At 60.0% G+C, this 57,671-nt stretch carries 40 protein-coding genes and 15 pseudogenes (1 of these 55 only partly in view); 17 read left to right on the plus strand and 38 right to left on the minus strand.

Annotated elements, in window-relative coordinates; genetic code table 11:
* Positions 1–504, plus strand: a pseudogene (locus JN302_RS33295) (IS1380 family transposase); it begins 836 nt to the left of the window's first position.
* Between the two features lie 493 nt (positions 505–997).
* Here JN302_RS33295 and JN302_RS33300 read toward each other — a convergent pair.
* The 3 genes from JN302_RS33300 to JN302_RS33310 form a co-directional block, all read right to left on the minus strand.
* The gene (locus JN302_RS33300; RefSeq protein ID WP_342215890.1) at positions 998–2,749 is read right to left on the minus strand and encodes an ABC transporter permease subunit; all 1,752 of its coding nucleotides are present in this window, start codon (positions 2,747–2,749) and stop codon (positions 998–1,000) included.
* Between the two features lie 50 nt (positions 2,750–2,799).
* Positions 2,800–3,798, minus strand: a complete 999-nt coding sequence (locus JN302_RS33305) for an ABC transporter ATP-binding protein (RefSeq protein WP_202334534.1) — start codon at positions 3,796–3,798, stop codon at positions 2,800–2,802.
* Between the two features lie 189 nt (positions 3,799–3,987).
* Positions 3,988–5,088, minus strand: coding sequence for an ABC transporter substrate-binding protein (locus tag JN302_RS33310; RefSeq protein ID WP_202330465.1), 1,101 nt, complete (start codon positions 5,086–5,088; stop codon positions 3,988–3,990).
* 248 nt (positions 5,089–5,336) lie between these two features.
* Between JN302_RS33310 and JN302_RS33315 the strand changes: the two genes are divergently transcribed.
* The 4 genes from JN302_RS33315 to JN302_RS39415 are packed head-to-tail and all read left to right on the plus strand — an operon-like array spanning position 5,337 to position 6,499.
* On the plus strand, positions 5,337–5,789 hold the full coding sequence (locus JN302_RS33315; RefSeq protein WP_202330466.1) for a transposase: 453 nt from the start codon (positions 5,337–5,339) through the stop codon (positions 5,787–5,789).
* A gap of 25 nt (positions 5,790–5,814) precedes the next feature.
* Positions 5,815–6,099 (plus strand): hypothetical protein, encoded by a 285-nt coding sequence (locus tag JN302_RS39405; RefSeq protein ID WP_244846083.1) that lies wholly within the window; start codon positions 5,815–5,817, stop codon positions 6,097–6,099.
* Between the two features lie 32 nt (positions 6,100–6,131).
* The gene (locus tag JN302_RS39410; RefSeq protein ID WP_244846084.1) at positions 6,132–6,359 is read left to right on the plus strand and encodes a hypothetical protein; all 228 of its coding nucleotides are present in this window, start codon (positions 6,132–6,134) and stop codon (positions 6,357–6,359) included.
* Entirely contained in the window at positions 6,356–6,499 is a 144-nt protein-coding gene (locus tag JN302_RS39415; RefSeq protein WP_244846085.1) for an IS66 family transposase, read from the plus strand. Before JN302_RS39410 ends, JN302_RS39415 begins: the two co-directional genes overlap by 4 nt.
* Here JN302_RS39415 and JN302_RS33325 read toward each other — a convergent pair.
* The gene (locus tag JN302_RS33325; protein WP_202330467.1) at positions 6,483–6,635 is read right to left on the minus strand and encodes a hypothetical protein; all 153 of its coding nucleotides are present in this window, start codon (positions 6,633–6,635) and stop codon (positions 6,483–6,485) included. The genes JN302_RS39415 and JN302_RS33325 overlap by 17 nt on opposite strands.
* A 404-nt stretch (positions 6,636–7,039) precedes the next feature.
* Between JN302_RS33325 and JN302_RS33330 the strand changes: the two genes are divergently transcribed.
* A complete protein-coding gene (locus JN302_RS33330; RefSeq protein ID WP_202330468.1) occupies positions 7,040–7,588 on the plus strand; it encodes a GNAT family N-acetyltransferase in 549 nt (182 codons plus the stop codon).
* 482 nt (positions 7,589–8,070) lie between these two features.
* Here JN302_RS33330 and JN302_RS39420 read toward each other — a convergent pair whose 3' ends face one another.
* Together JN302_RS39420 and JN302_RS33340 are read right to left on the minus strand one after the other, a co-directional pair.
* A complete protein-coding gene (locus tag JN302_RS39420) occupies positions 8,071–8,331 on the minus strand; it encodes a reverse transcriptase domain-containing protein (protein WP_244846733.1) in 261 nt (86 codons plus the stop codon).
* Positions 8,332–8,867: 536 nt separating this feature from the next.
* Positions 8,868–10,382 (minus strand): ISNCY family transposase, encoded by a 1,515-nt coding sequence (locus JN302_RS33340; protein ID WP_202330469.1) that lies wholly within the window; start codon positions 10,380–10,382, stop codon positions 8,868–8,870.
* A 1,218-nt stretch (positions 10,383–11,600) separates the two neighbouring features.
* Here JN302_RS33340 and JN302_RS33345 point away from each other — a divergent pair.
* Positions 11,601–12,053: pseudogene (locus tag JN302_RS33345) on the plus strand (ATP-binding protein); the annotation flags it as partial.
* 324 nt (positions 12,054–12,377) lie between these two features.
* Here the strand turns inward: JN302_RS33345 and JN302_RS33350 are convergent.
* The 7 genes and pseudogenes from JN302_RS33350 to JN302_RS33380 all read right to left on the minus strand — a co-directional run.
* Positions 12,378–13,553 carry a M24 family metallopeptidase gene (locus tag JN302_RS33350; protein ID WP_202330470.1) on the minus strand — a complete coding sequence of 392 codons (1,176 nt, stop codon included), beginning with the start codon at positions 13,551–13,553 and terminating at the stop codon, positions 12,378–12,380.
* Positions 13,554–14,029: 476 nt separating this feature from the next.
* Positions 14,030–15,325 carry an ATP-grasp domain-containing protein gene (locus JN302_RS33355; protein ID WP_202330471.1) on the minus strand — a complete coding sequence of 432 codons (1,296 nt, stop codon included), beginning with the start codon at positions 15,323–15,325 and terminating at the stop codon, positions 14,030–14,032.
* 568 nt (positions 15,326–15,893) lie between these two features.
* Complete coding sequence (locus JN302_RS33360) at positions 15,894–16,229, minus strand: hypothetical protein (RefSeq protein ID WP_202330472.1); 336 nt, start codon at positions 16,227–16,229, stop codon at positions 15,894–15,896.
* Between the two features lie 376 nt (positions 16,230–16,605).
* Entirely contained in the window at positions 16,606–17,487 is an 882-nt protein-coding gene (gene istB / locus JN302_RS33365; protein ID WP_202330473.1) for an IS21-like element helper ATPase IstB, read from the minus strand.
* The gene (locus tag JN302_RS40070; protein ID WP_446720692.1) at positions 17,484–17,957 is read right to left on the minus strand and encodes a Mu transposase domain-containing protein; all 474 of its coding nucleotides are present in this window, start codon (positions 17,955–17,957) and stop codon (positions 17,484–17,486) included. Before JN302_RS40070 ends, istB (JN302_RS33365) begins: the two co-directional genes overlap by 4 nt.
* 39 nt (positions 17,958–17,996) lie before the next feature.
* Complete coding sequence (gene istB / locus JN302_RS33375; RefSeq protein WP_202330474.1) at positions 17,997–18,737, minus strand: IS21-like element helper ATPase IstB; 741 nt, start codon at positions 18,735–18,737, stop codon at positions 17,997–17,999.
* Positions 18,738–18,747: 10 nt separating this feature from the next.
* Positions 18,748–19,656, minus strand: a pseudogene (locus JN302_RS33380) (Mu transposase domain-containing protein); the annotation flags it as partial.
* Between the two features lie 142 nt (positions 19,657–19,798).
* On the opposite strand from JN302_RS33380, the gene JN302_RS33385 reads away from it, so the two are divergent.
* The 3 genes from JN302_RS33385 to JN302_RS33395 are packed head-to-tail and all read left to right on the plus strand — an operon-like array spanning position 19,799 to position 23,048.
* Positions 19,799–21,061 (plus strand): tyrosine-type recombinase/integrase, encoded by a 1,263-nt coding sequence (locus tag JN302_RS33385; protein WP_202330475.1) that lies wholly within the window; start codon positions 19,799–19,801, stop codon positions 21,059–21,061.
* Positions 21,058–22,047, plus strand: coding sequence for a tyrosine-type recombinase/integrase (locus JN302_RS33390; RefSeq protein ID WP_202330476.1), 990 nt, complete (start codon positions 21,058–21,060; stop codon positions 22,045–22,047). The genes JN302_RS33385 and JN302_RS33390 overlap by 4 nt, the downstream gene beginning before the upstream one ends.
* Positions 22,044–23,048: a tyrosine-type recombinase/integrase gene (locus tag JN302_RS33395; RefSeq protein WP_244846087.1), complete on the plus strand. Its 1,005-nt coding sequence runs from the start codon at positions 22,044–22,046 to the stop codon at positions 23,046–23,048. Before JN302_RS33390 ends, JN302_RS33395 begins: the two co-directional genes overlap by 4 nt.
* A gap of 101 nt (positions 23,049–23,149) precedes the next feature.
* Here the strand turns inward: JN302_RS33395 and JN302_RS33400 are convergent.
* From JN302_RS33400 to JN302_RS33485, 17 genes and pseudogenes are all read right to left on the minus strand, one after another.
* A pseudogene (locus JN302_RS33400) lies at positions 23,150–23,773 on the minus strand (IS21 family transposase); the annotation flags it as partial.
* A gap of 209 nt (positions 23,774–23,982) precedes the next feature.
* Positions 23,983–24,855: pseudogene (gene istA / locus JN302_RS33405) on the minus strand (IS21 family transposase); the annotation flags it as partial.
* A 134-nt stretch (positions 24,856–24,989) separates the two neighbouring features.
* A pseudogene (locus tag JN302_RS33410) lies at positions 24,990–25,730 on the minus strand (IS110 family transposase); the annotation flags it as partial.
* A gap of 123 nt (positions 25,731–25,853) precedes the next feature.
* A pseudogene (locus JN302_RS33415) lies at positions 25,854–26,686 on the minus strand (transposase); the annotation flags it as partial.
* Positions 26,687–26,862: 176 nt separating this feature from the next.
* A complete protein-coding gene (locus tag JN302_RS33420) occupies positions 26,863–27,369 on the minus strand; it encodes a sarcosine oxidase subunit gamma (protein WP_202330477.1) in 507 nt (168 codons plus the stop codon).
* Positions 27,362–30,529, minus strand: coding sequence for a 2Fe-2S iron-sulfur cluster-binding protein (locus tag JN302_RS33425; protein WP_446720693.1), 3,168 nt, complete (start codon positions 30,527–30,529; stop codon positions 27,362–27,364). Before JN302_RS33425 ends, JN302_RS33420 begins: the two co-directional genes overlap by 8 nt.
* The gene (locus tag JN302_RS33430) at positions 30,454–30,720 is read right to left on the minus strand and encodes a sarcosine oxidase subunit delta (protein WP_202330479.1); all 267 of its coding nucleotides are present in this window, start codon (positions 30,718–30,720) and stop codon (positions 30,454–30,456) included. Before JN302_RS33430 ends, JN302_RS33425 begins: the two co-directional genes overlap by 76 nt.
* An 18-nt stretch (positions 30,721–30,738) precedes the next feature.
* Positions 30,739–31,995: a sarcosine oxidase subunit beta family protein gene (locus JN302_RS33435; protein WP_202330480.1), complete on the minus strand. Its 1,257-nt coding sequence runs from the start codon at positions 31,993–31,995 to the stop codon at positions 30,739–30,741.
* 876 nt (positions 31,996–32,871) lie between these two features.
* A complete protein-coding gene (locus JN302_RS33445) occupies positions 32,872–34,296 on the minus strand; it encodes a M20/M25/M40 family metallo-hydrolase (protein WP_202330482.1) in 1,425 nt (474 codons plus the stop codon).
* A gap of 470 nt (positions 34,297–34,766) precedes the next feature.
* A complete protein-coding gene (locus tag JN302_RS33450) occupies positions 34,767–35,555 on the minus strand; it encodes a hypothetical protein (protein ID WP_202330483.1) in 789 nt (262 codons plus the stop codon).
* Positions 35,556–35,692: 137 nt separating this feature from the next.
* Positions 35,693–36,874 carry a M24 family metallopeptidase gene (locus JN302_RS33455; RefSeq protein WP_202330484.1) on the minus strand — a complete coding sequence of 394 codons (1,182 nt, stop codon included), beginning with the start codon at positions 36,872–36,874 and terminating at the stop codon, positions 35,693–35,695.
* Between the two features lie 99 nt (positions 36,875–36,973).
* The gene (locus JN302_RS33460; protein WP_202334535.1) at positions 36,974–37,714 is read right to left on the minus strand and encodes an amino acid ABC transporter ATP-binding protein; all 741 of its coding nucleotides are present in this window, start codon (positions 37,712–37,714) and stop codon (positions 36,974–36,976) included.
* Positions 37,715–37,833: 119 nt separating this feature from the next.
* Positions 37,834–38,808, minus strand: a complete 975-nt coding sequence (locus tag JN302_RS33465) for an amino acid ABC transporter permease (RefSeq protein WP_202330485.1) — start codon at positions 38,806–38,808, stop codon at positions 37,834–37,836.
* A gap of 63 nt (positions 38,809–38,871) precedes the next feature.
* Entirely contained in the window at positions 38,872–39,714 is an 843-nt protein-coding gene (locus tag JN302_RS33470; RefSeq protein ID WP_202330486.1) for a transporter substrate-binding domain-containing protein, read from the minus strand.
* A 750-nt stretch (positions 39,715–40,464) separates the two neighbouring features.
* Positions 40,465–41,484, minus strand: coding sequence for a phosphotriesterase family protein (locus JN302_RS33475; protein WP_202330487.1), 1,020 nt, complete (start codon positions 41,482–41,484; stop codon positions 40,465–40,467).
* 233 nt (positions 41,485–41,717) lie between these two features.
* Entirely contained in the window at positions 41,718–42,440 is a 723-nt protein-coding gene (locus JN302_RS33480) for a hypothetical protein (protein ID WP_202330488.1), read from the minus strand.
* A gap of 248 nt (positions 42,441–42,688) precedes the next feature.
* Positions 42,689–44,014, minus strand: coding sequence for an aspartate aminotransferase family protein (locus tag JN302_RS33485; RefSeq protein ID WP_202330489.1), 1,326 nt, complete (start codon positions 44,012–44,014; stop codon positions 42,689–42,691).
* 400 nt (positions 44,015–44,414) lie between these two features.
* Between JN302_RS33485 and JN302_RS33490 the strand changes: the two genes are divergently transcribed.
* Complete coding sequence (locus tag JN302_RS33490; RefSeq protein ID WP_202330490.1) at positions 44,415–45,245, plus strand: 3-keto-5-aminohexanoate cleavage protein; 831 nt, start codon at positions 44,415–44,417, stop codon at positions 45,243–45,245.
* Between the two features lie 112 nt (positions 45,246–45,357).
* A complete protein-coding gene (locus tag JN302_RS33495; RefSeq protein ID WP_202330491.1) occupies positions 45,358–46,320 on the plus strand; it encodes a MurR/RpiR family transcriptional regulator in 963 nt (320 codons plus the stop codon).
* A 26-nt stretch (positions 46,321–46,346) separates the two neighbouring features.
* On the opposite strand, the pseudogene JN302_RS33500 reads toward JN302_RS33495, so the two are convergent.
* A pseudogene (locus tag JN302_RS33500) lies at positions 46,347–46,523 on the minus strand (IS630 family transposase); the annotation flags it as partial.
* Positions 46,524–46,590: 67 nt separating this feature from the next.
* On the opposite strand from JN302_RS33500, the gene JN302_RS33505 reads away from it, so the two are divergent.
* Positions 46,591–47,601 (plus strand): IS110 family transposase, encoded by a 1,011-nt coding sequence (locus JN302_RS33505; RefSeq protein ID WP_202330492.1) that lies wholly within the window; start codon positions 46,591–46,593, stop codon positions 47,599–47,601.
* A gap of 245 nt (positions 47,602–47,846) precedes the next feature.
* Here JN302_RS33505 and JN302_RS33510 read toward each other — a convergent pair.
* Positions 47,847–47,945: pseudogene (locus JN302_RS33510) on the minus strand (transposase); the annotation flags it as partial.
* Between the two features lie 75 nt (positions 47,946–48,020).
* Between JN302_RS33510 and JN302_RS33515 the strand changes: the two are divergent.
* The 3 genes and pseudogenes from JN302_RS33515 to JN302_RS33525 form a co-directional block, all read left to right on the plus strand.
* Positions 48,021–48,284 (plus strand): annotated as a pseudogene (locus JN302_RS33515) (IS110 family transposase); the annotation flags it as partial.
* 85 nt (positions 48,285–48,369) lie between these two features.
* The gene (locus tag JN302_RS33520; protein WP_202330397.1) at positions 48,370–49,398 is read left to right on the plus strand and encodes an IS110 family transposase; all 1,029 of its coding nucleotides are present in this window, start codon (positions 48,370–48,372) and stop codon (positions 49,396–49,398) included.
* Positions 49,399–49,740: 342 nt separating this feature from the next.
* Positions 49,741–50,182, plus strand: a pseudogene (locus JN302_RS33525) (IS110 family transposase); the annotation flags it as partial.
* A 161-nt stretch (positions 50,183–50,343) separates the two neighbouring features.
* Here JN302_RS33525 and JN302_RS33530 read toward each other — a convergent pair.
* On the minus strand, positions 50,344–51,858 hold the full coding sequence (locus JN302_RS33530) for an ISNCY family transposase (RefSeq protein ID WP_202330469.1): 1,515 nt from the start codon (positions 51,856–51,858) through the stop codon (positions 50,344–50,346).
* A 103-nt stretch (positions 51,859–51,961) separates the two neighbouring features.
* Between JN302_RS33530 and JN302_RS33535 the strand changes: the two are divergent.
* Positions 51,962–52,309 (plus strand): annotated as a pseudogene (locus tag JN302_RS33535) (transposase); the annotation flags it as partial.
* A gap of 250 nt (positions 52,310–52,559) precedes the next feature.
* Here JN302_RS33535 and JN302_RS33540 read toward each other — a convergent pair.
* From JN302_RS33540 to JN302_RS33560, 5 genes and pseudogenes are all read right to left on the minus strand, one after another.
* A pseudogene (locus JN302_RS33540) lies at positions 52,560–52,802 on the minus strand (transposase); the annotation flags it as partial.
* 80 nt (positions 52,803–52,882) lie between these two features.
* Positions 52,883–54,142, minus strand: a complete 1,260-nt coding sequence (gene ltrA / locus JN302_RS33545) for a group II intron reverse transcriptase/maturase (protein ID WP_202330494.1) — start codon at positions 54,140–54,142, stop codon at positions 52,883–52,885.
* Between the two features lie 529 nt (positions 54,143–54,671).
* Positions 54,672–55,140 (minus strand): annotated as a pseudogene (locus JN302_RS33550) (IS630 family transposase); the annotation flags it as partial.
* A 391-nt stretch (positions 55,141–55,531) separates the two neighbouring features.
* Positions 55,532–56,740: an IS91 family transposase gene (locus JN302_RS33555; protein ID WP_202330495.1), complete on the minus strand. Its 1,209-nt coding sequence runs from the start codon at positions 56,738–56,740 to the stop codon at positions 55,532–55,534.
* Positions 56,741–56,750: 10 nt separating this feature from the next.
* Positions 56,751–57,616, minus strand: a pseudogene (locus tag JN302_RS33560) (site-specific integrase).
* Positions 57,617–57,671 lie beyond the last annotated feature (55 nt).

The following is a 57,671-nucleotide window of genomic DNA, read 5'->3' on the forward strand; positions in this document are numbered from 1 at the left end:
GAGCAGAAGCCGGTGCTGCGCGGTTATGCCGAAATCCGATACAAGGCGAAATCCTGGAAGACGCAACGTCGCGTCTGCGCCCGCATCGAGGCAACCAGCCGCGGCCTCGACACCCGCTTCGTCGTCACCAATCTCGACAAAGGCTCCGCCGCGCATGTCTACGACGTGATCTACTGCGCCCGTGGCCAGGCCGAAGACCTGATCAAGATGCACAAGAGCCAGCTTGCCTCCGACCGCACCAGCTGCCGCTCACCGATTGCCAACCAGGTGCGCCTCGTCCTGCACACCGCCGCATACTGGCTCATGCTCACCCTGCGCGAGGCGGTGCCCAAAACCGATCATCTCAGCAACGCCGAGTTCGCCACGCTGCGGCTCAGGCTCCTCAAGCTCGGCGCCCGCGTCATCGAAACCGTCTCGCGCATCCGTCTCGCCTTCGCCGCCGCCTGTCCCGAGGCCAGCCTGTTCCGACAAATCGCTCTCACGCTGCAACCCGCAGGACCATGAGCGCCGGGGCATCAAGGCCCCGCCCAAACCCAGACCCTCCAGCGCGTTCCAAAGTCCAGTCCCAGCTGCGGTGAAAAAGACGCCTCACACCTGCATGACCGAACGCTCAGTAGCAAGCGAACCAAGCTGCTCGTGAATAGGACGGGCTAGCGAAAGCTGGTCTCGCCTGCAAACGGGAGACGTGATCGACGCGGCCACCGTCGAGGTGGCGGGTGAGGCCCTCCCGCGCTCCCGCGCGAAGCCGTATATAGCGAATGGCCTCTGCGAGCTTAGCCTTAGTGGCTGATCGTCCTAAGCCATCTCGCGGAGCCATGGTTCGAGCTCGGCAATGATCGGCTGGCTCCTTTGTCTGGCGCCCGCAGCACAACGTTCGTCGGCCAATCGGCCGCGGATGTCCTCCTTGGTCCTAGAACTCGCTGGCGATCGGCGCGGGAACGTCGCGCTTCTCGACAAACTTGGCATAGCCGCCGCAGCGTCGACGTGCAGTCTGTTCTCAAACCGAGGGATCCGACAGTGTACGCAAAGCCTTGGGGGCCGACCGCCAACCCATGAAGTAGAGTACGACAAGGCAGATCACGGGCACAAGCATTAGCAAAGACGCCACCGCGGCAATAGTCGGGTCGATCTGATGGCGGATATCCTCGTACATCTTCAGAGGCAGCGTGCGGATCGAGAGCCCAGCTATCAGCGACGTAATAACGACTTCATCGAAGGAGGCGAGGAACGCGAACACGGCGCCGCCGAATATGCCCGGTCGGATCAAGGGCAGGGTCACACGCATAAAAGTCCGTACCGGCCCTGCGCGCATGCTCATCGCCGCCTGCTCCAGCCGTGGGTCGAAATTCGCCAGCGTAGCGGAGACAATCACGACGACGTAGCCAATGGCAACGATGCTATGCGCCAGGACGATGCCAGACATCGAGCCAAGTAGCCCGAATTTGACCAACCCGAGATAGGTCGCGATGGCGACTACGATGGCGGGAAACGTGATCGGCGTCAGGATCGCCATGGTTAGGGAACTGCGCAGCCACGGCAGCGTCCGGTTGAGGCCGTACGCCGCCAGTGTGCCCACGACAGTCGAAACGGTGGCAACGACGACACCGATCTGAAGCGTGGTCGAAGTGGCGTTGTACCAGGACGGGTCGCTGAAGAACGCGCGGTACCACTGCAGCGAGAGACCCGAAGGCGGAAATTGCAAAAGCTGCCCCGGGCTGAATGACATGATGAGAACGAGAAGCTCAGGAAAGAGCAAGTAGAACATGACGAGCATGAGAAACACCGTGCCGATCATTTCCGACCAGCGGATGTGGCCCCCGCCCCGGTATAGCTGTGCCGTCCAGCCCTTTGCCCGTCGAAGAGTGAGAAGTTCGCTCAGGTAGCGTTTTAGTGGGCCAAATGACAGTAGCCGACTTAGCCAGGACCTCCTCGCTGGTTGCGCAGTGCGGCTCTGCGTACCGGAAAGATCGAGACCAATCATGAAAAGCACGGCAAAGGCTATGGCCAGCAGAATAAAGGCCGCGGCGGCGACCCGCCCCATGTCAAAGAAGGTCCGGACCTGCGACGCGATGAAGGTCGAAAGCATGGCGTCTCCCAAACCGCCGAGTGCGGCCGGCGTGATGTAGAAGCCAAGGCAGATCACAAAGACCAATAGGGATCCGCTGCGCACGCCGGGCATGCTGAGCGGAAAAAAAACGCGCCAAAATGCGGTGAATGGCCGCGCGCCCATGCTTGGCGCAGCGGTCATCAAGGACTTGTCGATACTCATCATGACACTGACTAGAGGCAGGATCATCATGGGAAGCATGATGTGTACCATACCGATATAGACGGCCGTTCGGTTATAGATTAGCAACATCGGACTAGAGATAAGCCCGAGGTCGAGCAACAGATTGTTGATTAGGCCGCGATCGCCAAGAATCACAATCCATGCATAGGTCCGCACTAACCCACTGGTCAGATAGGGGACGATGACGAGCACGATGAGCGCCATGCGCGCGCGCTTCGGAGCGGCCACGATCAGATAGGCCGTGGGATAGCCGATGAGGAGGCAAATTCCCGTAGCGACTGCACTAATCTCGATCGTCTGGTAAAGCACGCGGACATTCGCCGGCTGGCCGAAAAACGCGTGATAATTGGCGAGCGAGAAACCTGGCGCATCGAGGCTAGTCAGGAACAGCAGGATGATCGGCATGCCGAAGACAGCCAGCAGAACGGCGATGGCAGGCACAGTGAGCAAGATGGGCATTCGGCCCAGGATCTTAAGTATATGCATTCGCGTTCCCCTCTCTCGGCGCCTCATGCAGTGACGAAGCGAACGTCGGACCGCAGCCAGTCGAGGCGCACCTCATCGCCAGGCTGAAAAATCTGCTGTCCCGAAGCTACGTGCTCGCGCGTAATGAGCATGATGCTGCCGACGCGCACGTGGTATTTCCGCAACGCGCCGGCATAGATCATGCCTTCGACGGTACCGATGATGGACTGCCTTTGGTCCGCATCGGCGCGCTTCGGGGCCGTACGGGCGGCCACGCAGACACGCTCCGGCCGGAGCATCGCGAGAGTGCCGGACGGCGGCGTGCCATCGTGTTCGACCTTGAACTCGGGGCATTCAAGGATATTGGCTTCCCCCAGAAAATTCGCCACGAACCGCGTAGCGGGCCGGTCGTATAGCGACTCCGGTGTGTCGGTCTGCTCAATTTGCCCCCCGCGCATGACGACGATACGATCCGACAGTGTGAGCGCCTCCTCCTGATCGTGCGTGACACATATGGTGGTTTTGCCAAACTCCCGGTGCAGGCTCTTGAGCTCGCCTTGCATCTCCTCGCGAAGGTTGCGATCAAGGGCGCCCAGCGGCTCATCGAGCAGCAGGAACGGTGGGTCGGCGATCAGCGCTCGAGCGAGCGCCACGCGCTGCTGCTGGCCACCGCTCAATTGCGACGGCATGCGGTGGCCAAAATCCTCGAGGTGCACTCGCTTAAGCATGCGAACGACGTGGTTTGTCCTCTCGGCAGCCTTCATGCCGCGCATTTCAAGCGGAAATTCCAGGTTGGCGCCCACCGTGAGGTGCGGAAACAGCGCATAGCTCTGAAACACGATGCCCTGGTCGCGCCGGTACGACGGGACTGAGGCGACCGACTTCCCAGCAATGCGGATGTCCCCCTTACTGGGCGCTACAAACCCAGCGAGCAGCATCAGTGCTGTGGTCTTCCCCGACCCGCTTGGTCCGAGTATGGTCAGGAACTCGCCGCGACGAACTCGAAGTGATAGATCTTTGACAGCAGCAATCGAACCGTACATCTTGGTGACACTGCAGAATTCTAACTGCGCAGGAACTGCATCTTTCTCCAATGCTTGATCCTCGGCGGTTGCCAGAGTGGCGCCTTCGAGATGCAAAGTCACAAATCCTCCAATACGATCGGACTGAGGGCGCCAGACGCACCGCCTCCTAGTCGCGTGGGTGCCCACGATGGGGCTTCATCCAGGTGATTATTGAAGAATCCACTCGTTCCACCGCTGGATCAGCCGCTCTATGTTTGATTTGCCGTCCGCCCCCACCTCAGCGTACCATTTGGCATCCGATACAATGCTAGATGCCAGATATTCAGGGTGGCTGGCGAGCTTTCGCCCGAGATCATCCGGTATCAGCTTGAACGCATTTCCGTTCGCTGGACCATAAGGAATAAGCTGTGCAAACGCGGCCTGCCTATCAGCCCGGGTGATGAACTCGATGAATTTCTGCGCGTTCTGTAAATTCGGGCAGCTCTTCGGAATACCCCAGCTTTCCCATGACAGCACTGACTGGTTTCGATTGATCTCTAGCGGCGCACCCTGGTCTATTAGTAGAGCCGCCCGGCCGTCGTAGGTCTCCGCCAAATCGACCGCTCTGTCGTGCATCATCTGCTGGATCTCGGATCCGGTCATCCACCACTTGCGTACATGCGGCTTGATCTTGTCCAGGCTGGCGAAAACTCGGTCGATATCCAAAGGAAAGATGGCGTCAGCAGGCACACCATCCGCCAATAGAGCCGGAACCCACGGACCACCACCCTCCGCGCCGGACGCCAACGTGCGAACTCCAGGATACTTTTGGACATCCCAAAACTCTGTCCAATTTGATGGGCGCGGCTTATTGGCCGGGAATTTTTCGGTATCGTAGACCATGCATTTCGCGTAAACAATTGAACCCACACTATACGGCGTTCTGGTGAAGTCCAGCATGGCATCTAGATTGTCCTTCTTGTAGATTGAGTAATCAATCTTTTCGAGGAAACCTGTCTCAGGAGCTCGAACATCCGTGAATGGTTGCACTGGAACCACATCGACCGAAACACTGTTGGTCGACACCATCAGCTGAAGCTGGGCCTCGGGAACCTCGTCGGTGATAGGCGTCACTTTGATGCCTGTCTCGGCTTCGAATGGTTTTACAAAGGCTTCAATACACGCCTTTCCGTATTCCCCACCATTCAGCGCAACCTTCAGCTCGCCCGCGGACTGCGCAACAGCGCGCGGGATTTCAGAAGACACGGCACCCACGGCCGCAGCCGATGCCGCTTGCATAAAACGTCTGCGGTTCATTGACAGAGTCATTTACTTGTTCTCCCTCATTGTTCCCGCCACTGGACAGGAATCGCTTTTTTTTCGAAATCGCGCGTACGACGTTGCGTTAAACAAGCAGCGCCGATCGATTAGACTTATCCAATAGTCGATGCTATTAAGCGACGGCTCCAACACTGGATCCTGGGTTGTGCAGTGCGGCAGTCAAACTGTTGGCTACGGAGCATGTAAGCGCCCGGCCGTGCCTCGCGCATGTAGCCGAAAATCCTCCCATCCCATCTATGGTCGCCCACAAGCCCGGGCACCCACGAATTGCCGCGTTCAGCGATCATGCAACAGAGTATCAAACGCGCGACGGCTTCGGTCAAATACAGTTTGAATATGTCTGTCATCTGCAAGAGAGATGGAACCGTCCCAGCAAGCCGCTGGCGTTTTGCTATGAGGCCGGCCCGTGCGGTTATGGCGTTTATCGCCAACTCACCAGCCTGGGCCATCGGTGCGACGTGGCGGCGCCATCGCTGATTCCGCGGAAGCCTGGCGATCGGGTGAAGACAAACCGTCGCGACACCACCATGCTCGCCCGCCTCAATCGGGCCGGAGAGTTGACCCCCGTCTGGGTGCCCGATACCGATCACGAAGCCATGGGCGACCTGATCCGGCTGCGCAGCGTCGTGCGCCAGGTGGTGACGGGCGCGCCAACATCTTCAAGGATTTCTGCTGCGCTACGGGCATAAGCACGAGCGTGGGACGGCCTGGCGAATGGCTTACCGGCGATGGCTTTCGACCCTGGCCTTCGAACATCCCGCTCAGCAGATCGCATTTCAGGACTACGTCGATGCCGTCATGGACGGTGCTCGATCCCGGGCGAGGACAAACCAAAAAGGGCTACTTCTGGGCGATCGCCTCGGTGACCGGCGTCATGGCGGCGTCAGTCCGCCGATCGTGCTGTTCAGATATGCGGCGGGCGCAGCGGGCGCCTTTGCCGAACAGTTCCTGCGAGGCTTCAAGGGCGATTCCTGCAATGCGACGGCTACATGGCTATGATTTGCTGACCCGCATTCAGCGCGCCGAGGTCCGTGGACGCTCGTGCACTGCTGGAGCCATCTGCGCCGACGGTTCGTGAAGCAGTTAAGAAACACAACATTCCGATTGCCGAGGCCGCCGTCCGTCAGATCGCCGCGCGCTATGCCCTCGAGGCGACGGTGCGCGGCGCACCGCCGCAGATCCGGCTCGACGCGCGCACAGAACATTCGGCGCCGATTATCACGGCCCTGAAGCCTGGTTCGAGAAGCAGCTGTCGATGATCTCTTCCGCTTCCCAACTGGCCACTGATATCCGTTGCTACGAGCTCGCTTACCGGGAGAGCCTGACCACGTTCCTGGAGGACGGTCGCCTGGAGCTGGACACCAACTCGGTCGAAAACGCCATCAGGCGGTGGCCCTGACAAGAAAAAATGCGCTGTTTGCGGCGCATGAGGTTGGGGCCGAAAATTGGGCGCTGCTGGCCTCCATCGTGGCGACCTGCAAATGGGCGACGTCAATCAGGTCGCCTACATTGCCCAATCGCTGCAGGCGGATCATCGATGGCCATCCTCAAAGCCGAACCGAGCAGCTCATGCCCTGGAACTTCCCGAAAGTGTCAAGCCAAGACGCATTGGGGATCGGCAATGCGCTTACGCCAATGCCCTCAAAGGATGGGCATTCCATAACAAAAGATAAACTGCACATAACTCAAATTCACACTACGTGCCGCGTTGACGCGATAGAGTTTCGGCGATGCCGATCGAGGACGGCGCCCTGAGCCCCAACCCTGCGAACTGCAGCTTTGTGCACACGTGCACGAGTGACAACATCCAGCAAAAGGCTCCGGAGCTGAGACTATGAACGCCTGCCGAGTCCGACCAGTTTTATTTGGTCACGTAGATGAATTTCCCCAAAGCGGTCAAGAAGGGGCATGCGCTTTGCCGACATCGGAAAGCTGACCGATGAGACTGACGACCGAACGTCTCATATTGCGTCCCTGGGAGCACAAAGACCGGAGCCCGATGGCGCGAATTTACGGCAGTGCGCACGTCATGCGTTTCCATTCCAAAGTGCTCACCGTCGAGGAAGCTAACGTCAAGATTGACCGTGCGATCGAGCTTGTCCGGACGGACGGGTTTCATTTTCAGGCGGCAGAGCTGAAGGGTAGCGGCGAGCTTATCGGTATGATTGGACTCGGCGTCCTCTCAGAGGCGGTGCAGGCGGCAAATCCCAGTCATCGGATCGTCGAAATCGGCTGGCTTCTCGCAAAGGAGCATCGGGGCAAAGGGCTAGCGCCCGAAGGTGCGCGCGCGTGGCTTGACTACGCCTGGTCAATCAATCTACCAGAGGTCGTAGCCATCACAGCCAAGGCTAACGCGCCAAGCCGAAGGGTCATGCAGAAGATCGGCATGATCTATGATCCCGGAGGCGGTTGCGAGAACCCCAAGTTCCCCGAGGGCCATTGGTTGCGTCCAAATGTGGTCTACAGGAAGCGGAATCCGACATTGTAAGCATTGCAATCTATGATTGTGGCGAGTAGCTCAGCCATTCGGCTTTCGACCGGGTCACCGGAGGCGGTCGCCCACCCCCGGTTCCCACAGAACGTGGCGTGCGGAGCTACCGCACCACGCTTTCGGCCGTTGCTTCACAGCACCGCAAGTGCCCGCAGCCCCCAGTATGGGAGCGCAGTTTCGGATACAGTAGCGGGGTCCGTTCTTTGAGCTGGTGGAAGGCGTCCCAGTCGAGGCGACCGCAGTTACGGCTGCGACTGCACAGCATCTTGCGCCAGTAACGCTCAGTGACCCGATACACCTTTGTCAGCGACCGGATATTTCCGGCAACACCATAGTAGGCATAGTGGCGCCGCAGGGCAGCGTTTATCGCTCTGACCTGATCACTAATCCCGGGATGCCGTATTTGTCGCATCAACTCCTGCAACGACGACACGCTCCGAGACTTCTCACCGTGCGCATGCCAACCTTGAAGTTACCCTTCAAAGGTCGAGCACATAATGCAGATAAACGTTGCTCAGTAAAACGCTGATCGATCCGCCTTGTGGAGTTCCTTCGTCGCTCGGATGGACCGCTCCGTCTTCCAGTACGCCCGCTTTCAACCAGCGCCGGACCAAGCTGATCAGGCGTGGATCCCCGACTCGGTGTTCGACAAATCGGAGCATCCATTCATGGGAAAGGCTCCCGAAGAAGTTCTTCAAGTCCGCCTCCAGCACCCAACCCGTCAGGCCGCCGGCGATCACCTCATTCAAGGTCTGCCAGAGCGTGATGGGCGCTAAGCTGCGGCCTGCCGCCGAACGAGCAGGGCAAGAAGTCCTCCTCGTAAGTCGCCGACAGCACCTCAGCCGTACTGCGCTGAAGCGCCCGGTCCGAAACGGTTGGCACCCCAAGCGGGCGCTTCTCCGTCTTGCCGGGCTTGGGGATGTAAACTCGCCGTACTACCGGCGCCCGATATCCCTGGCGGTGAATGGATTGGAGCATCGGCTCTATCCACTCTCCAAAGCTCTCCTTCGCCGCCTTCACCGTCTGACCATCTACTCCGGCGGCCGAGCGCTGCGGAATCCTGAACAGAATCCTCTGCACCCGTTCGCGCGTGATATGATGGGCAAGCTATAGCGCGACGATCAGGATGAGACGCCGTATTGCCTCACGTAACGATGCTCCCTGAGGCTCGAATGTTGCCTCATCCATTTTGCTCCCGGCTTGGGTGAAGGAGGCCCGGCGCGGAGATGGCCGGGGTTTCGGAGCGTCGGGCCTCCTTGGCGAGCGCCAGGAAGCCTCAGTTTGGCCTTGCGATCTCCGGGATCGGTGGCCCGTTGTTTAAGGGGCCAAACAGCAGCGCGTCCGCCTGTTCGCTGCGCCAGACCTTCAGCCGACGCTGAAGTGTTCGAAGCAGTTTGTTCGGGTAATCGCCGGGATACTCGGCCTGCAGTCGTGACAGAAGTTCGCTGCCGGTTCGCCATGGTTCGGCTTCGAACCAATTTCGCAAGTCGGCAGTTGCCTTGACGAGAGGGTCAGGACGCCGCCGCCCTCTTTTGGCCTTCACAATCGGGCGATCCGTCGGCCGGATAGCTCCGTCCTTCCAAGCTGTCCGCAAACTCGCCAGGAAAAGGTCGATTGGTTGAGCTGTGCCGTCAGGGCGGATGGCCTGCGAAGTATCGGCAAGCGCAGCGAGTCGCTCCTGCACGGCGCGGATATCGCGCAATAGCAGGACAGGATCGAGCCCGGCGTAGATTTCCTGCAGACGGGAGCGGACTGCATCGGAGGTGCGAGCGTCGGCAACCAGACGCTGATGCGGCGTAGCTGGCGGACTATACGTCTTGCGCATACGTGCGCCGTCGCGCTGCTTCGCGATCAACTTGAACGATGGCTGAAAGAAGTTCACGAACAGCCGCGCTGACCGGTAGAGCTTCGCTAGCAGCGTGGCGGCCTCCAGCCCCTCGAACCGACGATATCCGACCATCCTACGCACCACGGCGCCATTCTTCTGCTCAACAAAGGCCTGGTCATTCTTGCGGTAGGGGCGGCAGCGCGTGAAGACGATGTTGGCGGCGTCGCAATAGGCCTTCAGCGTCTCGTTCATGAAAACGGTGTCGTTGTCCGTATCTAGGCCCAGAAGCGCGAAGGGCAGTTGCTTGCGCAATTCAGTGAGCACCGTGCTCAACAGTGTCTGTTCGCGAACCAGCAGGGGCGCACATTCCGTCCAGCCGGTCGCGATGTCGGTGAGCACGAACGTTTGGATGAAGCTGCCGCGAGTCGAAGGGCCGCTATGGGCCACGAGGTCCGCCTCAACGAAGCCTGGCGCAGGATCGTCCCAATCCGCCGACGTTCTAATGGGAATGCTCCGTCGCAGGGCGTGCGCCGCGGGCCGTCGTCGGGGACGTCCCAGGCCTTCTCGGATCGGTCGCAGCGTCCTGTCGATCGTGGCCGCGCTCATCGCCAGCAATTTGCCCCGGATTTCCAGCGCTGGGTCAAAATGACCGTGCCGTTCCATTGCCTCGATAAGGACGGGCAGCAACGCTTTCAGCCGCTTGCCGCAGACGCGGTCAGACGCCTCCCAGAGCAATATGAGCGCATTGCGTTCCGCTTCATCATAAATTCGCGGCCGCGCTCGCCGGCCTGAAAACGGCCCTTCACGGCGTCGTAGCAGCCGCATCGCGTGCTTGCGGTGAAAGCCCGTGATGACGACGAACTCATCCAAAATTCTCGCCTTCTCCGCTCGCGTCGAAGCACGATAGCGCTCTGAAACCGCCGTCGTCAGTTCTTTCCTTGTCGCCATGCTCAGCCGTCCCATCGTCGCCCCTGCTCATACCCCTCGGTAGGGAGCAACTTATGTGAGGCAACGGTTGAATATTCGGGAACAATTCAGGCGAGGCAATGCGAGTCTCACCTTGATTGTCGCCGCGCAGCAAGCGACGTAAAGCGGAGTTTCGGCTCACACCGAGCTTTCGCTGCTAACGTTCAAATTCTGATTCCATGCTCAGCTAATCTTCCCTTTGCATGAAAGGCCGTGTCTCCCGTTGAATGGAGCCCATGTTGCCCAAGAACATTTTTACCGCCGCTGACCGCTTCCCCCCCCCATGTGGCCGGCCCTCCCGTCCTCGGAGTACTATCAGTCGGTCTGACTTCCACCCGGTCATCAGCCTCTTCTCACCTCATCGGCTTGGCAGGTCCTGCAAGCTTGCGCTTGAACCGGATGGATCTCCCTCGTTCACGTCAAATCCTTCGATTGCATGCTGGCGGTACGAACCCCGGGAGCACCTCATACCACTCGCAATGACGCGGCATGCGATTCCGCCTTCCCCTTTGAGGGAAAGGGTCGGCTACTCCGATCTCGATCGATTTCGGGGCTATCTATCCGTTCACGTATGTTTCGGCCTACAACCTCCCTGTTTACGCTTCGCAGCGGCCGTGACCGGACGCCACGCAAAACTCGGTACGCGGCTGCTCGCTAGGCTTTACCGCGGCCGTCATCTCCGACGGCAGACTTCAACGCACTTGCAAGGCGCAACCCTCACAGATCCGGGCGGGCGGATTCCCCCCAACCGGCGAGAGTAACCCGCGTCATATCCGTGCCTGCGCCCAAGTGCGAGTGATGCGCGGAGTGGGCAGGCGGAGGCGTGCCGTCAGGGTCTCGAACTCCGGCCAGGCCATGCGCCGACTCTTCTGGCTTCGCCGTCTCAGACAGCGCAGCCACGTCCGACGCACTTCCCGGTAGAACCCGTTGAGCGAAGGGTAGTTGTGCGGCCTGCCGTAGTGTCCACGCAGAACGGCGGCGAACCACTCGTGCTGCGTGGCCAGTGGCGCGTGCATGAACCGCCAAGCCTCCTTGCGCAACGCCGTCAGCTTACGCGTCAGGCGTTTCCCTTCCGTTTTGTGCTTCACAATGAACCGGCCGTCCCGGGTCCGCCCACAATAGGGGATGAAGCCCAGAATGGCGAAGGTCTCGGGCTGCCGCTCGCCATGCTGCTGCCGGGAGAGGGCCGCGAACCGGCCAAACTCGATCAGCCGCGTCTACTTCTCCACGCTCGCAGACATTATCGCCTCGCTGGCCAAGGCCGAGCGCGAGGGGTAGTTGCGCGAGCGTATCCGCTATCTATGCCGCGCAACCCTGCTGGTCGTCGACGAAATCGGCTATCTCCCGATCGTGCCCGCCTGCGGCAATCTCTTCTTCCAGCTCGTCAATGCCCGTTACGAGAAGGGTGCCATGATACTCACCTCCAATCGCGGCTTTGCGGAATAGGACGAAGTTTTTGGTGATGCTGTTGTCGCAACAGCATTGCTCGACAGACTTTTTCACCATGCCGTCGTCGTGCAGATCGAAGGATCGAGCTATCGATTGCGCCAGCACGCTGATCTTGCTCCCGAGCATGTTCGCTCCAAAGCGCTTGTCAATCCGCCGCCACTGCCGAAAAAGCGTGGCCGCCCAGCAGGACTGAAATCGACCGATCAAGACGCCGGCTGATCACCGAAACCTTCACCCGCCAGATAGGGAAAATTGATGCTCACTTTTGCGGAAACTTCGGTGCCCATTGACAGCCTTGAAACGCTCGCCCGTATCACACAGACAATCCCACCATCAGGTTGCCCGCAGTGGCAGCCTGATCAGCCTCGGACCTCTCCAAAGGTAGGCGCTCCTACACCATGCAACGGGACATGACCAACGGGATCCGCCTTGGAGCCTTGCGCCGGGCTCCCGTGGGCAAAATAGCTCAGGCTGATGCCTACCAGCCGGCACCGCGGCCGCCCATATAATCCATCCTTCGCCTTTGATGCGGGTTGCCAAGCGTCATGCGTGATGGAGCGTTGGAGGGGTGTGGCTCAGCAGTTCAGCACCATGCTCTGTCACCAAGACGTGGGCCCCGACCCCAAATAAGTAACCGTTTTCGCTGCACAATATATTTGGCATGTGCAAGGTCATGCCCACGGCTAGGATCTCTTCTGCACATGGCTCCAAACTCAGGTCACCGCGTTCAGCCCAATTAATGCCCGTTTGATATCCGGTACGTTGGCGAAAGACTCCCTGGCGTCCGGATCGCTTCAGCACCTCCCGGCCAGCAGCGTCCATCTCCCCCGCGCTGGTACCCGGCTTAATCGCGGCAACGAGGGCCTCAATGACTTCCTCGGCCAAGGTGTGCAGAGATTCGGTCTCCGGATGGCGGCCAAGTACGGCGCACCGGACCAACCCTGCGGTGTACCCGTGCTTCGATGCGCCGATTTCCAAAAAAGCAGGCTCATTATTTCTAATAGGATGCTGCGTCGGAGCGGCGTGCGGTAACTTCGTCCGCTCCCCAAACAAAATGGTAGCGGGAGCCGGCCCAAATTCGTCACCAGCGTTGCTAGCCTCTGCCTTGATCGCCGCCGCGATGGCCGCAGCCATCTCCAGTTCGGTAACACCTTCGCGTAGCGAGCCCTGGAAGGTTCGCACAGCCAGGTCGGTCATGCGCATAGCGTCGCGCATGCACTCGAGCTCTAGCTCGCCTTTCACCGCCGCTACCGAGGAAACCAGCCGAGTGGCATCAGAGATCTTCAAATCGGGAAGCTGCGCCTGAAGTGCATTGACATCGGCCGGTGCGAGTCCCCAGCAGCCAAGCTCAAAACCGACCCACTTGCTGTGCAGTCCATGCTGGCGAAGGACGTCAGCACAAACCTTGCCAAAATCCTGTTGGTGCGTATAAGTAATTATCTCATCAATGCAACTATACGAACGAACTACCTCCTCGTCGTATTCTCGAACGACATATATCGGTGACCGGCCAGGCCGCAATATTAAAGGAAACGGCGCGAAGTATGCGCCACTTCCATCATATCCGCTGAGATACCGAAGATGGCCATTGGCAGTGACCACAAGTGCATCTAACCTGGCTCTAGTTACCGCCTCCAGCACTTTATGCTGCCGGCGCTCGTACTCTGATCTCGGGAATGGGACACCCGTCAGAGGAATCGCAGAGCGTATATTCGCCATATCTCACCTCAATGATTGCCAGTGTGGTTGGTCGCGCAACAATGCCCACCGGATCGACGTTCGAAACCGTGTAACGTTCCGTGATCTTTGGTTCATTCAACCGTCCTGGTGGTCAATGGCATCAGTGGCTCGCTGTCGCGCTGCCGGCAAATATTGGCTCCCTTCGGCGGGGAGATAGCGCTCTCAGTTGCCTTGCGATTCATGATGCGGTTGCTTAGTGAGGTCAAAACATTTTCTTGATTCTAGCCTAAAACCTACGGATGTTGGGCTTTCTGCGTTGGAATCGACGTTAGCTGAAATTGCGGTACGCGGCCAAGAGCGGACTGAATACGAAGGTCAGGCATAAATTGATTGCTCTCGAACAAGCAATTCGCCTCACCGTCTTCAATAACATAGAGGTGCCTAGAGTGACGAGATAAGTACCATTGTTGACGTACCTCCCTCTTGTGTTCTCATGCACCAATCATCTACGACGATCACCTCTTATTTGGCGCCATCTGCGTTGGTGCGGGGAGGTGGAGGGCTGTAGATTGTTCCTGGTCGCCAAGCGTTAGAAAGGGTGTGATCGACCAACTCATTAAGTCGACGGCGCGCTGAAGAATCGCCGCAGTTTGACCGGGGCTGGGTGAAGCGGCGATGATATGTCCCATGCGGTCTCGATAGTCGGCTTTCCTGAGGATCGGCGTCTTGGGTTCAACATACAATTTGACCTCGGCGACACCTGGTATCGCAACCGCCTGACTGGCGCCCTCGATCCAATCTAGGATGCCGTCGCCCTCAGGAACAAGGAATCGCGCGGCCACAGTCTGCGAATGCCTTCTGCGCAAATCCCACTCCTCGCCGATCACGAGCTTGAGGTGCTCGGCAATGAGATCGACCCCGTAAGCCAGTTGAACCACTCGAGGACCGATCCCACCCGCAAGTCGCGGATTCACCTCAATGACTACTGGCCCACGCTTCGTCCACCGGAATTCGATAGCTGTCGGCCCCCAACCAAGGCCGAGAACTTGCAAACAGCTCAGCGAAACATCGGCGATACGCTTATATTCGTCATCACTCAGAGGGGCCGGAAAGGTCATTTCACGAAATACGAAATGCGGTAAAGGGCCGGAGTCAGCCGCGGCGATCCCAATGACCTCATTTCCCATTATGTCGGCGTAATAGAAGGGACCCTGTGCGAATTCTTCGACAAGGATCCTCGGCGAAGACCGCCATATGTGGTTCCCAGCCAGCAGATAGGCCGTATGTTCGGCCAACTCGTCGGCGTTGCGGCACAATCGGACACCGCAACTGCCGCTGCCAACGGCTGGCTTAACAATCACCGGCAGCCCGATCTCCGCGGCAGCGCTTTCTACGTCTGTGGCATTGGCTGCCAGGCGATAAGCAGGCATTGGAATGCCGGCCGCCGCGAGGAGTTGACGTTGAGTGAATTTGTCGCAGCATTGTTCAATGGACGCCGGGTTCGGTCCTGGCAGATCGAAATGCCGGCAGAGCTTGCCAACTGTCGCATAGATCGACTCGTCGAGGCCCGAAAAGCCAGTAATGCCAGCAATGTCATAGGTCGCACGCAACCGGGAACATTCGCGGATCAGCGCATCGAGATCTTCTGTGTCGACGCGGATGGCCTCAAGGCCTTCCGCCGCAAGATAGCCGTATTGAGCTGGATCGGCCGCCAGGGTAATTGGATGCAGCCCAAGACGCTGGGCTGCTTTCATGTTTGGCAGACCAATAGTCCTGTGGCCTTCAACTAGGATGAGCGCTCTTGTTGCCATTGGGGTCGACCTCCATGTGTGCAGTGCAGCGGCCAGAGCCTAAACAGGCGTCGGTTTGATTTGCGCCCGGCCTCAGACATAGCGTCCATAGCACTGTCAGCGATCCGCGCTCGCAAAGATTCTGTAAAGTTACTTGAAGGGTGTGTTGCAACGCTGATTATCAGGCAGCGGCAGCGTGTTAGGGAGCGCGACTCAACGAATATCCCTCGGTGCGATATTCTAATCGCCAATTGAGTCCGCGGTACTGCTTTGCAAGCGCGGCAGTTGGCTACAATCTCAGCCTGCGCTATCTGACGAGAAGACCATCCTTGCCGAAGAAATCCGCTTTGCGCTGAGCCACCGGCCTGACCTGACAAAATTCCAGACGCCGCCGTATCGAGCTCGACTCTAATGCTATCGCACGTTTGGATCCGTCCGGTCTCGGTGGTCGCAAAGAACATACAAAACGGCGCGCGGTCTTGATCCCGCGGAATTGCCGCCATACTGCAATGGCGCTTCTTGCCGCGCAGCCAGCCCACACCGCATCCAAGCTCCGTTTCGAGCCTATCCTGCCTTGGCACGTCGGTGCTCACGCGTCACCGCAACGCTGGCAGGGTGGATGGCAGGGGCCTCGATGTCGCGCGCCCGCAGCCAGCGCGCCAGCCAAAAGCCGCGCGGCCGCCCCATAAGCGACGGCGATCCGCTTGATCGTCTGCCCGGCCTGGCCGGCTTGGTCGCCCCAGCGCTGCAGCAGCTTCAACAATGACGGCGTGTCGGCATAAACCTTCTTCCGCGGCTGGCGCTTGCAACCCGGAACAAGCGCGGCAATCAGCCATTTCGCTTTGCTCATTTCGATGATGGCGACGATAGTGTTATCCTGTTCAAGAGCGGTAAGGGACCGGCTCGCGTCAAACAAATGCGACATGGACGCTCTCCTTCTGATGGTGGTTTTTACAGCGCCGAAGGATGCCACATCCTCGCCGCTTGCCCCATAGCATCTCAGCTCCAGCTCCCGCCAAAGGCCGCCAAGCATCTGGCGTTCCCGACGGTTATCGGCCCCGCGGATCCTCCGATCCGTCAAGGGTGGCCACCGGGCCATCGCGCAGCGACTTGCCCTTGACGGGGCACGAGCACGGCGGCAGGCTGCGCTGGTCGGAACGTCAGCCGGCGGTTGGTATGCGTTCCTGTCTGGTCCAGCGGAACTGGGTCCCGTCGCTCCAAGCCCCAAGATCGGCCCGACCGCCCTGGAGTGTCAATACCGGGTGAAATTTCCCCAAAAGTGCCGAAGTAAAATTCCCCAATTATGCCGGCCCGGACGGCATGGAGAATTGGGTATTTTTCGGCGGCCGCCCGCGCGGCCGTGATGGTGGAGCGAAGGACGGTGGAGTAATCAGGGCTTTCGAACGGACGTGTTCAGGCATCAATTCGGCATGCTGGCGCAGCCTGTAGCTTGATCCTTCGATCTGAACGACGACGGCATGATGCAAAAGCCTGTCGAGAAGCGCGGTGGCGACCACGGCGTCTCCAAAAACATCTCCCCACTCTGCAAAGCCGCGGTTGGACGTCAGGATCATTGCCCCTTTCTCGTAGCGGGCGTTGACGAGCTGGAAGAACAGATTGCCGCCGCCGGCGATCACCGGGAGATAGCCGATCTCGTCGACGATCAGCAGACTTGGCCTGCAGAAGAAGCGGATGCGTTCTTGCAGCCGTCCCTCGCGCTCGGCCCTGGACAGCACTGCAATGAGATCGGCCAGGGTGCAGAAGTAGACGCTCTTGCCCGCTTTGACAGCTTCGACGCCGAGCGCGATAGCCAGATGGCTTTTGCCAGTTCCTGGCGGCCCGAGGAAATGGGCGGCCTCGTGCCTTTCGACGAAACCCAGTTGCGCGAGCGTGAAGATCCGATCGCGATCGAGGGAGGGCTGGAAAGAGAAATCAAAGCCGGCGAGCGTTTTGATGGTTGCCAGCCGACCCATCCGCAACGCCGTCTTTATACGGCTGTTCTCCCGTAGGGTCAGCTCTTCGGAAAGGAGAATATCGATCGCTTCGAGTGCCGACAGCTCGCCATGCTCCAGGCGGCGGACAATATGGTCGAGTGCTTCAAGGGCACGTGGCATCTTCAGGCCGACCAGGTCATGGCGAATGCGGTCGATCATCGACGGCACGGCATCGAGCGCGGCGCTCATGGGCGGTTCTCCTGTGCCATGGCTCTGGCGACGGCGTCGTAGAAGGCGAGCGGCCGCTGTGTGACCCGGTCTCCGGATCCATGAAGAATGATCTCGTCATTGTTGACGCGCGATCGCGAGCGCGGCGGTGAGCGAAGGGTTCTGTGTCCTGGTTCGACGCGGCGCTGATGGCGACCTTCCAACACCGGATGCACAGCAATCAGCGCACCGTCTTCGAAGATTCGAACCTCATTGGCCAAGGTGTGAACTTCGACGAGCCGCCTTCTGGTGGCGTCGGGCACGCTGTATGCGTTTCCCCCGACACTGACCATGCCCTCTCGGGATATCCTGCGCTCAAGCCGCAGAACCGATCGGAACGGAGCCAGCGGCAAGGGACGCAGATGAAGGCGTGCGGATTCCGACGATGGCGCGCATGTATTCCGATCTGATGCCGCGCAGCGTTCCGATCTGATCGCGCGCAGGTGGAGCACCTGATCGTCGGGGAAGATGTCACTGCATTTGCGGTTCGGTCAAGCGGCAGCGGAGATGATGGATCTGCGCATGGATTCGCCGTTGAGTTCGAGCCGGTGAGCGTTGTGAACGAGGCGGTCGAGGATGGCATCGGCGTAGGTCGGATCTCCGATCAGATCGAACCAGCGGGCCACCGGGAGTTGGCTGGTCACCAGCGTTGAGCGACGCCCGTACCGGTCTTCGAGGATTTCGAGCAGGTGGTGACGGGCATTGCCGTCGAGCGGTTCGAGGCCCCAATCGTCGAGGATAAGGAGATCGACCCTGGCCAGGCTTTTCATGCGCGCGGCGATGCGGCCGTCGCCCTTGGCCAGGGACAGGTCATCGATGAGCCGCGGCAGTCGGGTGTAGAGGACCGAACGGTTGTCACGGCAGGCCTTGTGACCGATGGCGCAGGCCAACCAGCTCTTCCCGACCCCGGCCGGCCCGACGATGGCCAAGCTCTCATGGGCGCCGATCCAGTCGCCCTTGAGCAGCTTGTCGAACAGCCGGCGATCGAGACCGCGCGCAGCACGGTAATCGACATCCTCGGGCACGGCATGGTGGCGTAGCCGCGCATGACGAAGGCGGAGCGCAAGGCGCCGGTCATTACGGTATGTCGCCTCGTGATCGAGCAGCAGGGCAAGCCATTCGGCGTGGCTGAGGTTGTCGGCATCGCTGTTGCTTTCCAATTCGATGAACGCATGGGCCATGCCGGCCAGGCCGAGTTGCCCCAGCAGTTCGAGTGTCGGATGTTTGAGCATTGTAGTCCTTTCAGTTGTAATATCCGGAGCCCCGGATGTTGGTGTGGAAGATCGGCGTGTGGTCCGAGGCTTCGCGCGCCGGAATCTTGTCGAGCCCCTTCTCGAGGATCGATTTGACCGAGGGATAGTTGCGCGCCTGGATCTCCAGCGCGCGCCGCGCGGCCGCTTCCAGGCGTTCGGCGCCGAAGCGCTTCGCTAGCCCGATGATGCCGAGGCATGAACGGTAACCCTGCTCGGGATGCGGCCGATCCTCGATGATCTTTTCAACCAGCAACGACAGCATCGGCCCGATCCGCGCCGCTTCCTCCCGGATCTTCACGGGCGTCCATTCACGGTAGCGCCGATGGCTCGAGGGCATATGTTCGGGGATCGTCGTATGCCGCCCGTTACCGCTGCCACGCATGTGCGCGGCGATGCGTTCGCCATCGAGGAAGATTTCGACGGTGCGTGTGGTAATTCGAGCCTCGACCTCGCGGCGGGCGAAGCGCCAGGGCACCGAGTAATGGTGGTGCTCAATCGCGATGTGATAATCGAGTCCGACTCGGCAACGCTTCCACTCAGCGTGGACCCACCGTTCTGCCGGCAGCGGGTTGAGGTTCGGCGCGTCGATCTCCTCGAACAGCTGGCGCCGCGTTTTGCTGAACTGGCGAAGCACCCGTGTGTCGTTGAGATCGGTGATGCATTCGGCGACCGCCGCGTTCACCTCGGCCAGGCTGTAGAAGATCCGGTTGCGCAAGCGGCCCAGGACCCAGCGTTCGACAATGCCGACACAGGCCTCGACTTTCGCCTTATCGCGTGGCTTCCTCGGTCTTGCCGGGAGCACCGCCGTGCCGTAATGACGCGCCATGTCGGTGTAGCTGCGGTTGACCATCGGATCGAAGTGACACGCCTTAATCACCGCGACCTTCGCGTTGTCCGGGTTTTGTTCCCAGCCCGGTTATGTGGCCTACCGTCGGTAAGGTACTGACGTTAGACATTCCTGTGGGCTAATGACGGCACATCTCTTTGCGGCAGCAACAGAAGCGCATCCTCCGGTTCCCTACTTTGGAATGGAGGTTGCCATGTTGGAACGCTTTTTCGTCAAGCCGCAGACTGTCGATGGGATAATGGGTTGCTGGCTCGGGTCGCAGATTGACCAATATGTCGCGGCGCTTTGTGAGCGGGGTTACGCGGTTCGCAGCATCTACCGACGGGTTCCGATCCTGACGAAGTTTGCAGCGTTCACCGCGGCCCGCAATGTTGATCAGATCGAACAAGCCGAGGCGCTCATCGAGCCATTCATCGACGATTGGCTGTTCACTCATCGCGCCGATCGATCCGCTGATGCGTGTCGACGCGATCGCAACTTCGTCGGGGGCATTGTGCGGCATTTCTTCAGCCAGGTCGTCTCGAAGTCGGATAACACCAGCCGTAGAACAGCTTGGCCGATCCCTTTCGCTACCCAGGTGCCGGGATTCTTTGATTACCTTCACGAAGAGCGGGGCCTGCGCCCGACCTCCATCCATCACTACCGGCACTATCTGCGCGGTTTCGAGCGATATCTCAGGGATGTTGGATGCGAGGTGACCACGCTTTCGTTGCCTGTGGTGACGGGGTTCGTCACGACACAGGCTCAGCACTTCGGGCCCAGATCAATGATCGGTCTTGCAAGCACATTGCGGGTTTTTCTCCGATATGTGCATCGAGAAGGTCTTCTCCAACGCGACATCAGCAAGCTGGTCGAGGTGCCCCAGCATTACAGGTTGGCCGACATTCCCCGATCGATCGGTTGGGATTCCGTCCAGAAGATGCTCGACCAGGTCGATCGCCGCACCGTCGTTGGGCGACGGGATTACGCCATGCTGTTGCTGATGATCACATATGGCCTGCGCGCCCGCGAGGTCGCGATGTTGACGCTCGACGACCTCGATTGGAAGCGCGACCGCCTGCATGTGCGCGAGCGCAAGGCCGAGCATAGCACGACCTATCCGCTGGCGCCCGTCGTCGGCGAGGCGATCGTGGATTATCTCAAGAACGGGCGACCCGAGGTGGCAAGCCGGCTGCTTTTCTGGCGACACCTGGCACCACGATCGCCGCTGACGCAGTCGGCAGTGTCGGCCACGGCCACCAGATATCTGCATAGAGCAGACATTCCCGTATCCCGCCCTGGTTCCCATACGCTCCGACATGCGTGCGTTCAGCGGCTGGTCGATAGTGGCTTTCCGCTCAAGACCATCGGCGATTATGTCGGACATCGCGCAGCTTCGTCGACGATGATCTACGCCAAGGTCCAGGTGGACGGCTTGCGTGAAGTCGCTCTTGGCGACGGGGAGGATCTGCAATGAGCCCCCGTCTTCCCGAGCCTTCAAGTCCGATCGCGCCGCATATCATGGCCTTCGTCTGTCACAAGCGCGCCCTCAACCGGCGCTACGACGTCGAGAATAAGGCATTGCGGATGTTCGACGGCTATCTGAACGCGCAGGACATCAAGACCCTCGCGGAGATCACCCCGGCGCTCCTCGATGCCTTTTTCCTCAGTCGTCCGCGTCTGCGGCCACGAAGCTTCAACCAACTGGTAGGAATCGTCGGCCGGCTGTTCGAGTGGATGGTCGAACACGACGTTATCGATCGCTCCCCCGTCACGATGAAGCCGCGCCGCCGAGGTAATCCAAGACCGCCCTGCATCCTGGATCTGCGGACTGCCCAACAACTCGTCGATCGCGCCGCCGAACTCGCGGATCGGAACAACGCTCCGCTTCGCGGTCCCGCCTATGCCACCATCTTCAGCCTGCTGTTCGGGCTTGGTCTGCGCGTTGGCGAGGTTGCGCGCCTGCGCTGGCGGGATGTCGATCGCAATCGTGACGTCCTCACCATCCGCGAGACGAAGTTTTCCAAGTCGAGGCTCATTCCCATGGGACCGCAACTGGCACAGCGACTCTATGCGTTCATGGCGTTGCGATCGCAGCACCTGGTTTCGGTTGCGGCCGACACACCGCTGTTTTCTTTCATGAAAGATCGGCCTGTGAACCCGGGCACGATCAGCATCATCTTCCGCTCGCTGGCCGATCAGCTGGACATCGCGATCCCGCCAGGAGGAACGCCGGCTCACGTGCATGATCTACGGCACAGCTTTGCGGTCGGGCGACTTCTGCGGTGGTATCGCAACGGTAGCAATCCCACCGACAAGCTGGTCAAGCTGTCGACCTTCATGGGGCACGTGGATCCGGCCTCCACCGCGGTTTATCTCACCGTTACCGCCGATCTCCTGGAAGCCGCCGGTCAGCGCTTCGAACGCTTTGCAGCGCCGCTTTCGCGTGGAGGGCGGCCATGAGGACCGTCGGCAGTCTCGTCTATCAGTTCTTCGAACACCATCTCAAAGCCGAGAAGGGTCTGGCGTCCACCTCGATCCGGAGCTACCGCGACGGGATCCGGGTGTTCCTTCTCTTCCTGGCCAGGGAGAACCGACGCCCGATCAGCAAGCTCAGGCTGAGCGATCTCAGCGCCGACAATGTACGGGCCTTTCTCGCCCATCTTGAAGCTGAGCGCGGCAACAGCATCCGATCACGGAACCACCGGCTCGCAATGCTACACACCTTCTTCGCCTATGCCGGTGGCCAGGAACCGATGGTGCTGCCGGAGGCCGAACGCGTCGCCGCCATCCCGAGGAAGCGCACGCAGCCGGCGGCCACCTATTATCTCGAGCGCGACGAGGTCGAACGGCTCTTCGACGGACTGCCGCGCGACGGGAAGCTGGCCACCCGCGACAAGGCGCTGCTCATGTTCCTGTACAATACTGGCGCCCGCGCAACGGAAGTCATCGGACTGACCGTCGATCAGCTGGTTTTGACCTCCTCGCCGCGGGTGAACCTGCACGGCAAGGGTGATAAGTGGCGGACCTGCCCACTATGGCCAGAGACCGCCCGCCTGCTTGGCGAGATGCTGCGTGACCGACGCCAGCCAGCCACGCCAGCAACTCCGGTATTCCTCAGCAACGTCGGCAAGCCGCTGACGCGATTCGGCCTCTACAAGCTCGTCCGGCGTCATGGTTCGGACATTCGCATCGGCAACGGACACAGGTCCATTTCTCCGCATGTTTGGAGACACACCACGGCCGTGCATCTGCTCGAATCCGGTGTCGACGTGAACGTCATAAGAGGTTGGCTTGGCCACGTCAGCCTGGATACGACCAACCGATATGCCGAGATCAACATCAAGATGAAGCAGGAGGCGCTTGAGGCCTGTCAGGTGCCTTCGACTTCTTCGGTGGGACCTCCCCGAAAGCCAGTCTGGCAGAGCGAGCCAAAACTTCTCGAATGGCTCGCCGGCCTCTGATCGTTATGTGCCTCGATGTCGTTGAGAACGCTTGGATCAACAGGCTGCGGGGCACATAACCGGGCTGGGAACAAAACCCCGATTACGTGCCCGGGCACGTAATCGTAGACCAGAAGATGGGCCACGCCGCCGAAGAAGGCGAAGGCGCCATTGTGCGCCTCGATCCAGTCCGCGAACTGCTCGGTCCACGTCGCGCAGCCAAATGACAAGCTCGATCCGCCGAGCACCGCCACAAACAGATGGGCATCGCGCACCTCACCGGTCCGGCGGTCGACCACAACCGGCACCGTGTCGCCGGCGTAATCGACAAACATCTTCTCACCGCCCGCGTGGCTCTGCCGCATCGTCAGAGGCAGGCGGCCTTCCCAGCGCCGGAACAGGTCACACCAACGGCTGTAGCGATAGCCATCCGGGTGGGCGGCGACATACTCTTCCCACAGAACCTGCAGCGTCACATGCTTGCGCTTCAGCTCACGTGCCACCGCCGACCAGTCCGGTTCCGGCTGTTTGCGCCGGCCGGGCTTCATCCCAGGTAAGCCGTAGAGGCAAGCTTCCAGGTCGGCATCGCTCATCTCGGCCGGGACCGGCCAGTTCAGCCCGGAGCGTGCAAACCGCTTCAGCATATCCCGGACCGTCGTCGGCCCGACCCCGGCACGCTCGCCAGCCATCCGCGTCGATAGCCCCGCTTCCAAGCTCAGACGCAAAATCTCGCGCACGTGGCGCATCCTAACCCTCCTCGTCGGCATCCATTCCTCCGGTCGTTGCCCGACCGGAACATGCCCCAAGGATCAGGTTCTCCTAACTCCGAACTGCGCGCGATCGTGTCGGAATCCCGCGCGGGTAATTCTCGGAATGCTGCGCGCCATCACTTCGGAATGCCGCGCGCGATCAAATCGGAACGGTGCGCGCGATGATCTCGGAATCCGCAATGAAGGCGCTCTTCCGCGAAGGCCTCGACGACGACGCGCTGCGTTGTGGCGTGCACGCGGGGATTGGCAACGACATCCAGCCATTGCCGCAGTTGGGTGTTCAGATCATCAAGGTTGCGAAACGAGCGCGCCAGGAAGAAGTCTTCACGAATATAGCGGAATGGTCGCTCGACCTTTCCCTTCGTCTTGGCGCGATATGGTTTGCAGGCCTTCGGATGAAAGCCGAAATGGCGGCCGAGATCGAGCAGAGCGCGGTTATAAACAATGCCGCCCGTCTCGCCTTCGCCGATGACGGCAGTCTTCATTCGGTCGTAAAGGATCTCGCGCGGAACGCCGCCGATCGCATCGAACGCCGCGGCGTGGCATCGCAGCACCGTCGGCAGATCCTGATGCATAGCAAAGCGCGCCCAGATGAGACGGCTATAGCCCAGCACCATAGAAAACAGCCAGACGATCCTGGGGGTTGCCGGCTCATCGGTGAAGACGACATGGAATTGGGCGAAATCCACCTGGGCCTGTTCGCCGGGAGCTGTTTCGAACCGAACTTCAAAGCCGGGTTCTGAGGTCGGACGAACGTCTCTGAGAAAGTCCGTGACGGTAGTGTAGCCACCGGCATACCCACGATCCTTCAGCTCTCGCAGGAGCCGCCGACCGCTAAGGCCGGGATAGGCAGCAACCCGTTCACGCAGATAGGCGGTGAATGGATCAATTACCGTCGCCCGCGGCTTCCTTGGTCCATAGGCAGGGGCCTCAAGGCCACGCTCGATGTATTTGCGGATTGTCTTTCGATCGACGCCGGTCTGCCTGGCGATCGCTGACACCGACATCCCTTGCCGATGCATATCCAAGATCATGACTATCTCCCCGAGTTTGATCACCGCCATTCCCCTCTCGACCATCGAGAGCAGTATCGGTGATGACGCGCCGCCGGTCCTCCGGGGCGCGCCCCGGAAGACCGGCGGCAACGCTAAACTGAGGAAGATTCAAACGGCACTTATGGGGAGTATTGATCCGGTATCGACACCCTGGAGTTCTTAAAGCGGGCCGGAATGTCGATCGTCGCGGTATAGGCCAGCGCCACCACAGCACCGACACCGGGAATCGTCATCAGCCGGCGGCACGTCGCATCCTCGCGGGCGAGCAGCAGAACCTTGCGGTGCAGAGCGCTAAAGTGCTGGCGCAGCTTGTCGCGTGCGTCGAGTAGCGGCTCAAGGATCTCGGCCAGATCGGGCATACCTTCGGTGAGCTCGCGGACGCGGCGCTCGAATTTGACGGCGCCGACCATGCCGACCTTGTGCCCGAAGTTGCGCAACAGCCCGCGGATGTCGTTCTCGATGGCAATCGCCTTTGCCTGCAGCAGCTTGCGCGCCGTCAGCAGGGCCCGGCGCTTCTGGCTCGTCAGCGTCTTGACATGCACCGGGCGAAACAGGTTGACCCGCATCATCTGGGCAATGCCCCGGGCGTCAATGCGGTCGGATTTGTTCGGCTGCGCGTTCAAGAATGCCTTGGTGTGACGCGTCTCGACACAGGTCACCGGCAATCCGGCTTCCGCCAGCCCGCTAAACAGCCATTGCGACAGCGGCCCGGCTTCAAGCCCAATCCGCACAAAGGTCCAGGCAGGATCCGTGAGCACCCGCGCAAGATCTTCGGGATGGCTCGGCACCTTCCCTTCACGGCAGATCGCGCCTGTTTCGTCGACGATGCAAACGGCGGTCTCTTTCACCGCGACGTCCAATCCGGCATAATGTTTCATGCTGCGCTTCCTCCTCTGATGCTTGTGGCTGCCCCACGCAGACCACGTTTACCATCAGCTCGAAGCGCAGCACCTTCATGGCATCAGTGCTGAAGGATGGGGCCCAAGCCGAATATCCCATCTGACCAGCTTCTCGCTGGCCGGCACCGGGTCGCCGGCCAGCACCCGCCGCTGGCTTTGTGTGATGATGCGTTCGATCAGCGGCCGATAGTGACGGACCTGGGCCCGCCATAGTTCGATGAGCGGATCGCTCGCCACGGCCAATCGCTCGGTCGTTTGCTTCAAATATGCCAAGGTCCCGCAGGCGATCGCGATCAGCTCACGGTAGAGCGGTTCGGTCGACCACGCGTGAACTGGATCTTGCGAACGCGCTTCTTGGCCGCGCGGCGATGATCGCGCCATGCCAAGCTGGCATCGCCGACCAAGGCATCGGCTTGCTTGAGCAGGCGCACCATGATCCGCACCGCGTCCCACAGCAGGCTGCTGTCGCTTGGCTCATGGATCGGTGCTGCGGTGACAGCGCTGTCCAGCCGCACGACACTCCCATCTTCGAGTTGCGTCTGCTGGGCGCTCGACAGCAGTGCCCGATTGATCTCTTCCCAGGTCCCAGGCCGGATCGCGCTGATTGTCTTTTGCAGCACCGACTTCTGCGGGCTTCATGACCACGGCAGCCGCGCAAAAGCCCGAAACGATGCGGAGTCCTCCAGATGGAAGGCCAGCTCCTGATAGCTCAGTTGGCGGTATTGCTTGAGGAGCGCGCAGCGCAATACCGCTTCGGCCGGCAGCCCTTGCCGTCCGGTGGCCTTGACGCCACGTCGACCCAGATCTCGCACCACCAGACCAAGCAGGTCGCGATGCTCATCCAGCCACCGCGACATCGCCTTCAACTCATGGCCGATCTCGTGCGTGGCGAAAAGATCGAATACACTGGCTTGGACGGTGCGTTCTTGGCGCATTGTCGGCTCCGGCGGTAGCAGGCCGTTGGAATCAGTGGCATGAGACCAAAGTTTACCTGAAACCGCCGGGCTTTGCCCGCGCAAGCTACGATTCATGCAACAAAATCAAATGTTTGCTGTTTACGGATGGAAACTAGTCTAGGTGGCAGCCCACTTGGACCGCTTCGATGCGGTAGTCAGGTACCGGCCGCGGAAGCGTCGTCAATCCACTCCGTCAAGCTCTTGCTGAAGCTGCGCGGGACGAGAAGGTCGCATTCGGATGCGCTCCTGCGCAGCAGCAGGACCGGCACGCGATGGAGGCCGGTCTGGAGCGCCTGTCCCTCGCCCAGTGTCTCCCAATCCACCGCGACGCACCGCTCCAGCACATGTTTGAGGCCCCCGCCGGAAAGCCGCAGCCGTACCCTGCCCTCGCCGAGCGGGAGCGCACAGCCGAGTTCCGGATCGACATCGATAACGGGTGGTGGCCCGTCGCAAAGCAGCCAGAACCGGCGTGGCGCAACGCGGATCACGACCCAGTTGTCATGACGAACGGTCTCACCAACTTCGTTCGGCAGCGGTACGCCCAGCATTCGATGCAGTTCCGCCTCGAATTGCGCCATCGCCCCATCCCAGCCCTCGAACTGGAGGATCGCGCAGTCATCCATCGCCATTTCGAACCCCGCCATGGTCAAACCATCAGCCATGGAGCCGTTCTCCCTTCGGGTCGAGGAACATGGGTGAGACTACTACCCGGGCCCGCACCGTCTGGCCCGTGATCGGATAAGCGGCGACGATCTCGGCACCCTCCACCGCTGCTTCCCGCGCAAGTAGTCCGAGCCCCACCCAGAGGTCGAGCGTGGGGCTATAGGTCACCGACGTTATGCGTCCGAGACCGTGGCCCTGCATCGGTTCGTTAGGCCTGAACAGGATCGCGCCGCCGTGCAACCGCTTCCCAGGCTCGAGGCAGCGCAGCCCAACCAGCCGCGGGCGCGCCGGGTCGCTGAAAGCTTCGCGGCGGCCAAGCACCTCGCCCACATAGCCCCTGCGCTTGCCCGCCATGCGGCTGAGCCCGAGGTCGTCGAGCGTCGTCCTGCCGTCGATCTCCGGCCCCGCGACATGGCCCTTCTCGACGCGCAGGGAGCCCAAGGCCTCCACACCGTAAGGTTTCAGGCCGAAAGGCGCGCCGGCCTCCATAAGCCGGCACCACACCTCCGCGCCCAAGCTCGCGCCGACATAAATCTCGTAAGCCCGCTCGCCGGAAAAGCTAAGGCGGACAATGCGCAGGCGCCTGTCGCGATATTTCCCTTCAAGCAGCCGCATATGTGGCAGCGCCTCATTTGAGACGTCTAAATCGGGAAACGCGGCGGCGAGGATATCGCGGCTGTTCGGACCGGCGACCGACATGGCCGCCCATTCGTCGGTGACCGAAGTCACCGAAACGCGCAGGTCGGGCCAGGCGGTGTCGAGCAGGAATTCGAGCCGGGACATCACGTCCGCGGCCTTCGCCGTCGATGTCGTCATGAAGAAGTGCCGCTCACCGAGTCGACTCGTGGTGCCATCGTCGAAGGCGATGCCATCGTCGCGCAACATGATGCCGTAGCGTGCGCGGCCGACCGGCAGCTTGGCAAAGCCGTTAACATAGATTCGGTCGAGGAATTCAGCCGCGTCCGGTCCCTGTACATCGATCTTGCCGAGCGTGGAGATGTCCATCAGCCCGGCCGCCTCGCGCACCAGCCGCATCTCCGCGACGTAGGCCTCGTTCACGTCGCGGCCGGAAGCACGATAGAACCAGGGCCGCATCCAGAGCCCGCCCTCCAGCATCTGCGCGCCGTTGGCGATATGCCAGTCATGCATCGGCGTGCGCCGGATCGGCTTGTAATGATGGGCAATGCTGCGCCCGGCCAGCGCGCCAATGGCGACCGGTGTATAGGGCGGCCGGAACGTTGTGGTGCCAACTTCCGGAACGGCCATGCCGCGCAGACCGGCCATGGCCGAAAGGGCATACAAATTACTTGTCTTGCCCTGGTCGGTGCCCATGCCGAGCGTCGTGTAGCGCTTCAGGTGCTCGACTGACTCGTAACCTTCGCGGTGAGCGAGAGCTATGTCTTCAGTGGTCACATCCATCTGTAGGTCGACGAAGGCCTTGCCTTCGGCAAATTTCGCCGCTTTTTCGTCCCCCTCTCGGGTTCGCTTCGCAAACCACCTTTCCTCCGATCGAAGGGGGCGATAATGCTCGGGGCAGATGGTATGGCTCCCGCCGTCTGCCCTCACAAAGTGTGGGACAGGTGCCAAGCGAAGTGAGGCGGAGAGGGAGTTATCATGAGGTCCCGCATCGAACTCAGTCAGTTCGAGCCCGACTGGCTGCTGGACTGATTTCGCTAAGCCGCAGAACGCAGATGCCTCGGCCCCTGCACGATGCCCCTCCTCGATTGCGCCCCCTCTAGTGAAGCTTCCCGTCACAGCACCGGCCACGAACAGCCCCGCTCCGAGCTTTCCGGGCACAAAAGTCCGAATGTCTTCGCGATAGACCGGCTTTACCCCTAGATGGGAGGTCAGATGCACGGTCGGCGACCAGCCGCCGGAAACCGCAACTAGGTCGCATCTGATCGTGGCGGGACCGCTCGGTTCGGAAAGCGTGACAGCGCGTACGGCACGCCCCCCCAAAGCATTGGCAATCCGCGATTTTGTGTGGACGGCGATGCCCCGGCGGCGCGCCTGTTCGAGGAGTTCATGTATCGGTTCGGCGCGGCTGTCAGCTATCGTCACGCCCGCCCCGGCTGCCGCTAGATCGAAGGCTGCTCTGTAGGCGCTGTCGTTGTCGGTCGCAACCACCACCCGCGTCCCCGCCAGCACGGCAAAGCGGTTCAGATAAATCCGCGCCGCGGAGGCCAGCATGATGCCGGGCCGGTCATTGTTGGCGAAAGTAAGCGGCCGCTCAAGCGCCCCAGACGCATAAACGATCGATTTCGCTCGCAAAAGCAGTAGCGTCTGGCGCGCTTGCCCCTCTTTCGGATCAGCGGTTCCGGAGCCGTGCCGCTCCACGAGCCCGAGCACATTGCCGTCATAAGCGCCAAATGCCGTCGTACGGGTCATCAAGGAGACATTCGGCATTTCGGCGAGCCGAGCGAGCATTCCGGAAACCCAGTCCGCGGACTCAGTGTCCGCGGGATCCCACAAAAGCGTGCCGCCGGGTGCAAAATCTTGTTCAATCAGGACCACTCTGGCACCGGCCCCGCCCGCCGCAAGCGCGGCGGAGAGCCCCGCCGGGCCGCTGCCGACTACAGCGACGTCTGCGAAAAGATGGCGGACGTCGTAGCGGTCAGGATCGGCCTCCTCTCCCGCACGGCCGAGCCCCGCCGCCTTGCGGATGAAGTGTTCATAAAACATCCACGCCCGCCGGGTCGGACCCATGAAGGTTTTGTAGTAGAACCCTGCCGACAGAAAGGGCGCAAACAGGCCGTTTATGCCTTGGGCGTCGAACTTGAGCGACGGCCAGCGGTTCTGGCTTTCGGCCACCAGCCCTTCAGCGAGTTCCACCGTCGTCGCCGTTATGTTCGGCTCGCGGCGGCCGCCCGTCCCCAACGTCACGAGCGCATTCGGCTCCTCTGGCCCGGCTGAATAGATACCGCGCGGCCGGTGATACTTGAAGCTGCGGCCGACGAGGCGGACACCGTTCGCCAGCAGCGCCGAGGCGAGCGTGTCGCCGCGAAAGCCGGTCATCGCCCTGCCGTCGAAGGTGAATTCGATTGGCTGCGAGCGGTCGATCCGCCCACCTATAGGAAGTCGCCTCATGCGCGCGTCTCCCGAGCGAAGCGGATCGAGGCGATGGCATGGCTCCGCGTGTCGCGCTCGACGACCAGCCATTGCCGGCAGCCTATCACGTGCTGCCAATATTCGCGGTGCAGCCCAGCCGGGTTCTCGCGCACGAAGACGTAACGGTACCACGCTTCGAAATCCGGATCGTCATACGCTGGCCGATTCACCGAGGCGTCTCCGCCATAGCGGAACTCGTCGTGGTCGCGCGGCCCGCAGCAGGGACATTCGATGCGCAGCATGATCTTTCCGTCTCTCGATTATTGCAGCCAGGCGAATGGGCCGGCGCCTGCCTCATCGATCGTGCGGCCGGTGCAGAAGCGATCGAGCCTATAGGCGGCGGCGAGCGGATGGGCTTCGCCCTTGGCGAGCATATGCGCAAAGCACCAGCCCGAAGCGGGAATGGCCTTGAAGCCGCCGTAGCACCAGCCGCCGTTGAGGTAGAGCCCGTCGATAGGCGTCCGGCAGATAATCGGGCTCGCGTCGGGCGTCATGTCCATCACGCCGCCCCAGTGCCGAAGGATGCGCAGCCGCGAGATGCAGGGCATCATCGCGATCGAAGCCTCGGCGACCTCGCGAACGACGCCAAGATTGCCGCGCTGCGCATACGAATTATAGCCGTCCAGACCACCACCAAAGACCAGTCCGCCCTTATCCGACTGGCTGACATAAAAGTGGTCGGCACCATAGGCGACAACGTGGTGGACCAGTGGCTTGATCGGTTCGGTCACGAAAGCTTGCAAGACGTGGCTTTCGATCGGCAGTTCGAGGCCAGCCTTCCGGGCGAGCACCGAGGTGTGCCCCGCCACCGCAAGCCCCACTTTCGCGGCGCCGATTCGGCCCTTGGTCGTCTCGACGCCGACGATGCGGTCGCCGTGACGCACGAAATCCGTCACTTCGCAGCCTTGGATGATGTCGATGCCGTGGGCGTCGGCGGCGCGCGCGTAGCCCCAGGCCACCGCGTCATGGCGCGCCGTGCCCGCTCGACCCTGAAGTATGGCGCCGTGAACCGGGAACAGCGCCTTCTCCGAAAAGTTAAGATAAGGCACCAGCCGGCGCACCTCCTCGCGATCAAGCAATTCGGCGTCGATCCCGTTTAGCCGCATGACGTTGGCGCGATAGCCGAAAGTGTCGAATTCGCCGGGTGAATTGGCGGTCAGCAAAAAGCCGCGCTGCGAGAACATCACGTTGAAATTGAGCGCCCGTGACAGGCCCTCCCACAGCTTCATCGAAAATTCGTAGAACTGGGTATTGCCGTCAAGCCGATAGTTCGACCGCACGATTGTGGTGTTTCGGCCGACGTTGCCACCACCGATATAGCCCTTCTCCAGCACGGCCACCTTGCGGACGCCGTGGTTCTCGGCCAGATAGAAAGCGGTCGCCAGGCCGTGCCCGCCGCCGCCCACTACAACAACATCATAGACCGATTTGGGATCGGGCGCCCGCCAGGCGCGCCGCCAGTGCCTGTTGCCGGTGAGTCCATTGCGAAGGATCGAAAAAGCCGAGTAGCCGCGCATGCCGATCCCGCTATCTAACGAAGACGTAGGTGGAAGTTGCAGAAGGTTTCCCCGCACCCCGCTTGGTGATGACACATTCGGAGATCGCGATGCCCCAGTCCTTTAACCAGACGCAGATGACCGTGACCCCAGGCGTTATGATTTCACCAACACAGATCATTCGGTCTCAGTCCCGCCGGCCCGAATAGCAGCTTGGCCGTCATAGAAAAATGCGCCATTGCCATGGGCGAGAAGGATATCTTTGATCTGCATGCACTTCACCTTGCGTCAACAGGCGACCAGTTCGAACCAACTACCTGTCAACTATGCGCCACTTGGCTTGGGACTCACCAACATAAAGTCACGAACAGTACCATCGCGTTTTCAGATGACAGAGGTCGGCGCCGCGTGAGAGACTGAGAAGTCGCCGAAAGCGACGGAGTTGTTGCGCGACGTGTGTTCTTCAGGCGTGTACACGGCGCGGTATTTCGTGCGGCGTTCTCAGTCAGATCTGCCCTTTCACCAAAGACGTGGGACAGCCCCGCGCGACGGCTTTCGTTCGGTTGAACTTCTCAACCATTATATGACGCTCGGCATGGCAACGTACTGAGTAAGATGCGAGCGTTTACAATCGCCCGTTGGAAAACACTCCCTGTCGGCGAGCTCGATTCGCGAGTGATGTTGCGAAGGACGATTGGCGCGTCTTTGCGTTGCGATGCCAATCCCGCTGAGGAAATGTGCGCCTCGCTCCTTCCACGAGTTCAGTGAGCAGGTTGCTCCACTCGACGAATTCGAAATGAGCCACCGGACGACAAGTCTTCATCCTGATAAAGATTTCCGAAAATAGAACCCTCTAGCAATGGGTCGTGATCCGAAGCTCTAAACACTCGCTCAGGCTTAAAGTAGCGCCTTCTCGGCCTCCAGGGCCATCAATCGAAACTCATCAGCACTGTGCTCGCCGACTTGCTCTAACAACCTTGGCCACGCAGAAAGGCCTTCCGCCAACGAGGTCAGCCGGAAGAATTCGTTGGGAGAGTGAATATCCTCATCCGGAAGGGCAAATCCGAACATCAGCGTTTGGATTCCCAGCAGTTCCTGGAATATGACGGTGATGGGGATGGACGCGCCCAGCCGGACAAGCACCGGCTCTTGACCGGTCGCCTCAGACAAAACTTTTTTTGCCGCAAGCACAAGTGGATGCCCGGTAGGTAGGTTAAAAGCTCGGCTCCCAGTTTCCGGGTCGTCGATCGAGAGCTCGACGTCCGGGGGGCAAACGGTGCGCAGATGAGCCTTCAGCGTGTCTGAGGCCTGGTTAGGGTCCTGTCCTGGCACAATCCTCAACGATAGCTTTGCGTGGGCAGCACTTGGGATCACTGTTTTGCTGCCGAATCCCGTGTAGCCTCCCCACATACCGTTTACGTCCAAGGCCGGTCGAAGCGTTAGCTGCTCACGTATCGAGAAGCCATGTTCCCCGTGAGCCCGCGCCCCAACATCCTTGACGAAAGCGGCCCCGTCGAAGGGAAATCTGGCAGTCTCAGCTCGGGCATTCACAGAGATGGAAGGGAGAGCCGCAAGCAATCCCGGGATTGCAATCGCGCCATCGTCGTCATGTAACGAAGCGATGATCTTCGCCATCTCATGTGCGGCGTTCCGGACCGCGCCACCGTAACGACCAGAATGAAGGTCCTTGTCGGCGGTTCGGATTGAAATCTCAAACTCAACAATTCCGCGCGAGCCGACATTTATCGTCGGGATTTTGGGATGCGCTCGCGCGCCATCAGCGGATATCATCCCATCAGCCTGCAGCAAGTGGCCGTACCGCTGCACAATCGGGCGCAGACTAGGACTGTTGGTTTCTTCCTCCCCCTCCAAAAAGACTTTCACATTCACGGGGCAGGCACCTCTGAGTTTCAGAAATGCCGCGATTGTTTCGAGTGCGATTGCGGTCGAGCCTTTTACGTCAGACGCCCCGCGTGCGTAGAGCCGTCCGTCGCGGATGGTTGGTTCAAAAGGTGGAGTTACCCAAGCTTCTGCCGGGTCCGGAGGCTGAACATCATAGTGTCCATAGATGAGCAAAGTAGGTTTTCCGGGTGCCCCGTTCCAAGCTCCGTAAACGGCAGGGTGACCGCCGCCATCGAGGAGTTGGACATCGCTCAAGCCCATGCGCTCGAGCCAGTTCCCTAGAAACGCTTGCGCGTCCCGCATCCCTCCTATGAAAGCTGGGTCTGTGCTCACGCTTGGCAGACGCAAGAAGGCGCAAAGTCTATCCACGATTTCGCTCTGGCGACCGAGTAGGTCTTGAACGATTGCATCTACATGCATGGTCTTCTCCTGGCGCTGTCCGGAACGACGCCCCTCCCGCTAAGGCGAGCACTCATTCTTTGTGTCGATTCGAACGTCACGTGATGCTCTTGCGGCCGCCTTCCTACGCGACGGGTGCTACTCCGCCAAACGAATGCACGCCAAGCTTTTCGGCAAGTTGAGAAGATCACGTCAAATACTACATCACCTTGATCCATAATGGCTATCAACCTCGGCTACCTCTTCATGCGCCTCGCTTGCGTTTCGCGGCAGCGACGGGACGACGGTAATTGAGGCGATGAAACCCTCATGCCCCCTGCGGAGCCAAGCATCACCAGACCGCAAGAGCCGCAGGTGCGTCCAAATCGACGGGCACGGTGGCAAGCGATCTTCGCAACTCGAACCCGTCGGTACTTGATCCGGCCATGGGCCGCATCAACCTAGTGCGATAAGGGCCGCAGCCTTTCTGCGGCCCCAAGAGCACCCCGTTATCAGAGGAGCCCTGTGAATGGTTTGCGTGTTAGGCCACCGACGAAGAATTCAACCATGGAGGTATAATCAAACACTGGTAGGTCGGTCGCCTCTTGAACCGCGGCCGCGTATGGTCCCAGCCCGCCACACTCAAGCAAGAGCATGCCGATATCCGGCCGATCCTTCTGCAGAGTCAGGATCGCATTGACCACATCAGCTTGGACTGCCTCCACGTCTAGGTCACCATACGGCTCCAGGAAGAAGCCGGCAAACACGGGAGCGTCATCGAGTCCAAAGACAACCACCCTGTCACTGATTTCCGGTCGCACCCCAGCCGCTTTCAACATATCTTGGCTCAGTGCAGCCTTACTTGCCACGACTACGCCAAGTGCCTTGCCCTGGGGAAGCACTTGTTCAAGGAACGGAGCAAGGACAAGGCTAGACAAGAACACCGGCACATCAACCGCAGCGCGCACCGCTTCCTGGTACCGGATGAAATAGCCGCATCCAGCAGTAATCACTCGCGCACCCTCGCGTACGAGATCTTGCGCCGCCGCAATCACAGCGGATGTTTTTTCCTCGCCATCCGCCCCGAAAATGGCGGTATTGTTGAGCCCCGGTACGGTTTTATAGCGCACGGGAACGCTCCACGTGGTGGCATTGCCGGCGTCTCCGGGGATGTACGGACGGAGGCCGGGTCCCGGCATCCGATCAAGCATCAAAATGCCCACGGGTGCCCCGTGGAACGCCAATCGGGGCCTAACCCAAGACGGCCAGCGCTTTCCTTGGGCACGAGGAAAATCAGTCATCGGTTGTCATCCTTTACATTTGATGTTGAGCATGTTGGGTGGTGCCGGCTGTCACCTCTCAACTCGAGCTCATCGGAAGATTGTGGCTCGCCTCCGATTTGGGGCTTGTTTATTGTCCACGCTTCTCCTCGACAGTCTCAGTCAATTACGAATAACTTGCGTGGAACATTTGAGAGGAATTCGACCTGGCCTCCAGTGATCAGGATACTTTCGGTAATTTCGATGCCCCAATCTCCGTACCAAAGGCCGGTCATGAAGTGGAAAGTCATACCCGGGCGGAGCTCCGTCTTATCACCGTTTCGGAAGCTGGCGGTATTCTCGCCCCATGCGGGCGGATAGCCGAGACCTATCGAATAGCCGGAACGGCCCGTTTTGACCAAGCCGTGGCGGGCCAGTTGACTAACGTAAGCATTGGCGATGTCTTCGCATCGGTTGCCAGCCAATGCCTTCTCGAGACCAGCTTGCATCCCATCGAGAACCGCCTTTTCAGCGTCGAGGATCTGATGGGTCGGCTTGCCGAGATAATAGGTCCTCGCAAGGGGGCAGTGGTAGCGCTTGTGCACACCCGCCAGCTCGAAGAAAATGCTCTCGTCGGGTCGGATTGGTCGGTCGCTCCACGTCAGGTGGGGAGCTGCCGCGTCGGCGCCAGCCCCGATATTAGGCACGGCCGCCGGATAGTCTCCCCAGTACTCTCCCACACCGCGGGTACCTGCATGGGTTAACTCCGCAACCACATCCGACTGCTTTGCGCCGGGGCGCAGCACTTCGGAAATCCGTTGGTACATGGCTTCGATGATCTTGCCAGCACCGCGCATGTACTCAATTTCTCGTTCTGATTTTATGATACGTTGCCAGTTGATAAGTCGGTCAGCGTTTTTGAATGTTGCGTTAGGCAGCGCCGCGGAAAGAACTTCAAACGACAAGGCAGAGAAATAGTAGTTGTCCTTCTCCACACCGATAGTCGATGAGCCATGCCCCTCTTCATCGATTATCTGACCAAGAACGGTCATAGGATGCAATGCGTCGGCCTGGACGTAATGGTCTTCGTACGATCTTATCCGATCTTCACCTAGGTACGTGGTCCGGCGACATCCGTTGGCGTCCATACCACGGCCGAACCAGAGTGGGTCTTTATCCTTGGATACAGCTAAGCATTGGGGCACATAGAAGGCGTTGCCGTCATAACCCGTAAGCCATGCCATATTGGCAGGGTCCGTAACGACCAACAGATCGAGCCCCGCCTTCTCCATTGCACCGCGAGCTTTTTCTAGGCGGGTCTTGTATTCTGATAATTCAAATCGAAGCACTTCTGCGGTCATATAGTTGTCTCCTCAAGCACTACGCCACCTCAATAAATTTCACTATTAACTTACGTCTGATGGACACTACTTGACACTCGCCTATCGTTCAACATCACCTCAGTGCTTCAAGATTTGGCTTAGGAAGAGCTTCGTTCTTTCGTGTTGCGGATTGGTGAAAAAGTCGTGCGGCTTGCCTTCTTCAACGATGAGGCCTGCATCCATGAAGATCACTCGGTCCGCAACGGAGCGCGCGAAGCCCATCTCGTGGGTGACGCAGACCATGGTCATGCCGTCGCGCGCGAGGCTGGTCATTGTCTCGAGCACTTCAGCAACCATCTCCGGATCGAGCGACGAGGTCGGCTCGTCGAAGAGCATGACCGCAGGCTCCATGCAGAGGGAACGGGCAATCGCGACGCGCTGCTGCTGTCCTCCGGAGAGTTGACCAGGGAATTTGTTCGCCTGCTCGGGTATGCGAACGCGCTCGAGGAACTTAAGCGCGAGCTTCCTTGCCTCGGCCTCGGGCGCACCCTTAATCCACATCGGGGCTGCCATGCAGTTCATCAGCACCGTCATGTGCGGGAAGAGGTTGAAGTGCTGGAACACCATGCCGACGTTCTTGCGAACTTCAGCCACGTCGCGCATTTTGCTATGCAACCTGATCCCGTTAACGGTGATCTCGCCCTCCTGGTGCGCCTCAAGCCGGTTGAAGCAGCGGATCAGCGTCGACTTTCCCGAGCCGGAGGGGCCGCAGATAACGACGCGCTCGCCTTTGCGAACAGTGAGGTTGATGTCAGTCAATGCTCTGAAGGCACCGTACCACTTCGAGACCTTCTTGGCTTCGATAACTGTGTCGCTCACCGGCCCCCGCCCTTGGCTCGACGACGTCTTATCCGAACTTGGCTCAGGACGCGCCACATCGGCAGGCGCATTGGAGTGCCTGTTTGGACCGCCCTTCAATTGAACCATGCTGCTGACGGTCATCGTACCTTGCTCCTCGCGTAGTAGCGTTCGATCCTGGATTGGATCAGCTCAAGGCAGATGGACAGAATCCAGTAAATAATAGCTACTGCAATCAGCATCTCCATGTGATTGAAGGTGGTCTGGCCAAGCGTGCGAGCGAGAAACGTCAGTTCCCACACCCCGAGCACCGAGACGAGCGAGCTGTCCTTCAGCATCGAGATAAACGAGTTTCCCATTGGGGGAATGATAACGGGAAGCGCCTGTGGAAGGATAATCCTGCGCATGGTAAGCCCAAAGCCGAACCCCAATGACCGGGATGCCTCCCATTGGCCGCGATCGATGCTTTGGATGCCGGCGCGGAAGATCTCTGTCATATATGCCCCGATGCACAGCGAAAGCGCCAATATACCCGATGGCACGGCATCCATAACAATGCCCAGCTGGGGCAGACCGAGATAGATCAGGTAGATCTGCATCAGAAGCGGCAGGCCGCGGAAGAACGACGTGTAAAAGCTGGCGATGGCATAGGCGAAGCCGTTGCTCGACAGTTTCGCGACCGCGGCAACGATTCCGATCAGCGACGCCAACACGATCGAGACCGCCGAAACGTAAAGCGTCGTCACCACGCCTTGCGTGAGCAGGAAGGGCAGGTTGTTCCAAATGAACGGTAGACTTAGGTTAAACGTGTCAACGAAGACGAGAAAAAGTACTAGCAGCTCAAACCATACGATGCCGATTTGCATCTTCAACGGCGCAAAGCCGATCATCACGAGATTGAGGCAAAACACGACCGCAATCACAAACGCGATCGCGAAGCGCCCGTAGAAGCCGCTCTCCAGCGGGTCGCCAATGACGGGTCGCATGAGCTCACCCATGATCGTGCCCGCAAGATTGAACGCCAAAAACAAAGCGAGCACTACTGCGAAGATCGAGGCGACAAACCACGGCTTATGAACGAGAACCTCGGATTCAACTGTGTCCGAATAGAGCATGAGTGGACCTCTTAAAGAAAGAAGCGATCGGGGGCAGCCCCGGTCGCTAAAACGTAACAATCGTTACTTCTCCGTGCTGTAGTCCACCCCGTACCACTTCAGCGACAGCTTCGAGAGCGTGCCGTCTTCTTTCATTTTCTGGATAGCCTCGGCGATCTTGCTGCTGAATTCCTTGTCTCCATGAAGCACTGGAAGGGCTCCCGGGGAGGCGAATAGCGGCTCGCCAAGAGGCTTTATTGGATAGCCAGCCTTTATTGCATCATCCATCACAGGTCCGTCAGTCAGGACTGCATCCAGTCGAACCCCATCGCCTAGCCGGAGGTCGTCGAAAGCCACATTCGTAGTCGCGTATGTTTTGATTTCGCCTGGTTTGACCTGAAACTCTATCGGCTTCGCGCCAACCCAATTGGGTTTAAACGTATGCTTTGCATACTCCTCTTGCACGGAGCCCGCGGTAACCCCAACCCTCTTGCCGTTCAGATCGGCAGGTTTGACTGCCTTGCTATCCTTATGTACAACAGCAACCACCTGCGCATAGAAGTAAACGGCAGGGAAGTCGAACTTCTCAGCTCGCACCGCAGTTGGCGTCATCTGGCCCATGGCGATATCCCAACGACCCTGCCAATTGCCTGATGTGATGATATCCCAGCTGGGGGTCACGAACTCGATCTTCACGCCCAAATAGTCGGCGATGCCCTTCGCAACATCGATGTCGTAGCCTTCGAGTTGTCGAGTTTCGTTATTCAGAGACGACATCGTTCCCCAGTCAGGCCCAGCTGCGACCGTTAGGGTCCCCGACTCCAGCACCTTATCGAGTACGGCGCCGGCATTGGCTGCGCTCGTCGTAGCCGCGATTCCGACCGTTAGCGATGCCGCGGCGGCAACCATCGTCATAAATCTGTTCATGGCTGTTCCCCTGTCTTTGACTGTTTTCTCGAGCAGCCAGCACAGACGCATTCCCTAGCCGGCGGCATTTCAGAGCCTAGCCTGTGGGGGTCAGCTTTGCAACGGATGTTTTCAATATCCATAAAATGTTGCAGATGGATCATCCCAAGCGAGGCGCTGGACTTCCGCGCCTAGCGCAAACCCAACCCTAGTGTTCGTTCCGAGCAGCCGCCTGCAGCACGGTGCGATAACGAAAATGGTCATTGTCAGGATGCGGAAGAGATAGCGCGCGGCCGGACCAGGCTTGCAGGATGCCCAACAGCCGCGACGACAGCATTGCCTCGGCGGCCCGAGTTTTGCCGCGCAGCGCTGGTCAGCGCGGCACGGCTCTTGGCACTGGAACCGCCTCCGGGAACACACGACCTCATCGGCGCTCAACAACGAACGGAGGGCTTGTGCGAGATCCATTCCGATAATCGTCGCTGTGAACGAGGCTCACGCCTAAAGAGAATCGCGGACGCAAACAATCTAGTTCACCGCCGCCTACTGACGCCGCTACAACCCTAATGACCTGATAATGCGTTGGCGCAACGAGCTCATGAAGGCAGCAGCGACTCTTACGCGGTCTCGCTTTTGACGCAGCGGTAGCTGCGCTAAACCTCGATTTTATCTCGGCGTTCGCGGCTCAAGCGGTACGCGCCCGGCTGATCGCGGAAGGTCGGCTGGCACTCAGATTGGAGCGACCGAAGAATTCTGGTAACTGGAGCCTCTTCATACGAAGGTCAGCAGTCGGTGCGGATTATCGATCATGATTGCGTTAATCTCATCCCCCGAGTAGCCGCGCTTTCTCATGTGGGGGAGAACCTTCTGCTGAATATGGGTGTAGCCATGCCCTCCGAACTCAGCCAACCGTATGGCGTTGCAGATGTCGTGACTAATCACGATCTGCCCGAGATGGCCGCGATCAATCAGGCGCCTGATCGTCCGGATGCGCATGCCATCATTCGGCATGTCAATGTCCGCAAGCGAGTAATAGGTGTTCTCCAGGCCGAACAGGTCCCATTCCAGCACGACGCCGGAGTCCGCTAGGCGGAACAGGCGATCGTCGTCGAAAATTGTCCTGTCGATATGGTCGATGATCGTGCGTGAAAGATCGGCCCCGTGCTCTTTTAGAAACTCGATTAGCATCCACGGGTGGTCCTCATGTCGTGCCGGGTGGATAGTCAGGGCCGCTCCCGTTTCCTGCTGGGCGATGACGGCAGCCGCCAGCACACGCTTCTCGAGATCTGTCCACGGCCACTGGCAGCCTATCTCACCAATGATGCCGGCCCGTGCGTCGGTTCCCCAGGCGCCCAGTTGAACCTGATCAATCATCTCCTGGGCGAAGCTCTCGACAGTTCGATTGTGATTACCCGCGTCCTGGCAGTCCTCGACGTAGTGACCGCAGCCCATCACAATATGCGCGCCACTCCCTCGCGACACCTCCATCAGACCCTCGGGATCAGGGCCGATACCGCCGATCGTTAGCTCGACGATTGTCCCGCCACCTGCCTCTACCATGAGCGCGGCCTCGCGAGCAGCCACCCCGCGATCCTGCTGCCTAATGTCGCGCGGATCGGCGGCGCCACCCATCAATAGTTTCCAGTAGTCGCGCGGGTCCGGACCGCCGGTGGTCGGCGCATCCTGTCGACCCGGCTGTATGAAGTCCCAGAAGAGATGCTCGTGCATCAGCGCCTGGCCTAGCATTGCCGGGTCAACCAGACCCAGTACCGTCTGAGCCTTACCCCTCATTTCATTTCTGCTTAACCGCATATTCACCTCCTCTGACCGGTTTCTCGGGACTTCCGAATGCACGGAAGCCAATCATGTTCAGGCTTGGCAAGCCTCACCCGCAACAGCAGCTGGTGTAAAATGCAGTTTTCAGATTGTAGATATCTGGCCGCACGATGGCCTTATTGTCGGGATAACGCCCCGCCCAAGTCGAGCTGTGGAATCAGGGTAGCGGGTAGACTCCCCGACATTATTCAGGGCAACGCGGGCTTGGCGATGGCCGCAAGGGTGAGCCGGCAAAGGTCCGTAATGTCGTAGATGGGTAACCCTGTCTTATGGCGAAGGACATCTGTCACGCATGGGAACCCGGTGCATTCGAAGAGTAGTATTGCGATCTCCGGAGACTCAATGCGAAGTTGCGCAACACATGCGGCGACCTCCTGCTCGATTTGATTAACACTGGTTCGGACGAATGGACGTGCCAGCGCATTGCGTACGTATTCGCCCTCTTCGATCCCGCCGACGACCACTCTCGCACGTTCTGCCGGACTCTCGATCCCAAACAAGTCTTCACTGCAGTGTCTTGAATCAGCGGTTATTACCGCTGGCTTCTGAGCAGGCGCTAGCTGTTGAAGCAATGTTGGAATAAGCAGCAGGCTTGACATCGCCACCGGCACATTGACTGCCGCGGAGACCGCCGCCTGATGTCGGATGAAAAAACCACAGTCAGCAGAAATCATCGCGGCGCCTCGTTCGACCAAGCGCCGAGCAGCTGTCACACAAGCAGCTTCGAGTGGCAAGTCACCGCGAATAACGGTTTCCGCCAATGCGCCTTCTACCGTATGCGTGATGATAAGTCGGCCAAAGGTCGCCGGATCCGTAAGGGATCCCTTCCGCGGAATACGGCATGGGCTATCGGGCAACAGACCTTCATCAAGCTCAAGAATTCCAAGGATAGGGCCGCTTTGAAAGGCCATAGATGTGCCTCCTTCGACTCATCGCAAACTGCGGATGATCTCAGACCCGTGGTGATGACACATGGCCATCCCGGCGAGCAAATTCGAGTTTCAATAGATTTCGCGTTTCAGCCTTCTCTAAACGCCCTGCTACGCAGGTTTTTCAGTTGCATGTCGCCGGCTTCACATTCGGCGGGAAGACAGCCCTCGGTTATTTCAGTTTGATCCTCAAGGCACTTGGCGAGAGACTCTCTCTTGATCAGGCAACGCTACGCTGCGACCGCGGCGTCCACGGCATCGCCCAGACGCTCCACAATGGTGTCGATCTGGCCGGCGCTGACGATGAACGGCGGCGCGAGCAGGATGTGGTCACCTTGCACGCCATCGATCGTGCCCCCCATCGGGTACACCATCAGCCCGCGTGCCATGGCTTCTCGTTTAATGGCGACATTGACTTTCCGCGCCGGATCGAACGGCGACTTGTCCCCGCGATCGGCAACGATTTCTATTCCCCGGAAGAGGCCGCGCCCGCGGATGTCACCGACAGAATGATGGTTATGGAAGCGCTCTTGGAGCCGACGGTTGAGGAGTTCCCCCATGCGGACAACGTTGTCGAGGAGGCCATGCTCTCGGACGACGTCCTGCACTGCGAGAGCGGCCGCCGCGGCCATCGGGTGCGCCATATACGTATGGCCATGCTGGAAGGAGCCCGACCCTGTAGCGAAGGCGTCGTAGATACGGCGACTCAAAAGTACTGCGCCGACCGGCTGATACCCGCCGCCCAACCCTTTCGCGATCGCGATCAGGTCCGGCACTATGCCTTCCTGTTCGTATGCGTGGAGCGTTCCGGTGCGCCCCATGCCGCACATCACCTCGTCAAGGATCAGGAGAATGCCGTAGCGGTCACAGATCGCGCGGATCCTCTTGAAATAGCCATCGACAGCTGGCACCGCGCCTGCCGTCGCGCCAACGACCGTTTCCGCAACGAATGCGATCACTTCATCTGGTCCGAGCTCGAGGATTTTCGCCTCCAGCTCGTTGGCGACGCGCTCTCCGTAATGATACTCGCTCTCGCCAACTAACCGACCGCGATATGCATAGCATGGCGCTATGTGGTGAGTTTCGATGAGCAGTGGCCTGAACTGAGCCCGGCGCCACTCATTGCCGCCGGCTGCCAGCGCGCCCAGTGTATTCCCGTGGTAGCTTTGACGGCGTGCGATAATGTGCCTGCGCTGACTCTCTCCTTTCTCAACAAAGTACTGGCGCGCCATTTTCAGCGCTGCCTCCATCGCTTCCGAGCCCCCGCTGACCAAATAGACATAGTCGATACCATCCGGCGAATCCGCAATGAGGCTATCCGCCAACCGTTCGGCGATTTCGGTGGTAAAGAAGCCCGTATGGGCGTAGGCGAGTTTGTCGAGCTGAGCGTGCAATGCCGCCAGCACGTCCGGATGGTTATGACCCAGGCACGAAACGGCGGCGCCCCCAGACGCGTCGATATAAGCCGTGCCATCGGCATCGAACAACTCGATCCCACGACCGCCAACAGCGACCGGCAGGTCGGTGTGAATCGAGCGATGCAAAATCTTGCTCATGAAAGTCTCATGCTTGCGCTGTTGTTTGATGGGCTTGCCCAATTGCACGATCAGTCGGGAGATTTGCTAAACCCCTGTATCCGTTCGCCGACACTAAGCAGACTCGATCCCTTACGCAACATATGTTTCACATTCTTTCCAGTGCACCGCTCGGATCACTCATCCGAGCGGAGGAGACGAACGCGGCCTCACCGCCCGAGTGCTAACCATGTTCCTGCCCCTCTGAGGCGTGGGCGAACGGCATACCTAGTGGACTGAATGTCACGTGCGACGGATGTTTCATACGCTTGCAATGACGTTCTGCATGGATCATTTGTAATTGTACCATGCCTTGGCGGGGCGCGACTGCGCGTTCACTCCTCGTGCAGCCCGGGAAAAAGCAGCCAGGAGGCGGTGTGAAATGAGTGATGTCGAACAGCCGACAGCGATTTGCGTCGCTCCCAACGGCGGCAGGCTGAGTAAAGTCGAGCATCCTGCCGTACCGCTCGGGCCGTTTGAACTGGCGCGGACGGCTCAGGAGTGTCTCGATGCGGGCGCGTGCCTTATCCATGTCCACGTGCGGGATCAAGACGGCGGACATCTCCTCGATGCCTCGGCATATCGCGAGGTCATGCAAGCCATCGGCGAAGTCGTCGGCGATGAAATGATCGTCCAAGTCACGAGCGAAGCGCTTGGTCGCTACACTCCGGAGCAACAGATCGCGGTCATCAAGGAGACCCGGCCGCAGGCCGTTTCTTTGGCGTTACGCGAACTGGTCCCGACCCAGGCTCACGAATCCAGGTTCGCATCGTTGCTGTCTTGGATCCGGGCCGAGGAAATTCTGCCGCAGGTCATCCTTTACGATCCGGACGAGACGTTCCGTCTGAACGAGTATCACCGCCGAGGCCTTATCCCGTGGAACGATGTTCCGGTTCTTTTCGTGCTCGGCCGTTACACCCCGGGTCAGAAATCGCGTCCGGCGGACCTGTTGCCGTTCATCGACGCGGCTAAGCCGCGTTTTGCCCATTGGAGCGTCTGCGCTTTCGGCGAACGCGAAACCGCCTGCGTGATCGCGGCGGCTCTGCTCGGCGGGCATACACGCGTCGGCTTTGAGAACAACCGCCGACTTGCCGACGGAAAGCTGGCCAAGTCAAATGCCGAGTTGGTCGTTGGTGTAGCGAAAGCTCTCCAAGAAGTTGGCCTTCGCAGAGCTGGTGCAGCCGAGCTGCGTCAAGCCTGGCAAGACCTGTAGTCGCCTAGTTCGGCCTCCTCGATGACTTCCCCGCGAGTTGAAACCGATTGGACCTGTGGCGAACGATGGAACACCTGTTGCATAGGTCAACACCTTTCGCTACGTCTGGGTAATGGCTGACGGACCCCTTTCGGAGCAATTAGTTACCGGCTTCGACGCCATGTCGGAGCAGTTCCAATTGGCGGCGCGCTACATCATCGATCATCCACATGACGTGGCGCTGCTATCCATGCGGGATCAAGCGCGTCTGGCCGGGGTGCAGCCAGCCACTATGACAAGACTGGCCAAGTATCTTGGCCTCGAAGGTTACGACGAACTTCGACAAATGTACGCTGACGCGGTTCGCAGCGGCGATGTGGGTTTCGCACGAAAGGCAGACGCGCAAGTAGTCACCCAGAAACGCAAGGGCGACCAAGGTTTCGCTCGCGAGATTCTTCAAACGCAAGCAGCGCAAATCATCCATCTAACCGAATCCTCCCAGCTTGACGCGGTAGTATCAACCGCGCGGCGCCTTGCGGCTGCCAAACGCGTCTATTGCATCGGCCTGAGGTCGAGCCACTCGATTGTGTGGCATCTGCATTACATCTTGTCCATGATCGGGGAAAAGTCCGTACTGCTCGATGCGGTTGCCGGCACGGGAACGGATGCGTTTGCCCATGCCGCCCGGGAGGACGTGCTGTTTGCGACAAGCGTGTTCCCTTACACACGCGTAACGGTTGACCTCGCAAAATATGCGCATCATCGCGGCATTCCCATTGTCGCCATCACCGACAGCGAGGTTGCTCCACTCGCCCGCGTCGCCGACGACGTCGTCCTTGTCCAAACAAAAAGTCCGTCGTTCTTTCACACAATGACACCCGCGTTTGCAGTGGCGGAAGTGCTGGGGGCATTGATTGCTGGACAGCGTGCACAAGCTGCCCGTGAATCCCTGCTTCGATTCGATGCTCATTTGGCGGATTTCAACACCCACATTAAATCGAGAACCCAGACTCAAGCGCTTCGCTCGTCCAAGCCGACCTCTTCAGCGGCGAAAAATACTGGCGGTCGGAAACCCAAAGGCAATGGCGCGAACTGATCTCGGAATGCTGGCCTTAGAGTCTTTCACATTTTGACGGAAGCGTATCCGGCGTTTTCGAAGTAGTTGTTGCATTCGGCTGCCTCGATGGTTTCGACGAGGTGGCCGATGTGGCGCCAGGTGTCCTCGACGGTGCGTTTCTGCGCCTGGCGCATCCAGTGTTTGATCTTGGCGAAGGCCTGCTCGATTGATGGTGTGGATGGCTCCTGCTCCCGGCGTCGCATTGCGCCATAGTCGGGATGTCATCGTCCCCTAGCAGAGGAGCCATCCATGTCCGAGCTTGCCACGGTCGGTATCGACCTCGCAAAGACCATTTTCCAGATCCATGGTGTCGACGAGAGCGGCCGAGTTCTCGTGCGCTGCCAACTTCGCCGAAGCCAGTTGCTCGCGTTTTTCCAAAAGCGGCCGCGGTGCCTGATCGGCATGGAGGCCTGCGCGGGTTCACACGACTGGGGGCGCAAGCTTCAGGAGATGGGGCATGATGTCCGACTGATGCCGCCGTCTTATGTGAAGCCTTACGTGAAGCGCGGGAAGACGGATGCCGCGGACGCCGCCGCGATCTGCGAAGCGGTGACACGTCCCTCCATGCGGTTTGTTTCTATCAAGAGCGAGGCCTGCTCATCGGTTCTGGTTCTTCACCGCACACGAGACTTTCTGGTTCGCCAGCGCACGCAGATTGGCAATGCGATCCGAGCCCACATGACGGAGTTCGGTGTCATAACGGCGAAAGGCGCTCAGAATGTCGATCGCTTGCGTGAACAACTGGATCGGCTGCCGCAGGCGGCTCGGCTGCCCATAACCCTGCTCTTCGAACAGCTGGCCGAGACGAATGAGCGGATCGAACGGCTGACCGAAGAGATCAAAGAGACCCACGAGCAAAATGAGGCAAGCCAGCGTCTGGCAACGATCCCGGGCGTCGGTATGCTTTCGGCGACGATCATCGCGGCGACGACACCTGATGTCAGCAATTTCGACTGCGCGAGGGACTATGCAGCTTGGCTCGGGCTTACACCCAAACCGCACTCCACCGGCGGCAAGCAGAAGGTCGGCCAAATATCGAAGATGGGTAATCGATATATCCGACGCTTGCTGTATCTGGGCGCCATGGCGCAGATCATGCTCAGATGTAGACTCAAGCGCGAGCCGGGGTCGGACTGGCTATCGAGCATGCTGATCCGGAAGAAGACGAAAGTCGTCGCCATCGCCCTGGCGCATCGCATGGCAAGAACAATCTTCGCCGTCCTCAGGGACGGATCGCGTTACGAGCCGCAGGCTTCCTGACGGGCTCTCGGAATGGTCAGGGCAAAGTGAGGTGATGGCGAACAAACGGAGACGAAGAACCAGGACACCCCGATCAATCCGAAGCGCCTCGAGCGCGCTCGATTGAGTGGGACCTGTTCTCCAAGCGGATATTCATCAGGGCGCGCAGCGATCCCGTTGCACATTCAGACGCCGTATACATGGCCGCAACCGACCTGTTCACCAAACCTGATCCGCCCCCTTGACCCGCAGGAGCCATCCATACACGGATTGAGGTCGGGTGAGTAGGGCGGCAGGTACCAGAGCCTGGCGCCAGCGGCCTTGATCATCTGCCTGACGGCCGCGGACTTATGGCTTCCCAGGTTGATGGGGTGGACGCCCCCTCACGGCATCGCTGTGCCAAAGTGGTGTCGTTGATCATTACTTGAACGGAGGCGTCCATGTTGGAAGTTAGCACAATCGGGTTGGATCTGGCGAAGAACGTGTTCCAGATGCACGGCGCGGATGGATCGGGAGCCGTGGCCTTCCGCAAGAAACTGCGTCGTGACCAAGTGCTCAAGTTTCTTGCCGCGCAGCCTGCTTGCACGGTGGCCATGGAGGCCTGCGCCGGCGGTCATTACTGGGCGCGGGAGATTGCGAAGCTTGGGCACGATGCCCGGCTAATCGCTCCGGGATATGTGAAGCCTTTCGTGAAGCGGCAGAAGATGGGATGGTTGCCGCCCTCCCCAGACGGCATCGCAATGTGCCAAGGTCGTGGTGTTCAACGCCACGAGAAGGAGAGGACGGCAAATGAACGATACTATGATCGGGGTGGACCTGGCAAAGAACGTTTTCCAGCTTCACGGCGCGACAATGACGGGGCATCTGAGATTCCGTAAGAAGCTGACGCGGTCACGGTTCCGGCAGTTTATGGCAAGCCAGCCGCCTGCTGTGGTTGTGATGGAAGCATGCGGCAGCGCGAGCTACTGGGCCCGAGAAATGGTCAAGCTTGGCCACGAGGTGAAGCTGATCGCACCTCAATATGTGCGGCCCTTTGTCAAACGGCAGAAAAACGATGCTGCCGATGCTGAAGCAATCGTCGTTGCAGCACAGCGTCCGGAGATGCGTTTTGTACAGCCGAAGTCGGAAGATCAACAGGCATGCGCTGTGTTGTTCCGAGGTCGGGAGCGCCTCCTCCATCAGCGCACCGAGCTTGTGAATGCTCTGCGTTCGGTGCTGTACGAATATGGTCACATCATTCCGAAAGGGATCGCCCACATCAAGCGGATCGAGGGCATCCTGGAGGCACCCAACAGTGACCTGCCCGAATTGGTACGCGAGGAATGCCGCGACCTGATTGAGCAGATTGCCGAGAAGACAGCTCGGATCGACGTCAAAACGGCAAAGGCCAAAGCCCTTTCCCTGGCGACCGATACAGCGCGGCGCCTGCAGACAATGCCTGGTGTCGGGCCCCAGACCGCGTTGGCGATCAGCGGCTTTGCTCCGCCGATGGAGAGCTTCAAACGCGGGCGAGACTTTGCGGCCTGGCTTGGGCTTGTGCCACGTCAATACACCTCCGGCGGCAAAGAGCGACTTGGACGCGTGTCGAAGGCTGGCCAAACTGATATCCGTTCTTTGTTGATCATCGGTGCCATGTCACGCCTGACAGTGCTGGCCCGCAAATCCATCGTCGAGGGTTCATGGCTGGCACGGATGCTGCGTCGCAAGCCGCTCATGCTGGTCGCGATCGCGCTTGCGAACAAGATGGCGCGGGCGATCTGGGCGATGATGACAAAGAAAGAGGATTATCGAAATCCGGCGCGAGTTGTGGCTGCATGACGGATGCATCACCACACGAACTGCGCCGGTGAAGGAGGTGTAGGAAGTCGATGACCTGAATGGGCACAATGATCGAAAAGATCTGGATCAGGAAAACCAGACATCGTTCGCGAGCTTGAAAGCTCTTGCAGAAGATTTGGACCCGATCCGCAGATCACCATACTGGCCCGCGGCTTCTTGAAAGGTCGCAACGAAAGGCCTGAGAGAAGAACGCACTCGATCACCGGGCACATCAGGTTGGAAGGCTTCTTGCATCGAGGGCGGCAACCAGAGAAGAGAAGAACGCACTCGATCACCGGGCACATCAGGTTGGAAGGCTTCTTGCATCGAGGGCGGCAACCAGAGAAGAACGATGCCGCTGACGCTGAGGCGATCTGCGAAGCAACCCAGAGGCCTACCATGCGGTTCGTAGCGGCAAAGAGCGAAGAGGGCCGCGGCAATGGTGTTCCGCGTTCGCGATCTTATGGTTCGTCAGCGGACCCAGACCATCAATGCGATACGGGGCCATCTTGCCGAATTCGGACTCGTGGCTGCACAGGGTCTCTTCCATGCCGCCAAGCTTGTCGCGGCGATTGAGGACAAAGGTACCGCCATCCCCGAAGCTGCCCGTCCGATCCTGTCTCTGCTCGTTGCACAGTTGCGGTCGCTGGATGAGAGAGTGGCCGTGCTCGACCGCGAGATCGCCCGGCGTGCCAAGGAGGATGCAGAAGCCAGGCGATTGATGACCATTCCCGGCATAGGGCCGATCACCGCGACGGCACTTGCTGCTCTGGCTCCTATAGCGCGACGATCAGGATGAGACGCCGTATTGCCTCACGTAACGATGCTCCCTGAGGCTCGAATGTTGCCTCATCCATTTTGCTCCCGGCTTGGGTGAAGGAGGCCCGGCGCGGAGATGGCCGGGGTTTCGGAGCGTCGGGCCTCCTTGGCGAGCGCCAGGAAGCCTCAGTTTGGCCTTGCGATCTCCGGGATCGGTGGCCCGTTGTTTAAGGGGCCAAACAGCAGCGCGTCCGCCTGTTCGCTGCGCCAGACCTTCAGCCGACGCTGAAGTGTTCGAAGCAGTTTGTTCGGGTAATCGCCGGGATACTCGGCCTGCAGTCGTGACAGAAGTTCGCTGCCGGTTCGCCATGGTTCGGCTTCGAACCAATTTCGCAAGTCGGCAGTTGCCTTGACGAGAGGGTCAGGACGCCGCCGCCCTCTTTTGGCCTTCACAATCGGGCGATCCGTCGGCCGGATAGCTCCGTCCTTCCAAGCTGTCCGCAAACTCGCCAGGAAAAGGTCGATTGGTTGAGCTGTGCCGTCAGGGCGGATGGCCTGCGAAGTATCGGCAAGCGCAGCGAGTCGCTCCTGCACGGCGCGGATATCGCGCAATAGCAGGACAGGATCGAGCCCGGCGTAGATTTCCTGCAGACGGGAGCGGACTGCATCGGAGGTGCGAGCGTCGGCAACCAGACGCTGATGCGGCGTAGCTGGCGGACTATACGTCTTGCGCATACGTGCGCCGTCGCGCTGCTTCGCGATCAACTTGAACGATGGCTGAAAGAAGTTCACGAACAGCCGCGCTGACCGGTAGAGCTTCGCTAGCAGCGTGGCGGCCTCCAGCCCCTCGAACCGACGATATCCGACCATCCTACGCACCACGGCGCCATTCTTCTGCTCAACAAAGGCCTGGTCATTCTTGCGGTAGGGGCGGCAGCGCGTGAAGACGATGTTGGCGGCGTCGCAATAGGCCTTCAGCGTCTCGTTCATGAAAACGGTGTCGTTGTCCGTATCTAGGCCCAGAAGCGCGAAGGGCAGTTGCTTGCGCAATTCAGTGAGCACCGTGCTCAACAGTGTCTGTTCGCGAACCAGCAGGGGCGCACATTCCGTCCAGCCGGTCGCGATGTCGGTGAGCACGAACGTTTGGATGAAGCTGCCGCGAGTCGAAGGGCCGCTATGGGCCACGAGGTCCGCCTCAACGAAGCCTGGCGCAGGATCGTCCCAATCCGCCGACGTTCTAATGGGAATGCTCCGTCGCAGGGCGTGCGCCGCGGGCCGTCGTCGGGGACGTCCCAGGCCTTCTCGGATCGGTCGCAGCGTCCTGTCGATCGTGGCCGCGCTCATCGCCAGCAATTTGCCCCGGATTTCCAGCGCTGGGTCAAAATGACCGTGCCGTTCCATTGCCTCGATAAGGACGGGCAGCAACGCTTTCAGCCGCTTGCCGCAGACGCGGTCAGACGCCTCCCAGAGCAATATGAGCGCATTGCGTTCCGCTTCATCATAAATTCGCGGCCGCGCTCGCCGGCCTGAAAACGGCCCTTCACGGCGTCGTAGCAGCCGCATCGCGTGCTTGCGGTGAAAGCCCGTGATGACGACGAACTCATCCAAAATTCTCGCCTTCTCCGCTCGCGTCGAAGCACGATAGCGCTCTGAAACCGCCGTCGTCAGTTCTTTCCTTGTCGCCATGCTCAGCCGTCCCATCGTCGCCCCTGCTCATACCCCTCGGTAGGGAGCAACTTATGTGAGGCAACGGTTGAATATTCGGGAACAATTCAGGCGAGGCAATGCGAGTCTCACCTTGATTGTCGCCGCGCAGGCTCCATCGGCGACAACCTTCAAGAGGGGGCGAGACTTCGCGGCCTGGCTCGGCCTCACGCCGCAGCTGCAACGCTCCACGGGCGGAAAGCAGAAGCTCGGCGAGACGTCTCGGATGGGCGAGCGAACGCTACGCCGGCTGCTGATCATAGGGGCCAGCGCGGCCGTACGCTGGGCAATGCGGAAGGGGAAATCTGCGGACCCATGGCTCATGCGCATCTTGGGCCGCAAGCCGCCCATGTTGGTGATCGTCGCGCTTGCCAACAAGACTGCACGCATCGTCTGGGCACTGATGGCGAAAGGCGGAACTTATCGGGCTCCAGCCGTGGCGGGTTAGTTCCGCTCGGCCAGAAGGCCTCGAAAGTGTGAGAAGGTCAAACGGAGAGTATGGCGCAACGGTCAACGAGACGGGATCGGGAAAACCAGATCATGGATACGCGCCTTGAGCGCGCCAGATTGAATTGGACCCGCTCCGCGAACTCCCATACAGGCCCGCGGCATGTGACAGCCGCAACAGAGGCCGGACACATGTCAGCACCGACCACGCTCCGTGCTCTTCGAAAGATTGTCTTGCACCAACGGGGGCGTCCACACATGTCCATGACGACGATATCGCCGGGCTTCAGCACGGTGACGAGCTGCTGTTCGACATAAGCACGGAAGCATTGGCCATTGATCGGCCCGTCGAAGACGCAAGGCGCCGCCAGCCGATCGCAGCGCAGCGCGCCGAGGAAGGTCAGCGTGCGCCAGTGGCCGTACGGAGCCAGGCCGCGCAGCCGCTTGCCCTTCGGCACCCAGCCGCGCAGCGGAGCCATGTTGGTTTTGATCCAGGGGTGAGTAGGCCGGAGGGATTTCACCTGCCGGCCTCTCGCAGAACGGTGCGTGAACCTCTCGATTCACACCGCTCCCATCAGGCAAACGTATTCGTTCCGAAAGCCTTCCAGTGCACAAACAGTCCTGGATTTTCCCGCGCCAGCTTTCTCACGAAGAGGCTGGCACGTGTCTTATGGGACTGAAAGCGCTTGAACTTACGCATGATCCACGCCCTGAGCTTCCGGTTGACGTAATCAGCCAGAGTGGACAGGGCCGAACGGCTGTAGCGGCCATAATAGGCTATCCATCCGCGAAGGAGTGGATTGAGCTGTTGGGCGATTTCAGCCAGCGTCCCCGGCGTCTGCCGCGGGATGTTCAAGCTTTTGATCGTGGCCCGCATCGACTTCATTGCCGTTGGGCTGGCCGCAGGCGTGTAACCACAGAAGAACTCATCTCGCCGTGTGTTCGCCACGCGTCGCGGCCTGAACTGATACCCGAGGAAGTCGAACACGACATTCGGGTATTCCCCCCTGCGCCTTTGGTCTTTGCAGTAGACGATTTTGGTCTTTGTCGGATGCATTTGAAGCCCGCATGCTGCCAGTCGAGCACCAAGCTCCGCCTTGAGGGCTTCTGCCTGCTGCTCATTGCGGCAATGCACAAGGCCATCGTCCGCATATCGACACCATGGAAGGTCAGGATGCGTCCGGGTCATCCACAGATCAAATGCATAGTGCATGAAGAGATTCGACAAGATCGGGCTAACAACGCCCCCTTGCGGGGTACCGCGTGTGCGCTCGACGACTTCCCCGTTCTTCTCCATCGGCGCTGCCAGCCATCTTTCGATGTAGAGCAGAGCCCACTTGCATGTGACGTGCTTTCTGACCGCCTTCAGCAGGAGATCGTGCGGAAGATTGTCAAACAGCCCTTTGACGTCGAATTCCAGAACCCAGTCATGCTTCCAGCATCGCTGACGCGTGACGCCAACTGCATCCAGAGCCGATTTTCCCGGCCTGTAGCCGTAGGAGTCTGGAAGAAAGAGGATATCCAAATCCGGCTCAATCATCTGCTTGACTACCATCTGTGCGATCCGATCGCTGACGGTGGGCACACCCAAAACCCTTTCGCCCCCACTCTTCTTCGGAATGGAGACAGCGCGAACCGGCGGTGGGAAGTACGTCCCTGAGGACATCCGATTCCAGACCTTGTAGAGGTTTCCTGCAAGGTCCTTCTCGAACATCTCCAGGGTCTGCCCGTCCACCCCGGCTGCGCCCTGGTTGGCTTTGACCGCTTTGTAAGCTTCGTACACTTGTCGTTTCGCAATTCGAAACGGCTTGTCTGTCGTATCTTCTGAAGTCATCCTGTTTCCAGTTGTTCCAGACAATACGACCACCTGATCCGACCCCTTTGCTCCGGCCCCATTACAGGGCCTTCAGCGCTCATACGGGCCGGTCCGCCCCAGTCTCCTGCATCGGTACTCTCGCCTTGCGGTTTGGCCCGCTTGAGCTTCTCCCTTTGCATCAGGAGCCTGGTTCCTGCAGTTCCGCGCGAATGCCTGTGTCCGACTCACGCCCCCTCAACGCCGGTCGCCGCCCGCCCTGTCATCAGGCACCCGGCGGACTTGTCCCAGGACGACGAGACGGTCCTGGTTTCGGCGACACTTACGTTCATAACGACGCGTCTTCGAAGGGTTCACTTTCGTTCGTCTTTCGGACACCCACCTGCTCGGATCTCGTCCGAACTTTTCATCCAACGCTCACCACCACGGCTCTTTACCGCAGCAGCTTGGACTGGTTTGAGACCTGCTCCTGAAAGCCGATCTCGGAGGGCCGTCCCCCATCATTCACGCAGCTTTACACTACGGTCTTAGTTCATATTGAACTCCTTCCGCTGCTCTGCAGCACACTCTCGTCGATGAAGACCAGGCACCGGGGATCGAGGCCGGCTTGCCAGGATCGCCATCGCTGGCGCCTGCGGGCAATATCGGCGCGGGCCTGCTCAAGGGCGAACAGCGTTTTTTTTGAAGCTCAGGCCCTCGCGGCGCAGGAACTGCCACACTGCGTTGTGCGAGACCTTGACCCCACGAGCGGCCAATTCGTCCTTCAGACCATGCAGCGTCAGATGCGGTGTTTCACGCAGACGGCCCTCGATGAAAGCACGGTGCGGCTCCAGCACCCTCTTGCGATGTCCGCCCATCTTGCCAGGCGCAACCGAGCCAGTCGCCCGATGACGCTGCAACAACTTCACCGCCGCCGAAACCGAAATGCCGAACCGCTTGGCGGCCGACCGGCGGCTCTCACCGCTCAAAACCGCCGCCACAACCCGTTTGCGAAGATCGTCCGAAAGAGGTCGCGTCATCAGATGCTGGCCTCCATTCCAGCCAGCATCTTGAATCTGGAGGGTTCTGTGTAGTCGCGAGCGCGATTGGGCGGACGCGCACGGGTCGCGACTACATTGAAGCCTGATTGAACTGAACCGCGGGATGGCGGGCGGGGCTATGGGGATTTAGGGCTCGACGGTGTGTCCGAGGCGCTGGAGCGAGCTCGCCGATCGCTCTGGGGCAGTCGTCCGTCGTCGCGGTGCAGGACCATCTGCGACGCGAGAGACGGCGCCATCGGGTCGTTGACGCTGAGGTGCAGCGTTGCTGGCGACAGCCCGGCTGCGACTTTGACGCGCGGCGCGCAAAGGCCCGGCGGCGACTGTAGCAGACGCCAGGATGGACGGTGCGAGCGTGTCGGTAGGCAGCGTGTCATGAGGTGTCTGGCCAGGTCGGGGCCTTGCGCGGGATCAGGCCGAGCGAGGCCATGGCGCCGCCGCAGCCCGGACAGATGTCCAGGGAGCGCCCTGTGAGACAGCGGTAACGCTGGCGATAGTCGGCGGTCGGGTCCGGCGTCAGCGGCATGGGCGCCACCAGAAGAAGACGGCACTGGGCGAGCTTGGCGACGCGGTGGCCGTTGGCGAGGAGGCCGTAATGGCGGATGCGATGGAATCCGTCTGGAAGGGCGTGCAGCAGGAAGCGCCGGATGAACTCGTCGGCGCTTAAGGTCATGAGCTTGTGCTTGGACTTGTCGTGGTGGCGATAGTCCTTCCAGCGGAAGCTGACCTTTCCGTGGTCCAGGCTCACGAGGCGGCTGTTGGCGATGGCGACGCGATGTGTGTAGCGGCCCAGATAGGCGAGGACCTGTTCGGGACCGCCGAACGGGGGCTTGGCGTAGACGACCCATTCGATCCGCTTCAGTCCAGCCAGTTGGGCGCAGAAAGTGGCAGGGTCGGCCAGGCTGGCGAGATCGCTGAAGAAGCGAAGCTGGCCGGCGTCGAAGGCGTCCCGCAGGCGCTCCAGGAATAGCCGCCTGAACAGGCGCGACAGAACCCGCACGGGCAGGAAAAATCCCGGCCGGCAGGCGATCCATCGCCGGTCCCCGGCCTTCCCCGGGGCAGGCTCGAGCGACAGGCCACCGCCCGGCACGACGCAGTGGACATGCGGATGATGGTGGAGATTTTGACCCCAGGTATGAAGCACGGCGACCATGCCGATCTCGGCGCCCAGATGCCTGGGATCGGCCGCCGCCACCCTCAAGGCTTCGGATGCGGCCTTGAACAGGATCGCATAGACCGCCGCCTTGTTCTGGAAGGCGATCTCAGCGATCTGGGCCGGGACGGTGAAGACCACGTGGAAGTATGGGACCGGCAGCAGCTCAGCCTGCCGCTCGGCCAGCCACTGGGCGCGGGCTAGGCCTTGGCACTTAGGGCAGTGGCGGTTGCGGCAGGAGTTATAGGCTTGCCGCACGAGGCCGCAGTCGGTGCAGTGTTCGGCGTGACCGCCCAAGGCCGCGGTCCGGCACGCCTCCACCGCGGCCATGACCCGCCGCTCGACACGCCCGAGATGGCCGGCATGGTCGCGGCGATAATCAGCCCCGTGACGGTGGAATACATCCGCCACTTCCAGATCCGGGCGCATGGCGCGCGGCTCAGCCGGGCGGCGTGATCTCCATGTGGAGTTGGTCAAAAGGACTGGCGGTCCGGCCGATCACAGCCGTTGAGACCTGGGCGTATAGTGTCGTCGTCGCCAGGCTGCGATGGCCCAGCAGGACCTGAATGATCCTTATGTCCGTGCCGGCTTCCAAAAGGTGGGTGGCGAAGCTGTGGCGAAGGGTGTGCACCGTCACCCGCTTCTCAACGCCCAGGAACTCGCAGGCTGCTCGACAGGCGATCCCCAAGGTCTGTGGATGGATCGGGCCGCGGCCATCGCGCCGGGGAAACAGCCATCGTCCCGGCTTGGTCAACCGCCAATAGACGCGCAAAATCTCCAGCAGCTGCGGCGACAGCATCACATAGCGGTCCTTGTCGCCCTTGCCTTGCTCGATGCGAATGATCATCCGGCTGCTATCGATGTCCGTCACCTGCAGACGCGCCGCCTCCGCGGCGCGTAAGCCCACCGCATAGGTGGTCATCAGAGCGACCCGGTTCCTCGTCCCCTTCACGGCCTGCAGAAAGCCGACCACCTCATCGGCGCTCAGCACGACCGGCAACTTGCGCGGCGTCCGGGCGTAAGCGATCCGCTCAGGCAGATCAGATCGACCCAGCGTCACGCCGTAGAAGAAACGCAAGGCGCAAACCGTCTGGTTCAACGCGCCCCACGAGACCCTTCGGCCCACCAAGTGGGCCTGATAGGCGAGGCGCGCACCTCTTCGTATCCCAGTTGATCGGGTGATCGTCCAAAAAATCGACTGAACTTCGCCACGTGATGCACGTAGGATCGCTGGGTCTCCGGTGACAAATTGCGGATCGTCAGATCTTCAATCATCCGCTGACGAAGAGGGCTTATCTGGGCCATCTGGGGTTCTCCTGTCTGGAAGGTTGGCTCGACACCAAATCTTCTCAGACAGGGG

This window comes from Mesorhizobium sp. L-8-3 (assembly GCF_016756615.1).
Taxonomy (GTDB): domain Bacteria; phylum Pseudomonadota; class Alphaproteobacteria; order Rhizobiales; family Rhizobiaceae.

What these genes read in the sequence shown, in the direction of transcription:
- JN302_RS33300 (WP_342215890.1), bottom strand. Translation starts at nt 2,749, where the DNA reads ATGCCCATCTTGCTCACTGTGCCTGCCATCGCCGTTCTGCTGGCTGTC.
- JN302_RS33305 (WP_202334534.1), bottom strand. Translation starts at nt 3,798, where the DNA reads ATGTACGGTTCGATTGCTGCTGTCAAAGATCTATCACTTCGAGTTCGT.
- JN302_RS33310 (WP_202330465.1), bottom strand. Translation starts at nt 5,088, where the DNA reads ATGACTCTGTCAATGAACCGCAGACGTTTTATGCAAGCGGCATCGGCT.
- JN302_RS33315 (WP_202330466.1), top strand. Translation starts at nt 5,337, where the DNA reads ATGGTCGCCCACAAGCCCGGGCACCCACGAATTGCCGCGTTCAGCGAT.
- JN302_RS39405 (WP_244846083.1), top strand. Translation starts at nt 5,815, where the DNA reads ATGGCTTACCGGCGATGGCTTTCGACCCTGGCCTTCGAACATCCCGCT.
- JN302_RS39415 (WP_244846085.1), top strand. Translation starts at nt 6,356, where the DNA reads ATGATCTCTTCCGCTTCCCAACTGGCCACTGATATCCGTTGCTACGAG.
- JN302_RS33325 (WP_202330467.1), bottom strand. Translation starts at nt 6,635, where the DNA reads ATGATCCGCCTGCAGCGATTGGGCAATGTAGGCGACCTGATTGACGTC.
- JN302_RS33330 (WP_202330468.1), top strand. Translation starts at nt 7,040, where the DNA reads ATGAGACTGACGACCGAACGTCTCATATTGCGTCCCTGGGAGCACAAA.
- JN302_RS33340 (WP_202330469.1), bottom strand. Translation starts at nt 10,382, where the DNA reads ATGGGACGGCTGAGCATGGCGACAAGGAAAGAACTGACGACGGCGGTT.
- JN302_RS33350 (WP_202330470.1), bottom strand. Translation starts at nt 13,553, where the DNA reads ATGGCGAATATACGCTCTGCGATTCCTCTGACGGGTGTCCCATTCCCG.
- JN302_RS33355 (WP_202330471.1), bottom strand. Translation starts at nt 15,325, where the DNA reads ATGGCAACAAGAGCGCTCATCCTAGTTGAAGGCCACAGGACTATTGGT.
- JN302_RS33360 (WP_202330472.1), bottom strand. Translation starts at nt 16,229, where the DNA reads ATGTCGCATTTGTTTGACGCGAGCCGGTCCCTTACCGCTCTTGAACAG.
- istB (WP_202330473.1), bottom strand. Translation starts at nt 17,487, where the DNA reads ATGAGCGCCGCGCTCGATGCCGTGCCGTCGATGATCGACCGCATTCGC.
- istB (WP_202330474.1), bottom strand. Translation starts at nt 18,737, where the DNA reads ATGCTCAAACATCCGACACTCGAACTGCTGGGGCAACTCGGCCTGGCC.
- JN302_RS33385 (WP_202330475.1), top strand. Translation starts at nt 19,799, where the DNA reads ATGTTGGAACGCTTTTTCGTCAAGCCGCAGACTGTCGATGGGATAATG.
- JN302_RS33390 (WP_202330476.1), top strand. Translation starts at nt 21,058, where the DNA reads ATGAGCCCCCGTCTTCCCGAGCCTTCAAGTCCGATCGCGCCGCATATC.
- JN302_RS33395 (WP_244846087.1), top strand. Translation starts at nt 22,044, where the DNA reads ATGAGGACCGTCGGCAGTCTCGTCTATCAGTTCTTCGAACACCATCTC.
- JN302_RS33420 (WP_202330477.1), bottom strand. Translation starts at nt 27,369, where the DNA reads ATGGCTGATGGTTTGACCATGGCGGGGTTCGAAATGGCGATGGATGAC.
- JN302_RS33425 (WP_446720693.1), bottom strand. Translation starts at nt 30,529, where the DNA reads ATGGCTGGTCGTCGAGCGCGACACGCGGAGCCATGCCATCGCCTCGAT.
- JN302_RS33430 (WP_202330479.1), bottom strand. Translation starts at nt 30,720, where the DNA reads ATGCTGCGCATCGAATGTCCCTGCTGCGGGCCGCGCGACCACGACGAG.
- JN302_RS33435 (WP_202330480.1), bottom strand. Translation starts at nt 31,995, where the DNA reads ATGCGCGGCTACTCGGCTTTTTCGATCCTTCGCAATGGACTCACCGGC.
- JN302_RS33445 (WP_202330482.1), bottom strand. Translation starts at nt 34,296, where the DNA reads ATGCATGTAGATGCAATCGTTCAAGACCTACTCGGTCGCCAGAGCGAA.
- JN302_RS33450 (WP_202330483.1), bottom strand. Translation starts at nt 35,555, where the DNA reads ATGACTGATTTTCCTCGTGCCCAAGGAAAGCGCTGGCCGTCTTGGGTT.
- JN302_RS33455 (WP_202330484.1), bottom strand. Translation starts at nt 36,874, where the DNA reads ATGACCGCAGAAGTGCTTCGATTTGAATTATCAGAATACAAGACCCGC.
- JN302_RS33465 (WP_202330485.1), bottom strand. Translation starts at nt 38,808, where the DNA reads ATGCTCTATTCGGACACAGTTGAATCCGAGGTTCTCGTTCATAAGCCG.
- JN302_RS33470 (WP_202330486.1), bottom strand. Translation starts at nt 39,714, where the DNA reads ATGAACAGATTTATGACGATGGTTGCCGCCGCGGCATCGCTAACGGTC.
- JN302_RS33475 (WP_202330487.1), bottom strand. Translation starts at nt 41,484, where the DNA reads ATGAGGGGTAAGGCTCAGACGGTACTGGGTCTGGTTGACCCGGCAATG.
- JN302_RS33480 (WP_202330488.1), bottom strand. Translation starts at nt 42,440, where the DNA reads ATGGCCTTTCAAAGCGGCCCTATCCTTGGAATTCTTGAGCTTGATGAA.
- JN302_RS33485 (WP_202330489.1), bottom strand. Translation starts at nt 44,014, where the DNA reads ATGAGCAAGATTTTGCATCGCTCGATTCACACCGACCTGCCGGTCGCT.
- JN302_RS33490 (WP_202330490.1), top strand. Translation starts at nt 44,415, where the DNA reads ATGAGTGATGTCGAACAGCCGACAGCGATTTGCGTCGCTCCCAACGGC.
- JN302_RS33495 (WP_202330491.1), top strand. Translation starts at nt 45,358, where the DNA reads ATGGCTGACGGACCCCTTTCGGAGCAATTAGTTACCGGCTTCGACGCC.
- JN302_RS33505 (WP_202330492.1), top strand. Translation starts at nt 46,591, where the DNA reads ATGTCCGAGCTTGCCACGGTCGGTATCGACCTCGCAAAGACCATTTTC.
- JN302_RS33520 (WP_202330397.1), top strand. Translation starts at nt 48,370, where the DNA reads ATGAACGATACTATGATCGGGGTGGACCTGGCAAAGAACGTTTTCCAG.
- JN302_RS33530 (WP_202330469.1), bottom strand. Translation starts at nt 51,858, where the DNA reads ATGGGACGGCTGAGCATGGCGACAAGGAAAGAACTGACGACGGCGGTT.
- ltrA (WP_202330494.1), bottom strand. Translation starts at nt 54,142, where the DNA reads ATGACTTCAGAAGATACGACAGACAAGCCGTTTCGAATTGCGAAACGA.
- JN302_RS33555 (WP_202330495.1), bottom strand. Translation starts at nt 56,740, where the DNA reads ATGCGCCCGGATCTGGAAGTGGCGGATGTATTCCACCGTCACGGGGCT.